Origin of the sequence: Okeania sp. SIO3I5, from assembly GCF_010672085.1 — a bacterium.
Classification (GTDB): domain Bacteria; phylum Cyanobacteriota; class Cyanobacteriia; order Cyanobacteriales; family Microcoleaceae; genus Trichodesmium.
The window spans coordinates 1-43,140 of record NZ_JAAHHT010000060.1 but is presented as its reverse complement, the minus strand read 5'-3'; the positions used below and the strand labels follow the sequence as shown (position 1 = coordinate 43,140).

Genomic DNA, 43,140 nt, shown 5'->3' with positions numbered 1-43,140 from the left:
TAGCGCAATTTTTTCAACACAGCAGAATTTCCCCACTATCAAATGCAGCCTTTTGATGATGAACAAATTTCCCTGTTTCTTGATAACTGGTACAACAGTCGTTTTGCAGATCCACAGCAAGCGCAAAGGTGGAAAGAAAGTTTACAAAAGGCGTTGGGTGAGAACGATCGGATTAAGTTATTGGCAAGGAATCCGTTGTTATTGACGATTATTGCTTTGATTCATCGGTATCAGGCAGTTTTGCCGAAGCAAAGAAATAAACTTTATGAAAAGGCAGTAGACACATTGTTGGTTTCTTGGGATAAAAACAAGGAGTTGAGCAATCATCAGCGACTGAAGTATTTAGATATAGACGATCTGAAACGGTTGATGGAATTGTTGGCATATTGGGTACACACTCAGGGAACAGTTGGCAAAAATGAAGAGGGTGGCACCGTAATAGATAAGGATGACTTGATAGAAAAGTTGAATCAGGAGATTCGGGAATTAAAGGAATTAAAGTTGTATCAAGCACAGGAAGAAACAGAAAGATTTCTGGAGTTGATTCAGGGGCGCACTGGTTTATTGAATGAGCAGGGGCAAGATTATTATGCTTTTGTGCATAAGACGTTTCAGGAATATTTGTGCGCTCAAGAGATTCAATATCGGGCAAAAAATGAATATGATTTAGGAGTTATTTTGAATTGTATTGGGGAGAATTTGCACGATGCTCACTGGCGCGAAGTCTTGCTATTGCTGATAGTAGAACAAAATCCTAAAGCTGCGGCAAAAGCTATTCGGATGATTTTGGAGAATGGTAGCGAGTACGAGGAATGGTTGCATCGGGATTTGTTATTTGCTGGTTATTGTTTGCCAGAAAATCCGAAGGGGATGCGGAAAGCTGATAGTAAGTTAGTGCAGGAAATTTTAGAGAAGTTGGTTGAGTTGGAGGTGAGTAAAGAGGAGCAGGTTGGCGATAAGGTGCGCAGTCAGGTTTTTCAAATTCTTTGTAGTTTGGGTGAAACTGACTTTGAAAAGCAAGCTTTAGAAATGTTGAAAGAGCGATCGGATTTAATTGATGAGAAGCGACTGTTGGGGTATCAAGTCAAGTTAGGAGAAAAAGATCAGGTAATTCCATTGTTTCTGGAAAAGCTTTTGGAAAAAAAGGACTATGAACCCCTTTTTTTCTGGCGATTCGATTCGGTAGCCATATTCGATCAAATTTGGGAGGATATAGTTAATGCTCTATTGCCTCTGCTTCGAGATGAGAATTCTGATGTGCGTGGGAGCGCAGCCTATGGTTTGGGCTTTTTAGGCAAGAGTTCCGAGGATGTAGTTAATGCTCTATTACCTCTGCTTCGCGATGAGAACTTTAATGTGCGGGGAAGCGCAGCTTTGGGTTTGGGTTTTTTAGGTAACAGTTCGGAGGATATAGCTAATGCTCTATTACCCCTGCTTCGGGATGAGAACTTTGATGTGCGTATGAGCGCAGCCTATGGTTTGGGCAATTTAGGCAACAGTTCGGAGGAAGTAGTTAATGCTCTATTACCCCTGCTTCACGATGAGCATTCTGATGTGCGTGGGGGCGCAGCCGATGCTTTGGGCAAACTAGGCAACAGTTCGGAGGAAGTAGTTAATGCTCTATTACCCCTGCTTCACGATGAGGATTCTGATGTGCGTTGGAGGACAGCCTTCGCTTTGTGCGAATTAGGCAAGAGTTCGGAGAATGTAATCAATACTCTATTACTTCTGCTTCAGGATGAGAATTCTAATATGTGTTGGAAGGCAGCCTTCGCTTTGGGTGAATTAGGTTACAGTTCGGAGGAAGTAGTTAATGCTCTATTACCCCTGCTTCACGATGAGCATTCTGATGTCCATGATAGCGCAGCCGATGCTTTGGGCAAATTAGGCAATGGTTCGGAGGATGTAATTAATGCTCTATTACCCATGCTTGGGGATGAGAATTATCGTGTGCGTTGGAGGGCAGCCGGTGCTTTGGGCAAATTAGGCAAAAAATCTCATAAAATCCTTCTCCTTCCCCAAGTCAGTCAATTGATTCAAAAACATCAGGATTCAGAATATTTAGGCACAAGTATTGATTTACTGTGGGATTTGCTTGTAGGAGAGTAGAGGAGTGTGGGGAGCGTGGGAAGTAGAATTAGGCCCTTGTAGAACGATCAGTGAAACCCAATAAAACCTTATTCTGGTTGCGTTTTGAAACCTCTCGGTTGAGGTTTAAAGTGAGAACTTTGAGGTGTTATAGCAACAGTCAGGGCGATTAGGACATAGAGTAGAGGAAGTGTTCTCTTATGATTAAGTCAGTTCTGCAAGCAGTGTCCTAACCTCCTTGGCGATTGCTATACATCTACAGGACTACCCTATTTTAGAAACTGTTTGTAAAATAAGTCTTAAGAGAGTTGTTGAGTGACTAAAATCTAAAAGTAAAAGGTACTTCAAGAGATTGAAATTTGGTAGATTGATTAGGAGGAAAGGTATATATCTTCCCTTGATTTTAACTCTTCAATACTTGTCTTGATTTCCTATTCCCTATTTCCTATTCCCTATTCCCTATTCCCTGTTCCCAGTTAAGTGTTCCCTGTTCCCTATCTCCTTTTTATATTTCCTGATACATTCAGTCTCTTAATGGTAATACTTAGTATTTCAATATTGTCGGGGCGAAGGCCGTTCACCCCTACCAAGGTTCTAGATTAACTTAACAGCACGCAAGCCAAACATTAGAACTCCAGCTACACCTAAAAAAGCAACAAATAAGACAAAAAAAGCAATGATTCCTTCAACAGTCATTAATTTTTCTCCAAAATGGTTAATTAAACTATAAAATTAAGTTTAATACCTAATGTTCAAAATAGCAAAGTCCTAAATCGTTCATGGCATCCATAACTGTTCAACTTCCCCAAAAATCATATCAAATAGCGATCGCCCCCGGCAACCTTGACCAACTTGGCCCAAAAATGCAACCCCTCAACTTGGGCAAAAAGGTCTTGCTAGTCTCTAACCCAGAAATATTTGGTCATTATGGCGAAAGAGCGATCGCCTCACTCGAACAAGCAGGTTTTGATGTCTCTCACTGCATCCTTCCCGCAGGAGAAGAATATAAAACTCCCCAAACTCTGCAAAATATTTACGATGCAGCTTTAGCACACCGTCTCGAACGCTCTTCGACAATGGTTGCTCTTGGTGGTGGGGTAGTTGGTGATATGACTGGGTTTGCTGCTGCGACTTGGTTGCGGGGTTTGAATGTGGTGCAAGTTCCGACTTCTCTTCTGGCGATGGTGGATGCTGCTATTGGGGGAAAAACGGGAGTTAATCATCCTCAAGGTAAAAATCTTATCGGTGCTTTCCATCAACCACGTTTGGTATTAATTGATCCAGAGGTGCTGAAGACTTTACCTGTGCGAGAATTTCGGGGAGGGATGGCAGAAGTAATTAAATATGGAGTAATTTGGGATGTGGAATTATTTACTCAAATGGAGAATAGTCGGGGACTTGATGAAATTAATAATTTAACACCAGGGTTATTGGAGGAAATTTTGATTAGGTCTTGCCAAAGTAAGGCAGATGTGGTAGCAAAAGATGAGAAGGAGTCTGGGTTAAGAGCAATTTTGAATTATGGTCATACTGTTGGTCATGCGGTGGAAAGTTTGACTGGTTATACTGTGGTGACTCATGGGGAGGCGGTAGGTATTGGAATGGTGGCAGCAAGTCGGTTAGCGGTAGAGTTAGGAATGTGGAATGAGGAGAGCGATCGCCGACAGTTAGCTTTGATAGAAAAAGCTAGTTTGCCAACAAAGTTGCCAAGTGGGTTAAATATTGAGGATATTTTAGTTTCTTTGCAGACGGACAAAAAAGTAAAAGCGGGTAAGGTGCGGTTTGTGTTAGCGACTGGAATAGGAGTAGTGACTCTGACAGATAAGGTAAGTGCGGATGTTTTGAGGGGAGTCTTAGCGGGGATGGGTTAACGAAGTCAGAAGTTAGAAGCTAGAAGTTATATAATGTCTGGGTAATAAGTGATAAAAAAGTTTCTGTTTGTAGTAGGGTTTGAGCAATATCTACACTTATTGTTCAAGCCCTACTACGAAGCTCTAATTATAACTATTCAACTAGAGATAATATTAGAAGTTACATTCTTGCTGTGAGTATATTTGAGAATATCTGCGCCGGTAATGGCGACTGCTATATATTCCTAGAGCATAACTCAACAGACAAAACTAGAAATTAAGAAAGTTTGGCTCATCATATATTAATACAATTATTGGTAGATTTGAGTTCTTAAAAGTAGAATTATTTCAGGTTAATAAAGTTTTGTCATTCATCAAAATTATTACCTTGTTTAAGATATTCTTGAAAGATTGGAGAAAGTTGAAACATTTTTTTATTTTGAGGATTTGTTTGTAAAATATATCGTCTGGATAAAGATTGTAAACCATTAATCAAATCTGTCGATGATAAAGATAAATTTTCTTTTAAAGTCTCTATGGAAAATTCTTGGTTTTGTTGAGTCATTTCCACAATAATTTTTTGTTCTACATTCGATAATTTATCGAATAACGAATTAAATATCTCTTTCAAATCTTCTGTTAAAATCAACTCGTCCTGCTCGACAAAACTCAAAACATCACCTTGAAATACATCTTGAATTAAATCGGCTATATTTTGTAAATATAAAGGATTTCCTTCATAGAGTTTGATTAAGGTAGACCAAGATTCAGGATTCTCTAAACTTTGATGATTCAAAAGCTCTGTTTCGTATAAACCTGTTAACTCTAAAAGTTTAATGGGATATAATTCCTCATTTAAAGATTTCATTTCTTGAGATTTCTCTTGACTGACTAAAATTAAACAGCTTTGATGTTCAATCTCAGTCATCATTTTCAAGAATATTTTGTAATTTCTATATTCTGGTTGATACTGTCCGGCAAATTCTTTTTCTGTAAAAATGTTCTGAACGTCATCCAAGACAATTAAGCATTTTCTCTGGCGTAAAATATTAAAAAACTTTCTCCAGGTTTCTTCATTAAGATTGACACTATCATTTCCCAGATAAAAATCTTTGAATATTTCAGTTAAAAGCAAATTTAACGGTTGAGGAAATCTTAAACTTTTCCACATCAGAACATCAAAATATTTACTGTTTAGATCGACGAATCTTTTTACTAATGTTGTTTTACCAATTCCACTTAATCCTAAAACACTAATCAAACGAGATTTTTGTAAAAATATCGAATCATGGATAATTTTTAGCTCCTTGTTTCTGCCATAAAACAAATTAATTTTAGGTGCTATTCCTAAATCTTCATAGTAGGATGTAGAATCAACTTTATTCTCAATATCTGGTTGTTGTTGTGGTTGCTCAGATATCGGCGAACAGAAATTAAAAATATGGTGATGATTTTTATGATTAAACAAATTAATAAACGATGAATTTATAAATAATCTTTCTATCGTTGAACGAAAATTATTTTTATTAACATTTTCCCCTAACTGCTCCGATAAAATTTGCCATAATCTATAACCTACATCCCTAACTCGACTCTCACTGCGATGACATTCTTCTCCAATTTGACTATAACTTTTTCCCTGCCATACTCCTTGAATAACTATCTGTTGAAGATCATCTAAGTGTTTACCAGTTCCCTCGAAAATTAACCGATCTGCTAATTGTAATACCTCTGCAATACTCATAAACTCTAGATATAGTTAAATTTCAGGTATTATAACTTAATTTTACACGACAATTCACGACATTTTCAGACTTTAATATTAGTATTAGTCTAGAAAATACAAGATTTAATAGGATATTTTACGTTAGCTCTACCTAGAAACAAAAGATTATACTGGAAGAAAAGTTAAGCTAAGTTCATCTATCAAAATTGCTTTTATGTATAGCGTAAATAAATTCAATATTGTCAAGATATTTGTTTTAGTCGGGGTAATTCTTTCCTGCTCATCATGTGAAAGTATTGCAAATATGCAAAACCAGAGGAAAGAGCAAGAGCTTTTGAAAAAAGTAGAGTTGGCATCAGCAGTTTATTATTGTGAAAAGAAAAAACCTTATCCCAATAACGAGACTAACGAGGATTATCAAATGAGACGAAATAGAATTGAGGCTGAACGCCAGAACTTAGAACTTACTGAAATTAGAGCCAAGCAAGGAGGTTTAACAGAGGAAGCAATTCGAGAAGCTAGGGATGTTGGGGAAGCTAAAGGCCGTCGATCTGTTGCTGAGGATATGGCTAGTGGTGATTACAGAATACATTGTGATAGTTATTATTTCACGGAAGACTAAGTATAATCCAAAATTAATAGGAAAATAGTCAATTACAGTTAGGTTTCTCTTGTGCATAATAAAGAAAACTAATCGTTACAAATATGCTTAAGTTAGAACCAAAAATCTGAAATTATGTAGGTTGGGTTGAGGAACCGAAACCCAACATTTTTCTAATTTTTGTGAGGTTATTCTTATGGATAAGCCTTACTCAAACTTTGTTCAAAACAACCGATAATTCTTAATTCTTAAAATATTTTTTTCCTCCTTGAGCAGTGAGAACCAAAAATCTGAAATTCCGTAGGTTGGCTTGAGGAAGCGAAACCAAATATTTTTATACCAAATTCATGCAAAGGCTGTTACATTCCAATTTGTCATTTATTCCTACATTTTAATACTTTATGGATTGCATTAATTGTAAAAATCAAAGTTTTTTCCTCCATTTTTTGTCTATTTATCTTTCCTGGTTTCGGGGTTCCCTATCTCCTTTCTCCTATTCTGTAACTGTAGCAATATTTTATGAAAATGGTATTAGAGTTTTTATTAGGTGACTCCTATGGATAAGCCTTCCTAAAACTTTCTTTTCAACAACCGATGATTCTTAATTCTTAAAATATTTTTTTCTCAACCAGTTTTTTTCAGTAGTGCATAAATAATTTTTCTACCACTAACAGCTTGCTTTTTTTTATCTCCAACTATAGCTTGTAAATTATCATCAAAAGATTTAGTAGATGCTTCTGGGCATTATTTATAAATTTCTGCTAATGCTTCATCATTAATATATCGTTTTACCAATAAATTTAATACCTCATATTTTAGGAAAAAATTAATCATAACAAATATTTTCAATAGACATCTCCAATAATCAAAAATCCAATCAATTATCATACAGAAATCATCAATTATTTTCCCCTATTCTCTACTCCCTACTCCCTCTTTAATGATATAAATTAAAATTCCCAACAGATATTCTAAATTCCCAATAAAATGCTCGTCCGCTTCAATATCAACTTGATTTTCTATCAACCTTAAAAACTTCCAATTACTCCCTGTTGTCACAATTCCATAAATACAAGAAATTTGATTATTTTTTTGTTGGTTAAACAACTGAGCTGCCACCATTCCCGCAATACATTGACCTAATCCAGATTTAATATTATCGTTTTTTGCCTCAACAATTGTCACGACAGGAGCAGTTATTTCTAACTGTTTCGGAGAATAACTAATTATAAAATCACATCTTCCCGTTAATCCCTTGCTTTTATCCACATTAAACTCTGTGCCAGAAAATAAACTAATTTGGCGATCAAAGTATTTTCTGAGTTCTACAATAATTGGAGAAACAATCAATTCCGTTTGCGGAGCATTCCGTTAGGAAACGAGCCTTTTCTGTATCTATTTCTAATGCTAAAGGAATATTTTCAGCTAAAATTTCTTTCAGCAAAGGACTAGGTTTCACAGATTCTATCGACTTGAATAATTCTACTCGTTCCTTAAGTATTAGATTAAATTCAGATTCTAGTTGTGAGAGAGTAAATTCACTGTAAGACATAGCATTAAGGAAAGAAGAAAGAATAAAAAAGGAAGAAGTTGGAAAAATCTCATAAATCAATTTATTCTACCCACTTAAACTTCTGATATTTGACTAGATTTAAAATTTCTAATTTTTCACGATCGCTTTTGTAATTTGACTTGAGATATTTTGATTGTCGATCGCTCTGAAAAAAAAATCTCAGGAAGAAAGAAAAAGTTATAAAAATCAAGGGTAAAAATTTATTCTGGCAAATCTCAAGTATTTGACTACTCAAGTAAGATTATTGTTTCACTAGAAACTACTTTCAATTTCAGATTTATAAATCGATGAAGGAAGAAGAAATAATTAAAAAGGAACAAGTTGGAAAAATCTCATAAATCAATTTATTCTACCCACTTAAATTTCTGATATTTGACTAGATTTCAAATTTCTAATTTTTGACTATCGCTTTTGTAATTTGACTTGAGATATTTTGATTGGCGATCGCTCTGAAAAAAAAATCTCAGGAAGAGGGAAAAAATTATAAAAATCTCGTCAAAAAATTTAATCTAGCAAATCTCAAGTAAGATTATTTTTTCACTAGAAACTACCTTCAATTTCAGATTTATAAATCGATTCTATTATTTTTGAGCATTACTCAAATATTCTATTTCAATCTGGAGAAAAAATTTATACCGTATAATAAGTCATCTGTCAATAGCCATAATTACTTAAGCACTTCTACTTATCTAAAATTTATCGTTTTGAGATTATCCACTTTTGGCAAAAATATGAATATTCAAGATGAGCTGAACGTAAATACTTGCTTATAGCTTTTTCCAAACAGAATCTTTTACTTTGAAACACAACATTGGCAAAATACCTTATGTACAAATTATGATACAAACACTTGAAATAACGCAAGTGCGTGAAATATTTTGTAATAATTCGGGGAAAATAGAAGCTTGTTTAATTAAAATAAAAAAATTTAATTGCTGAGGTAATAAGTTAAATTTATAATTTGACTCTCTTATCTAATTATAAATTTGAAACTACTTTTGGATAATTAGCGATCGCATTCCTGACAGAAAAGAGAATATTGCCAGAAATTTTTGTAGGGATGTTTCATAGAACATCCCTACATTATTACTTATACATATTTCCTATTTACCGAAAAATTAAGGTTTAAAGCCTCTCCTTTCCCTACTCCATAAGGACGTTGCTTGAACATTAATGCGTTTTCGTATAGTGAATGCTCCGCTTTTTCCTGACGGAAAGCGGAGCTTTGCGTCAGCAAAACGTCCCTACTTTTTTCTAGAGATGTCTAAATTTTACCAATCACTAGCTTCCTGACTCACGGACGCATTTGCCTCAGTTGCTTGCCACAACTTAAAAAGTAAAAATTCAATGCGATCGCTCAAAGCAGTAATAAAAACTCCATTCTCTTCTTCTGGATCTACAGTAATCCAACATCCTACTAAACTGACTTCCACAAATTCATCATCAGCAACACAAAGGGCAACATCTTCCCCACCCTCCTTTTGTACAGCTACTTCCAACATTGACAACTCAGGTAAATTTACAGGTAGCAAAAAAGCTGCAGAACTTGGTTCAACTACAATTTTATGACCAACTCGCATAGCCAACATTACCCGCAGTGCTACCAACTGTTCGGGAGATTGAGCCAAACGCTCGATATAAAAGCCAGATTCAGTATAAGTTAACTTTAGCATTCCCGGTCGTCTCTCCTTTTTTGACTAGCTGTTAGCTTTTAGCATTCAGCTATCAGCTCTTAGCAGCTCTGGGTTAATCCCCGAATGGTTTAGGAGGGGTTCAAATTCCCTTCATTCACCTTAAAAAACTTGCTCCTGCTGATATCTGATTGTCGAGAGCTAACTGCTTTTTTGATGTGAAGAGCTTCGGATGTTATTGAGTAATTAATCTATAACTCAAAACTCAAAACTCTTTGCAGTTATTGAAATTAGTTTTTTTGCAACATCTGGCATCTATAGCTAAGAAAGAATTAGTTAGGACTAACGACTAATGATGAATCTAGAAAGTGGAAATGTTTTTTCAACTATTCCCTGTTCCCTATTCCCTGCTATAGGATTATCAAAATAATTGGGTTGCGCCACTCCACCAGTATCAGCGAAATGTTTTTGGCAGGAAGCTTAAATCCCCGTGACAAAAACAACTTCTGTACGGGCGAGCAAGCGAATCGCCCCTACTGATTTCTGACTTCTAACTTGGTTATTTCCCAACCATTCTCTTCTTAAATAACGGCATCAGAATTTAGCTCTAGTTACCTCACTAGAACTAACGAAACTTATAAACAACTTTTCAGGTCTTCTCCTGCGAAAAAATAGGAACTTCTAAACCTTGTGTTGCCGTTCGCGCCAGAACTGTTCAGCAAATGCAATAGTCGGATGTATTGGTGTCTTCGGTTGATGTAATAATTTCATCCCTGCTTCAGTAGGAGTACGATTACCTTTAAAAGCATTGCACTTATCGCAAGCCGTAACTACATTATCCCAAGTATGTTTACCGCCTTTCGAGCGAGGAATTACATGATCTAAGGTTAAACGTTTAGTAGCACCACAATATTGACAACGATGATTATCTCTCTTTAATACTTCCTTTCGGTTGACTGGAGGAACTTTCCATACCCGTTCTTGGGAGGCCATCGTCAGGCGAATTTGTTCAGGCACATATAAGACCAAACTAGGAGAACGGACAGGCCAGCCACTTTCATTATCAAAATCTAGAGGTTCAGCTTTGCCAGCCACCAACAGAGCGATCGCCCGCTTGATATTGACGCGGGTCATTGGTAGGTAATTCTGAGAAAATACTACTACAGATTGGTTTAATACTTGAGTTATGCTGGTCACTGCTTTACCTCCTAATTTAAAATTTTAGATTTTTTATAGCGACTGGTTTATAAATTGATTGTCCAAGTTCAAAGGTTCACTTTATTTCTTTAATTTCTTCATCCTATCTAAAAAGTAACAGCCCCTGCTTCTGTTTATTCGGAAGCGGGGGCTAGAGAAAAGATATTTATACCTTTTAGTCTAACTTAATGTACAGATATTTTCGGTCTGTACGTTCCCCTTCCGAATTTACTTGACCCGAGCTTTGGCCATTCAATCTGAAAAATATTATTAATTTTTTCGATTAATCCTAAGCCTCCATAATCAATGGCAAAATCTCTTCCATGAATTTCATCAAATATTATTTTTCCCAAACTCAGCCATAAAGTAGTCGTACAACCCTTGAATAGGTTGCTTTTTGACCGATCGATGATTTGGGTAAATAAAAATTTCACAAAAAAGCTCTCAAAAAGTGGGTTTCAAATCTTACCTTTTTTATACTACACTAATATTACAGATATGTCTAGGTAAAAATCAAGGAGAAAAAAATCATGTATACAATTCCCAAAACCTCAACTACTGAGATGGAAGTTACTAGCATTCGTCTAGAAAGGGAGTTAAAAGATAGTCTCAAAAGACTGGCCAATAATAAAGGCTATCAAGCTCTGATTCGAGATATCCTCTGGACCTATGTCCAGCAAAAGTCTGGCGATTATCGGCCACAATTATCCCATTCGGATATTCGAGCAAGTTTAGCTGCAACTGCCCAACAAGAGGAACGATGTGTACTTACTGGGAAAGTGATACGACCAAGTGAAGCGATGTTATTAGGATTTACGACTAATGGCGAATTAGTACCCCTCAGTATAGATAGTATGGAAGATTAATTAAAGTTAACTATTGGTGATGGGAAATTGGCAATCAAGAAATATTTAAAGATAACGACGCCCAAATCTATTTATTTGTCTGTTTGCCCATCACCATTAATGAATTCAAAATTTAAAATTTAAAATTTAAAATTTATAAGTTCAAAAGACCTCTGGCAAAAGTTTTAATTAAATCAATTTAAGAGATGAAATCAACAATTTCATCCCTCTATTTCCTATTCCCTATTCCCTGACTTCTGCAATAAGTCTAAAGTAATTTCTGACTTAGTTTTTCCTACGAAAATGCTATGGAAACTTATGAGTCGGTCTGAAGAAGTTTACCCTTAAATTAACCAAAGAAATATTCTCGATCAAGAGTAGTAGTTAGGCAAAATGTGACAATTAATTATAGTTTTAGAGAGTGTTTATCAAAGGAATATTAAACCCAGACTTAGGGTGGGGAGAGTGAGGTGGCAATAATTATGAATCGGAACGAAAATCGTTGCGGGCATTCCGGCCCGCACTACGCCTTAACCCACGGAACATTAAGCACTCTAGCAGTCTTAATTTTTAGCGAATAATTAATAATTAAATAATTAAATAATTCAGGTTGAAAGCCTCCCCTTTTAAGGAGAAAAAAATCAATTTTTTCCTTTTAGTCAATCCTCTCCCTAAAAGGGAGAGGTAATTATCCATTATCCATTATCCATTATCAACTGTATGTCCAGCATCAGTAATTACTTGCTTAATGGACTCTTCAGATGCTTTGGTTTCTACTGTAACTAGCTTTTGCTCCACATCCACTTGGACATCAGCTTCAGACTCAAGATTTTTGATTGCTTTAGTAATAGTATCTGCACATCCACTACAAGCAATAGATGAAACTTTTAATTGCATTGCCATATAAAAGAAATAGTTATCTGACTAGAAATTTTTTATCAGTATAGCATTAATTATGAATCTCTGGAATCAGAATTAATAATTGTAAGCATTTTGTATAAAGCATATTTTTGCAGGGGTTAAAATTCTAAAATATACCATTTGCTAATATCTGAAGAAGGAATGCTTGCTAAAAAGCATTCCATAGAAAACCCTATTTAACTATAAAGACTACCAACATATTCTTCGTAACCATTGTAAAGTAAAGTCGGGCGTTTTTCCCAAGACCAACTAGCACCTTCACCGACTATTCTTTCCGTTGCTTGTGACCATCGAGGGTGGGGAACTTGAGGATTAACATTTGCTTCAAAACCATATTCATTTGCTGCCAAAGTATTCCAAAATGTTGCAGGTCTTTGTTCTAAAAATTCAATTTTTACAATAGATTTTGCCCCCTTAAAACCATACTTCCAAGGAATAACTTCTCTTAAGGGCGCTCCATTTTGTTTCGGCAATGATTTACCATACATTCCCATAGCAAAAAAAGCTAATTCGTTAGCCATTTCATCTATTCTTAAACCTTCTGTATAAGGCCAAGGATAACCACCTGCCCAAAAACCCGGACCTTTAGTAATTTGTGGGTTATAAAAGGATGTAAAACGAACATATTTAGCTTTTGATGTTGGTTCCACATCTGCCATTAATAACTTCATAGGAAAACCAAGCCAAGGTACTACCATTGCCCATGCTTCAACACACCGAAATCGATAAATTCTTTCTTCTAAAGGAAACTTTTTTTGTAGTTGATCTATGTCATAAATACGAGAATTTTTGACTAAACCTGTAATTTCGACTTTCCAATTTTCTGTGGGTAAAGCTTGAGCATTTTGCCAAATAGATTTAGTACCGCCAAATTCATAAAAATTGTTATATGTTGTGGCTAAAACTTCATCAGTTATTGGTCTTTCAACTTGAGAAAAGTTAGGATTAGATGTAAATTTGCTAATATTTGGTAAAGTTACTGCTTCAGAAATTGGAGATGTTGTTGAGTTGCTAGCACAATTTGTAAGAGTAGATAAAGCAGTAGCACTTAGACCAGCACCGATTAAATTTTTCATAAACCGACGGCGGTTTAAATAAACTTTTTCTGGTGTAATTTCTGTTTCAGGAATTTCCCAAGATTTTTTGATTCGGATTAGGGGCATAATTAATTATTAGTTGCTATGAATTTAAACTGAAATACCGAATTATCCTAATTTATAATATATAATATTTCTCTCTCTTGATGAAATGATAAATATTTAACCATAGATTGAATTATACCACAATAAATATTTTACAATTTCCCGTGAAATACATCTAGAGTTTGGTTAGGAATTAAGCAAAACGTAACTACAAAAACCAGCGCTATGGAATAGTTTTTTTTATTGCTAGTTGTGATGACGTAACTATATTCTTTGACACTCTGCGCTCTAGAGAGACGCAGATTCTTAAGTATTCCAAAATCGAAGTCTTAGAGGCGTTGTCAATGCACCTCTACTTAGTTGACTTAAGTTGAGCTTAACTTAAGTCTTCCAGATACTTTCCTGAGAATATTTGCAGCACCATTGCAGTCGGCATTAATCAAAAAAAACACAGCAGATTTATATAAACCTCGCCTAATAAGCTTCCCTATAATAAAAAATGGATAATGGATAATTATTTTTGAGCATAATTATTAATTATAAATCATCAATTTTTAGGAGATGCTTTAAACCTTTGGGGATTAATTATCAATTATCCATTGGTAAATAGACATGGTTTGCAATATTTAGGAGGTTTTGGTTGATTGGCTAATTCAAATTTTCCAAACAGTTTAAGTAGTTGTTTAAAACTTCTAAAAGTTTAACAATACCGTTGCATATTTGTTAGGTACGCTTAGGCGTACATTACATTAAAATGCAAGTTCCATTTCATCTGCCGAAGTTTCCTTTAAGTGACAAATCTATTCTCTTTAAATCAAACTTGTCGGGCATAATAAACAGAACAATTGAATACTTTATTCGCCTCGCCACACAAATATTTTAATATGGCCAAAAGATTTTGATTGGGATAAAGCAACACTTGTTAACATCCCATATTTTTTGTTGTTTTGCTAATATTTTTACGATCATCAAAATAGGGAAAGTCAACACCGCTAAGATTTTGGAGTAAATGAATGACTCTCACCACGTTTATTCAAACAAATACGTCGTTTTTCCACCCCACGCCTAAATTGACAGAGCTACCAAACTCCCTAACTTTATTCCTTGTTGAAAAAGTATATAAGAAAATCAAGCTACACTGGATAGTTAAGGTCGGGATTCATCCCACACCGATGTTGCCTTTTCTTAGGTTATGCTTTGCAAATGGTGTGGAGCTTCTGCCAGTTGTAGCTAATATCTAATTATGAATCATCGCATCAATCCTCACAACCAGAATCCGGAAGATGCTGACAAAAACATTGTCAGTCAAAATGAGACAATAGGGGGAATATCCAAATGTCCACCTATACTCAAAGAACGCTACCAAGTCATCAAACCCTTGGGTGAAAGTGTCTGGAGCCATACATTTCTAGCCATTGACCAGGACAAACCTTCCAAACCGCCGTGTATTATTAAAGAATTTGTCAACCTAGACGACAGAAAAGACCTAGTTTTTCAGGGTCAAGAAATTCTGCCGACATTTAGCTGTGACCCAGTGCAGCTAGACAAAATCGGCAAACATCCCCAGATTCCGGAAGTATTAGCATCTGTCGAATATGATGGCCACCGTTATTTAGTACAAGAATATATTGAAGGCTCAAATCTGGCCACAGAACTTATAGAAGATGGTGTCTTTAGTGAAAATAAAATTTGGCAAATATTGAATCAATTATTACCAGTTTTGGAATTTATCCACGACCATCACTTGATTCATGGAGATATTAAACCAGAAAATATCATTTGTCGAACCAAACCAGGAACAAATACTCAAGAATTTGTTTTAGTTGATTTTGGGGTAACAATATCTACCAATGGAGACTTATTATCAATAGGAAGTATTAATGGTTCTGCTGAATATGCTGCCCCAGAACAAACCAAGGGAAAAGTCTACCCCAACAGTGACATATATAGTTTAGGTGCAACTTGTCTCCATCTATTAACAATGGTTTCACCCTTTGAACTATTTGATATTAAAGCCGAAAAGTGGGTATGGCGAGACTATTTAAAACATCCCATTAGTAGATATCTCGGTCGCATTTTAGATAAAATGGTGCAACGAGACCATCGTCAAAGATATCAGTCCGTAGCAGAAGTTATTAAAGATATCAAGTACGGACCTACACCAGCAGATGTTCTACTGCAAAAACCAAAGTGGAGTGTAACCATTTGGGGAGCAGCAGCGATCGCTCTCTTATCATTAGTTATTAGTTCTCGCGTACCATCTCCCAAACCTGAGCCATCATTTTCATCCTCCAGAACTAGGACTATTCCTAAGTTAGAGCCAAGTTTACCTCAACCTAAAATAGAAGACACAACTAAGCTCCCGTCTCTACCACCACCTACAGGAATAGTAGATCGACTTTCTCCACTACGAACTTTGGCAACAACTTCCGGTCCAGTATGGTCGATCGCAACTAACCCTGATGGTCGAATTGTTGCCAGTGGTAGTACAGACGGCACTATTCAACTATTACATTTGCGTAGCGGGCAAAGTTTGGGTAAATTGTCAGGACATGACGGACCGATATGGTCTGTTGCTATTAGTCCAGATGGTCGCACTCTCGTTAGTGCTAGTGGTGATAGCACGGTAAAAATTTGGAACCTCTATACTGGTAGATTGAAAAATACCTTGTACGATCATCAGAAAGACGTTTTCTCTGTAGCTATTAGTCCAGACGGCAATACGATCGCCAGTGTCAGTAAAGACAGAACTATTAAACTGTGGGATATGAATACTGGTATGCTGTTGTATACCCTTTATGGTCATTTAGATGAAGTTCAATCTGTTGCTTTCAGTTCTGATGGCAAGACCTTAGCTAGTGGTAGCAATGATGGTACTGTCAAACTATGGGATTGGCGTTATGGTAGACTGCTGCGCACCCTGAAGGGACACCAAGGACCTGTGTGGTCTGTTGCTATTAGTCCTGATGGTCAGACCTTAGCTAGTGGTAGTTGGGATAATACGATTAAATTGTGGGATATCAATAGTAATAGTGGTCAACGAGTAAGTTGGCGTTCTCAACGTACTTTGATTGGTCATTCTGAGAAAGTGCAATCTCTGCAGTTTAGTCCGGATGGTGACACCTTAGCTAGTGGAGATTTTGGCGGTACGATCAAACTTTGGCAAATTAATACAGGTGGTTTGATGGGAACTCTTAAAGGACATTCTGCTTGGGTGAATTTAACCTTTGACCCTCAAGGCAAAACATTAATTAGTGGCAGTTTTGATGACACAATTAAGGTATGGCGCTTTTCTCCCTATAGGTTCTAAAATTCTTTGGATGACAATTACCTAATTAGGACTTACGCAAGCGAAACCTGGTTCCTGGGATTAATCGTTGTTTTTAACAATAGATATCTCCAGAAAAGAGGGAACAGGGAACACTTAACTGGGGGGAGTAATTGATAATTTATCAATAAGAATTGATTTGATTTTTGGGTAGTCCTGCTGAGGAATGGCGAAGATACATAAGTTTTGTAATTTCTTCCCACACGAACCAACTTCCCACACGAACCAACTTCCCACACGAACCAACTTCCCACACCTCCCACACCTCCCACACTCTCTCTACCATTCCTCAGCACCACCACCGATTTTTGATTATCGGAGAGGTCTAATAGATATCTCTGAAAAAAAACCTGGTTTCTAGGTTTGCCTGCGTAATACCAATTCCCAAGTAGGGGTTTGGTCTCTAAACTCAAGTGCATGAGGAATTTGGAGAAAAAACCCCTACAGTTTTTTTCACAAATTATGTTCGCTATCAACTCAAAAAGTGCTGTCATAGCTAAAATGAAATTTAAAATATTAATCACAACTCTATTAGTTTCACTAGCTTTTGCTACACCTGTAGTTGCATACACAAAGTGGCAAGCACGAACTTTAAAACGATCGAAAGAATGTTTTTACTGTAACCTTTCCAATATCAACCTCAGTAATTCTAATTATAAAAAAATTAATGTAACTGGATCAGTATTACAGAATGCTGACTTCTCTAATACAAATCTTGAAAAAGCTAATTTTACCAACACAGATTTAACAGAAGCAGAATTCGATAGCGCTAATTTACAAGAAGCTAACTTACAGAGGTCTATCCTCAAATCAACTAACTTTTGGGGGGCAAATCTTCAGAAGGCCAATTTACGCGGAGCTGATTTAACAGAAACTGTTTTTTGGAATGCCGATTTAAGAGGGGCAGACTTGCGGGACACTAATATCAATAATGCCAGCTTTATTGATGCTCAACTAAAAGGTGCAATTTTACCTGACGGTAGTATATATCCTTATAGATAATTATTATGCAAGCATTCAGCCGTCAGCTATCAGCTATTGCTCTGAGTTTTAGATAAAAGCTTTGTGTTTGCTTCTCCCCTACTCCCCTCTTTATGGTTGGGATATTATTGCTGAAGCAGTAGACCGATTTTTTTTACTATAAAATGTGACTTATGGCTATCATCAAATAGGGATTTTGTATTTGATAGTTCTAAAAGATTAGAATTTGAGAGATGAAAAATGATTAGGTCTTATTTATTTACTCTCTTTGTTTGAAATAAAAAAAACGGCAACGCCAAATGAAAAAATAATAATTATCCTTTCTAGTGGTGCAAATAGTAAAAATGCTAATATCACTCCTACAATTATTACTATAAAGATTTCAGAACTTTTTCTGGAGATTTCTAGTGGAGAATTAGTAGGAGTTAAACCATTAGAATCAGGTTCACTTATTGGTGGATTTGTTTGGTTTTCTATAGGTTTACTTGTTGTAGAATCAGGTTCACTTATTGGTGGACTAGATTCTTTTTCTATTGGATTTACCTTAGGATTATCTTTATTCTGATCGTTCCATGATTTACTCGATAATTCGTCAAATAACCTCCTTAAGTCTTCTGCTTCTTCAGGTATGCATAGTTTAGCTTGCTCACATCTTTTTAATACTTCTGAGTATTGCTTATTTTTATACTGTAAATAACAATGCTTAAGCAGTGTGATCGCTACCCATTCAGCTTTTTCCTTCGTCTTATCTAATATCTCCACCAATTTTTTCACAAGAAAAGGCTCATCTTTTCCTTCCTTTAAAACAACTCTGAAAAGCTGGAAAAGTTCATAGTCTTTATCAAACTCATCAGTAATTTCTGGATAAAACTCATCAGCAACTTCTAAAAGTTCAAGGGCAAAATTCTCATCATAATGCCACCCCTCTACTAAATAAGGAATCATATCATTCCATATACGCTTTACATTATCTTTACTACTTAACCAGAACCTATGATAAAACCGATTAATTAGAAAATCGGGAAATTCTTCGTGGTTAAAACGCTGTTTTGCTGTTGTTAGTTTTAGAGTTAAGGTTTCTATATAATTCCGAAAATAATCTGCCGCCTGACGATTAAGATTTTTAGCTATTTTTTGAGATTCACTTTCATACTTGTTTAGATTACTTTCATTTCTCAGTGAGAGTAAGTATTGTTTAGTAAACTTCTGATGTATCTCCTCTAACCGTTGTTTTTCTGGCAATATAAATGGGTAGTTATTGTCTAATTCCTGCAATTTAGCATCTAAATTTTCACAACCCAACATGAATTCCAGAAATTCACGATTTGGACGATGTGCTATGGCAAGTAAGTAAACCGTGCGTTTGTCTTCCTTGTTTTCACAATAACGTAACAAACGTTCAACAGTTGTTGCAAAAATTTGTTCTTTAGGGTTTCTACATTTGATGCGTGTGGGAATAGAATCACCACCTAATATTTCATCTAAAGAAGCTGTACTTCTGCCAAGTGTAGTAGCTATTTGCTCTATTATCCAAACATTACCACCACTGTACTTATATATTTTTTCAGCATCATTATCATTGATTTCCAAATCCTCCTTTTTACTAAAATATTCTTTAATAAGGGATTCATCAAATTCATCAAGAGATTTATTGACAACTTGATCGGGTGGAAAATAGCTTTTATAGCCTTCAAAATATACTACCGATCTCAACTCCCCTAAAGACTTTATAGCTTCATAGCATACATCTGGATTGGAATGATAAAGTAATTTAGTTAATAGTTTAACTACTTGCATTTTTTTTATTTTTCCAATCGCTTTTACGACTTGTTCTGCTTCTATTGCTAATAGAGACTTTTCAGATTTTTGGATTAAGTTATCCTCTCGATCAAAAAATTTGGAACCATAGTCAAAAGCAAAATAATCACGCAGTGTTAAATGCCGAAACTTAGTTGTGGTTTTGTTATGATTAGTAGCTTTTTCTTCAGATAATAAATATAGGTTTTTACTCAATTTAATAAATTCTTCAATGGGTCGATTTTGAAGTATTTTATCGAAGTGTTCAGGCAAAATCTCATTATCATCTGGCTCGCGATCGCTCATCATTAGTATAGCAATTTTTCCGAGTAGCTCTTTAACTTCATTGAGCGACCATAATAATTTTTTTTGTTTCTTTAGCTCTCTTCTGTACTCCTGTATAACAAATTTATCGAGCAATTTCTCCAAATTACGGACTGCTTTAATTTGCTCTATCTCTTGAGAAATAACATTCGGATTTTGTTCAAAAATCGACACTAAAGTAGATGACAGAACATAGAGCAAAAATGGTGTCCGAATTAATTCCAACACATCTTTATTAACTTGAATAGTTTTCCAGATTAACTCACTATTTAAAGAATTATTCAGCTTTCTTTGATTAATCTCGTTTAGGTATTCTTGAATTTCATCATTCTTTAAACGATTGAGAACAACTAACCCATGAAAAATGTACTGAAATCTATTTTGTTCTTCCTGATTTTTGAGTAATATTTCCTCATAATCTCTATAACGACAAGTCATCACAATTGAAATATTATGCGGGTTAAAATCTCCTAAAAACTCTGATAACTTCAAGAGAAACTGAACCCGATAGTCTATAATTTCTGCATCTCTACTTTCTGACATTTTTGATACATTAGAAGGTAATTCATCTAATCCATCCAAAAGTAATAATACTTCTTTTGTTTGAATTTCTTCACGGAAAGATTCTTCTGTTTTACCCATCTCTTTTGCTAAAAACGTAACAATATTTTCTGGGTATTTCCATTTTTGAATAGATACAAATATAATCAGACTATTGCTTTCTACATCTATCTCTTTCGCAAACTCTCGTAAAGCAACTGTTTTTCCAGCTCCCGGTTCACCCAAAAGTAGTAAATAGTTGTACTTCTTAACTGCCTCATTAAGAGTAGAAAAAGAGTCTAGCTCTTCCTCAGTTATATTATTTTCTGAAGTTCCTCGAAGTAAATTTGGTCTATCCTCAAAAATTCGTTTCTTTAGAATAAAAAACTCTGCTTCTAATCCAGCATCAGAAATATTTTGGTTTGAAGCTGCTTGAGTAACCATAAGTTGTTTTTCTCCATTAAATAAAGACTTGTACCGATATGTTTTAGGACTTACACAAAGAAACCTAGTTTTTCGGATAAATCCTTGTTTTTAAGAATAGAAATTTACGAAAAAACCGGGTTTATAGGTTTGCCCGCGTAAGTCCTGTGTTTATTCACCCAATTATCACTACAGCTAAATTATTCAGTTTCTCGATCTATTTCCAACTCTTCTTCTGTCATCTTAGTTCTAACTTTTTCATAAAAAACAGCATTAGGTTTTCCTGTCTCAATAACACTTTGAAGAAGGGTTGAACGCTGACTTTCTGAATAACGATCTGCCATAAACTTTGTATAGCTTGGCATATTATTTTGGGAAGTTTTAGCTGCTTCAACTGTATAATCCAAAATTTCTCCCCGTCCATGAAAATTATCATTGAGAGTGTGTAATTTCTCTCCAATTTCATTGAGTTGTTCACTCTTGGCACCAGATGATGCTGCCACAGCTAAAACCAAAGCTGCTCTTTGTTGAAAACAAGCACAAGTTCCCCCAGTAACAATTCCAGCGTGAATATCACCACTCTCTTTGCCCTCCAAAGCAACCGTACCGCGGCCTGTCATCGGAATGCTGCGCACTTCTCCATCTGGAGTTTCTAATGTCACCGAACCGAAAAAGTTGACACTATCTTGTGTAAATGGAGAAAGTTGAGTTTGAAGTTTAAGAGTAGATGGAGGAGGATCGTCAAGTATTAGCTCTACCGTAACAGTTTGGGTTGAAGCATCAGATACTTTTGTGCGATCGCCATCTGGCTCTGCATAAGGGTTGCCAGTCTCAGAAAATTCAATCTTTAACTGATAATTATTGATGGTAACTCCTAAATCCCCTAATGCTTCACTTTGGGTATTAGGGTTGGAGATTTTCTTCATTGTGTCCGATACAGTAACTGTTTTACCATCTGGTGTTTTGTAAGCTTTGCCTTCTCTTGCTTTAACCGGAAAGTTCATTGGGTTTTACCTCTAGTAATTTGTTGAAATGAAGTGAATTTCGGCTTTTTGAATTAATTCAGGGGAAAGTCGCTGAAAAACTTTTCATAAGAGTCTTCAACTTTTTGATCTTTATAATCAGGATATCGCTTTAATGCTTTATAAGCAGTTGGATGGCGAGTAGTTTCATATATCTTTTGGATAGCAGGTTCAACAGCATCTCGCACACTACTAATTGCATCGTTGCGCCACATATTGATTAAAGTATCAATGACTATTTCTAAATTAGCATTTTGACCTTCTTTTGAGAGTTTTGATTGTAAATTTCCTAATGCTGTAACCACAAACTGACGAGCAACCCGATCTCCATATTTTATGTCTTCAAGCTTGCTAAGTAAGGATTCCAAAGCAGAGAAATCCCCAATTTTACCGAGTACATTTGCTACAGCAGCAACCACACTTGAGTCTTCGTCCTCTAGCTTTTTGATTAAATTTTCTACACTTGTTTCTTGTAGTTGTAGCTTGTCTGGATTCATCAAGTCAAGGTATTGTTGCGCTTGTTTGCCTATAGAATTATTTGGAGCAGCAATACTTTTTAAAGCTGCTTCTGCTGCATTGCGTACATTACTAATAACATCCTGTCGGTTTGCTGTATTCAAAGCATTGATAATCTCTATCGTAGGCGTTAATTTACTGAGTGCTTCTGCTGCTTCTTGTCGTAGATAGCGATCGCTATTCTTATTACTATAGTCTAAAGCATTAATCAATTTTGGAATTGCACTATCCGCAGTAGGTGAACCTATTTCTCCCAACTCTCTTGCAGCAGCAGCTCGAATATCTAGGTCTTGATTGTTCTCACCAAGAAACTCGGTGAGTAACTGTACCTTTTCCTTTTGTGATTTATTAGAAAGAAGTTCTTCTTCAATTGGTAATATTTCCTGATAAAACTTACTAAGTTTATCTTCCTTACTATCTTCACGTCTCCAGGTTCGTTCAGCTAGGGTAAATTCTGGAGGTGGAAAAGATAAATTTACTTTTTCCTCTAGTGCATAATAAATTTGTCCCAGTGATTTTTTTGCAGCATTTCGTACCTTACTAATATCATCTTTTCGTAGAGTTTGAACGATTGGTTCAACTGCCTGCAATAACACTTTTTCACTAACATCAGAATCAATCAGATTTCCCAACTCACGCACTGCTGCTTCACGAATATAACGATCTGGATGCTTATTCTCTAGTGGCCAAAGAAATTTTATAAGTTGCTCAACTTCAACCTCTCGATCATAGAAAGCTAATGATTCAATTGCTGCTTTCACAATATCTGGATTTGAATCTTTTAACTTATCTAGTAGAGCTAACTGAACCTCTTCATTTCTCCAAGTTTTTTTTGCTAGATTGAATCTGCCAGCAATTACCCAAACAATTGTATCGTTAGTCCCTTTTATAACACGACGCACAGCATCGTCACATTTTTGTGAATCTATAATTTCATAAGTATCAAAAAAGATAACTAAGGGTTTACCTTCCTGCTCAACTAATTGATTAATTCCATTACTTAACTGTGGTGCTAATTTTTCTTCAGGTTGATGATAAATATCCCATGCATCTTTGTCTAAATTAAGTTGTGTCAATTCTCTGCTGCTTTCTTCAGCTTCTTCAATTTTTTTAAGAGTATCTTGTAGTAATTCTTTTTTCTGCTTATACTTACTAAAGCAGTATTCCTCTAAATCAGTAGAAAATTTTTCAAATAATATATCCAGTATAGTAATAGGTTGAATATTTTCAGTTCCTAGCCGTAATCTAATATCTTTATTTTTTTGCTTTTCCCAATCTATAAAAATAGAATTAATTTGCTCTGCATATTGGTATTCCTCAGTAATTTCTTGTAGTTTTTTTAGTAAAGTTGTTTTTCCTATTCCACCATATCCATCAAACAGAAAAATACGCTGATGATTAGAGTTATAGCTGTCAAAATCTGGACTAATCAGAGTATTTAATACTTCTTTGAATTGTTTTTCTTCTTTAGTGCGTCCTATACAAAAAGTTGACATAAAAAATCTCCTAAATAACTGTAATTATAAACTGCACCCTGTAAATATTTTATGGCTTGTTTAATTACCTAAAACTCAACTTCATCTTTACTATAAAATGACCACACTAGCACTGTTTCATCTTATCTGCAAGCTGAGGCATCAGGTCAACACTATGTTGCCTATCCTTTTTAAATGGTGGAGGTGTTGGAAGAAGACCTTCAATATCCCTTCTTTTTACATTATTTCTAAAAACTTCATCTTCCCATGATAACCATTTGTTTTTATTCTGATCATACCACCCGAGCTCTTCAGCGAATTTTTTGTTATTTTCTTGCCACTTTTCGGGATTTTCTTGCCACTTTAATACTTGTCTATTAAAACCAAACATTTCATTGCTATTGTCTTGCCATAGTCGATCAATTTCGCAAAGAATATCGGAAGAAAAGTTCTGAATATTTTGTAGTCCCCAATCTTCTTCTCGTTTTTTACCAGCAAATTCTAGCATAATTTCAGTTGTTTTATCATCCGCTTTCTTCCATTGATATTCTGCTAATAAATTTTCTAACTCTAAAAGTTTTTGTTTTAAGTCCTGATATGTTTGCCACAATTGATCGATTTGGCGAAGGACATTTTGTGCTTCCCAATCTTCTTCTCGTTTTTTACCAGCAAATGCTTGCACTATTTCAGATGTTTTTTTGTCTGCTTGCTTCCATTGCTTTTTGACTAATAAATCTTCTAACTCTAAAAGTTTTTGTTTTAAGTCATGCTGATTATAGTACCTGCTATTATCTATAGGTTTAGCGGGTCGGTCTTCTTGTTCCTTTTTAGGAATGTCAATAGTCAACGATTCAATCGTTATATCCAAAGTTTTACTGAAGTTACCATCCTTGAAAAACTCATCTAGAAGATTGAAATCTTCCTGAGATCCCTCTAACGTAAGTTTGACACTTCCTCTTTCAACTATTTTTAATCTGAAGTTAGTGTCTAGATGCTCATTTATGAGGTTAAGATATTTTTCTACCGTAACAACCTTGTCTTCATACTGAATCTGATCGTCTGCTGTTAAAGTTCCGTTGATAACAATCTGGCCCCAAATTGTTTTTTGTAACTCACTATTACTCTGTCCAGTTTCTTCTTGTGTGGGAGTAGGAAATAGTAATCCATCGCGTAGACGCATCCAAAGCACAGGCGCCCCAAAATCACGACAAGCATGAGATTTATTTCCTATTGCTAACTGTTCGCGTCCGCTTTGCACGGCTACATCGACGGGTTCCCCTGCCACTAATTTGCCATAGAGAGTTCTGACAAAATTCCAAGCCAGGGATTGCGAGATTGGATACCGAATAGCTATCACGGCTGGAACATGACTCTTGACTAACTGCGCTGCGGTTCCCGTAAAGGCTAGTTCCTGAGATGGGGATGCACCCTCACAAGCTTGTAGGACAACTAATTTCACGCCTCCTCCCCGCAGATAATCAGATAGCGATTGATCATCAAGCCAGGAAGGCTCTCCATTTGATAAATCACCTAGAGCTAATGCCCCAGGTTTACCATGTCCTAAAAAATGTAAAACGTGAGGTTTCTTAGATAGTTCTTCAGCAAGCTTATTTGGTTCTGGGTCTTTCAGTTCCCTAACCTCAACTGTTTCATCTAATTCAGTTAAGATTCTCTGCACAAGCTTCACAAAACCAACATCAGGGAGCGTTGAGGGATGACCGTGAACAAACAGCACCCGCAAGGGAAATTCTCGATTAGTATATCCCGGCAGAGGACTGTTGAAGCAACTTTTATAGCTACAGGATAGGGCAACACGGGGATGAGTTCCTAGAAAGGTATTGTTATCGCGAGCATAGCAAAGAAACTCCCAAGGTAAGTTAATAATTTGGTTAGCTAATTCCGTTTCTCTCTCAATACTTTCAAAAACTATTCTCATGCGAAGGTCAGTATTTTCAGACTCATTGATGTACCGACTCCAAACTTGTCCATAAAAGCTAGAATTTACAGGTTGAAGTAACGCTTGAAAAAGTTTTTTGCCTAAAAAAGTAAACTGTTCTCGTGAATTGTAGTTATTCAGTAAACTAAGTTCATGTCTGATATCAGGTAGAAAAATTTCCTGAAACCGACCATTTTCGGATTCTTGTCCGTCGATTTGAGGAACAATTGTCCCATCATTTCTGATAGTAAGAGTATAGTTAACAAACCGACTCAATTGATCTATCCTCCCGAGTCAAAATTAATTGAGTATTTCTAAGTTCATTCTCAATGTCACTCCTTGCTAAAAACTATTTTTAGTTCCTTAACATAGACAACTTCTTTAGGATTTCTATCTAAGTCAACCGAGTAATATCCTGCCAAGCTTGAGTTTTAGAAATAGCTGCTCCTCCCTCAAAAAATTGCTGATGAACTCCTTGAAAATATTGCCTAAAATGCAACAACTCTGCACTCCAAAGTTGAAAATCATGCTGCACTTCCAAAGCTCCAATTACATTAATAGGCTTATTTCTTGACTTGGGAACCTTTAAAATCACTCCCAATATGACCTCCTGTTCGTTGACATATTTAGTTCCTTGAAGTTCCCAAGAAGCTTTGACATTTCCCCGCCCTCGACCTTTAATTTGCGCCTTGCGAATTTGATAATTAAAAGGACCAAACGCCAGTTTGATTCCTCCCCCAACTTGAACAACTAGCTTGGCTTGAGCTTCAGCCCCTAGTTCCTGCCATTTCCCTTCTATTTTTTCTGCTTCAGCTCGAAAAGCTAAATTTTCATCCAACCCTAACGTCAGAGACTCTTCAAAACTCAAAATTTCCTGCCATTCATCTGAGGGAAAAATGTCATGGATAATTGGCAATAGATGCACCTGTTCGCTGTCCTTTTCATCAGGGCAGAAAGTGACATCACAAAACAAACTGCTAAATTCCCAGTCCGGTGCAGACTTCAGAGTAATCGGAATGTCAACTTTATAAAAATTGTGGTGGCGCATCCCCACCTTAATTTCATGTGAAAGCTGTTGCTCTTCAATCTTGAAATCTTTAGGTTTTAATGGATATACAGTCAGTTTAGGCGAAAATTCTACCCGCTCTTTATTTAGACTTTCTAATAATGCAATAGCTTGTTGTTTCAGGGGATCAGCTTCTTGTTCTGAAATCTCATCTCCCAGGTGAATATCACAGAAACGAACAAGTTCTATTGCTTCTTCAAGTAACTCTTGACGCTCTTCGATTTCCATCTTTTGCCCTCTTAAACTTGAGATAATTCTTCACTAAACTTCATTCTGCTAAGTGTTTGTGAAGACCGGAATAATTTAAAGCAGGCCCTATAACTTTAGCAGCAAGCAATAATCAAGCCTCAGACAGCTATAACGATTTATTATATTCTATATTCTAGAGATATGCCCAGAGGGGGGTCAGGAACTAGCGACGCTAAAATGAAGTAATTTATCATTAAAAATTGAATATAATTTCAACAAACTTGCGTCAGTAAATTAGTTGCTGGCGTTCAGTTGGGTTGAACTATATCCTTCATAAAACTTTACAAAAATTTATATATTATCCTACTTTGCGCAGATTTTGTCTAGACCCCAATAAAAATTCAGTGAAGTTGACTTTTACTATTTATATTATGTCTGGATAATTATAGTTATAAATAAAACCTCAAGTCTTTACTTCTCGGTAGTAAAGAAAGAGAGATGTATTTTCAATTTCTCTCCTACTGCTACTATATTTAACTGTCCTTTCTCCCCAACTCTTCTACTTTCCTACTCCCCACTCTCTTCTACATTTAAAATAGCATTAACTTTTGTACCCCTTTACCCTTACAATCTTAAAGAAAATATTATAATTTTTTTCGATTTCAATTTTAGTTCACTCTATTTATTACCTATTAAGATACTATGGCTATTGGCTACCTCTCCTTTGTTCTTCACGCCCATCTCCCTTTTGTACGACATCCAGAAAGTGATTATGTTTTAGAAGAAGAGTGGCTATTTGAAGCAATTACCGAAACTTATGTCCCCCTAATCCAAATGTTTGAGGGGTTAAAGCGAGATGGTATAGATTTTAAATTAACCATGAGTCTGACACCTCCCTTGGTGTCCATGTTACGAGACCCATTACTACAAGACCGCTACGAACACCACTTAACCTTACTAGAAGAATTAGCAGAAAAGGAAATTGACCACAATACCCACAATGGTCATATCCGCTACCTCGCAGAACATTACGCTACCCACTTCAACAATGTTCGGGAACTTTGGGAACGTTACGACCGTGACCTAATTACTGCATTTAAGCAGTTCCAAGACAGTAACAACCTAGAAATTATGACCTGTGGCGCTACCCATGGCTATTTTCCATTAATGAAAATGTACCCAGAGGCAGTCTGGGGGCAAATAGAGGTTGCTTGTCAACATTATGAAGAAAACTTTGGCCGTCGTCCCAGAGGCATTTGGGTGCCAGAATGTGCTTATTATGAAGGTCTAGAGCGATTATTGGCGGATGCTGGTATACGTTACTTCTTGACAGATAGCCATGGCGTACTCTACGCTCGACCTAGGCCCAGATACGGAAGTTATGCTCCTATCTTTACAGAAACAGGAGTTGCCGTTTTTTCTAGAGACCATGAATCTTCTCAACAAGTATGGTCTTCCCAAGTGGGATATCCAGGAGACCCAGAATATAGAGAATTTTATAAGGATTTGGGTTGGGAAGCAGAATATGAATATATTAAGCCTTATGTTATGCCTAATGGCCAGCGCAAGAATACTGGCATTAAATATCATAAGATTACAGGTCGTGGTTTGGGATTAGGAGATAAAGAATTTTACGACCCATATTGGGCGCGAGAAAAAACAGCAGAACACGCTGGTAATTTTATGTTTAATCGGCAGCGTCAGGTTGAGCATTTATATCATATTATGGAGCGGCTTCCGATTATTGTTTCTCCCTACGATGCTGAGTTGTTCGGTCACTGGTGGTATGAGGGGCCTTGGTTTTTGGATTTTTTATTCCGCAAAACTTGGTATGACCAAAGCACTTACCGGATGACTCATTTGGCAGATTATTTACAAAAACATACTGAGCATCAAGTTTGTCTTCCAGCGCAGTCTAGTTGGGGGTATAAGGGTTTCCATGAATATTGGCTTAATCATACTAATTCTTGGATCTATCCTCATTTGCATCAGGCCACAGAACGGATGGTTGAGTTGGCCCGATATGAAGCCCAAGATGAACTGGTACTACGCGCTCTAAATCAGGCAGGGCGAGAATTATTGCTGGCTCAATCTTCTGACTGGGCGTTTATTATGAGTACGGGTACTATGGTTCCTTATGCTGTGCGGAGGACGCGATCGCATTTGATGCGTTTTAACAAGCTTTATGAAGATATTTTACAGGGAAAGATTGACTCTGGTTGGTTGGAAAAGGTTGAGGCGATCGATAATATTTTTCCTCAAATTAACTATCGAGTTTATAGGCCACTTTCTTAAGTCAGGAGTCAGGAGGAAGGAGTCATAAGTCGTAGGGGCGATTCGCGAATCGCCCCTACAGTAGAAAATACTAAATTACTTGTTTCTACTATTGTGAAGAATTTCACACTCAACTGCCTAGAAACTTCAGGCATAACCCTGTAGATGTGATTATTGTATGTGCAATTAAACGGACTTGATATCATAAAGTTGAAAATCAAAAATTATTTTAATTTACTCCTCTTTCTTAGCAGAGGAGTTTCGACTTAGTTAACAATTTACGTGTGTAAGCGATATAATACATAGGACTTACGCACGCGAAACCCGGTTTCTACGATAAATCGTTGTTTTGAGCATATAGATGTCTACGAGAAACCGGGTTTCTGGGTTCACCTGCGTAAGTCCTGATACAGTAGTTCTCTTCACACATTTGTAAGTAACGAGGGTGAAATTTGTATCTTCTGCGCTAATCGCTGCTTAAACATTACTGGCAGTCTATCTATGCAGAACTCTCCAAAAATCTCACTCGCTACTATCCAAGGCCCAGTGAGGGTTGGAGAACCAAATGTTAATTATATCTATTGACAAAGACTTATATATAAGTATAGACTGCTAAAATGCGGTTGGCTTAACCGTGAATGTCTGTGGATGAGTAACCGCCGACGGCCTCAGTTGAAGCAGGAAGTAAACAGTAAAATGTCTTATGATGCGGTGCGACCCCGCGTCGCCGACAGGCGCAAGGGAACGCGCACCAAGAGAGACGTTTTATATCGGTTTTATGAAGCAGTGATATCTGAAGTAGGATTAGAAAGTAGTCACTACTGGGGTCATATTCAAGGAAAAGTACAACCTACCTTTAGAAAAAATTATGAGCGCAGTCATGCTTCCTTGAGCTAATTTGATGCCAAAAAAGGAATCAAATTCATCTTTAACAAACAATGGTTAAACCTAATAACTACTGGTATTATGAAGTATCTAAAACAGCACCTTATGGATGCTTTAAGATATTTGTCAACAGCTTGGAAAAGTTGCTTTACTAGAGTTTTAGGTCAGCCTAAATTTAAGAAAAAAGGTTGAGATAATAGCTTGACTCTAGATATTTTCATAAAAGTAGGTGTGTTTCAGAATATAATTGAGATCACCTACTGCTTGGAGGGTGTTCCCTTGCGCTATGATACGGCGCGGGGTAACATCCGCTTTTTTTAGTGATCAAAAAAGTTTTTGTTTGTAGTTTTGCTCTAGCAACTTCTATAGTTATAATTCAAGCCCTACTACGAGAGCTTCTAATTATAACTATTCAACCGGACATGATATTACAAGCAGTTTCAATTAGATAGCAAAGAAGTCTTAGAAACTTTAAGTGACTTTTGCATCAAGATTGCAGACATGGCAACAGAAAAAGGTTATATTACTAGACAAGAAAAAGACGATTTTATCTATCCTTTGGAAATAATAAAATCAGCTCATTAAAGCTGGAAAAATAGCTTGTCTGAAATAGCGATCGCTAATTTTTTGCCTATTTGATAGAAGAGCAAAGAAAATCCGGGGGTAATATAGAATCCGGTTATATAGTATATGTTAATTATTCAATCTCCTCACCTTCCCATCTCCCCATCTCCCCATCTCCCCCAACTATATAATAAGTATTCAACCGGATTTGATATTACTCCTAACTCGTAACTCGTAACTCGTAACTCATTACTCCTAACTCGTAACTCATTACTCATTACTCCTAACTCGTAACTCATTACTCCTAACTCATTACTCATTACTCTTAACTCATTACTCATTACTCCTAACTCGTAACTCCTAACTCGTAACTCATTACTCATTACTCATTACTCATTACTCATTACTCATTACTCATTACTCCTCAGTAATACGATAACTAATTACCCGGATTCTATATGATTTTGCGGGATGGAGCGATCGCCAACGACTAGAAAAAATTGTACCTCGAATAGAAGAGCTTTATAAATAGTAGTGAATATGGAATTACTGATTTTGCAGATGGTGTAATTTTGATGGAAAAAGGAGTAGTTTCTAATTTAGATGCTGTTGATGGATGGGAAAATTTTGAATAATAAGTCAAGAGTCAAGAATCAGGAAACAGGAGACAGGAGTCAGAATCAAGAGGGGAGATATTTGAGATAGCTACAAACTACTGAACAGTCCGGTAGCAGACCGACACATCTGCCATTTTTTTTGTTTTATCATTTTTTCCCTTCAAAAACTTTTTATAAAGATTTGATGAAGTTGCCAGAAGTAGCTTGGCACCAGGGGGGAGAAATTATGCTACTCTGGTAGCATCTTTATAAGGGTGCAAACAATGAAGCAAATATTGTCTCTCACTGCTGCTATGGTTAGCGCTGCTGTCCTAGCAAGCACAGTTTCTATTACTGAAGCATCAGCGATCTCTCTCAGATATTTAAACGGTCCAGGAACTCAGGTAGTAGGAATTGACGGTTTAGAGGTAGAAGGGGTGGAGTACAACGTAGACTTCATTTTTGGCAGTTATAATTCTATATATGACGGCACTTTAAACTTCCAGTCTCAAGTAGCTGCCGAGAGGGCTGTTACAGAAGTTATGGCCGCTCTGGGATCCAGTAATTTCACACACTATGATCCGTCCTTCCTCTTCGGGGATGGATTTATGGACGGATTTTCTATACCCTACCCTACTCCTCCTCAATATGATGATGAGAGGGATTGGTTATTCATTACTTATGACATGATGTTTTGGGATTTGGATGATGACCGACTACTCATAGGTAGGCATGGGGTTGAAAGGGACACCGTCCTGTCCTGGCGTCCTTACGCGAAGTTCTCCCCCGCCTCCTCCGAACCCGAACCCATTCCAGAACCAAGCCTAATACTAGGTTGTATTGCACTAGGCGGTTTAATGCTAGGCAGTCAAAGAAAGACCAAAGGTTAAAAAGCAGTTGATATCAAATCCGCTTGCAATGGAAGTAGTCTAGTAGGGTGTGTTTCGCTGCACGACATGAAAAGCGGAGCGTAACGCACCGAGATATTTGAGATAGCTACAAACTACTGAACGGTGCCCTGCGGCGCAACGTTCATTTTGACAGTTTAATTGTAGTTTGTAGTAATCGCCTAACGCACCCTACTGGACTTTCCTAAAACTAAAGCCCAACTACAAACAAAAACTTTAGACATCGATCGCAATATTCGCTCCCGTCGCGCAAGATTGGTATTATTAGATGTTATACTTCGTTTGGGAAGAAACGCGACTGCGTAATTTCACTCACTTAATTAAAAAGATTTGGTAAAGTAATTAAAATGTTCTTGACACCACATCAAGATCAAAAGATATAATAACACACAAAGGAAGTCAAAAAAACCAAGAAAGATAAAAATGAAAAAAATCATTCTTCCCACGGCCCTAAGAAACTTTGCTAGCGCTAGCGCAGCCCTACTGGCTTCAGTCTCCATAGTTGTCGCACCGCTTGCTGCCGAAGCTTTTACATTAATTAAAAATGACGACGGTTACGTACGAGAAATATTGGATTTAGAGGTTGAAGGAGATATGTATGATGTGGAATTTATCTTTGGGACATACAATAACATTTACAATGGGACTTTTGACTTCTCCACCGAGCAGGAAGCAACTTTGGCAGCGCAGGCCGTGATGAATGCCTTGGGGTTAGAAGATATACTGCACTTTGGAGGGGAAGGTTATGATGATTTTTATGTTCCTTATGGTTGGTACGATGATAATTGGGTGTGGGGGATGACCGATATGCAGTATTGGCGAGAGAGAGATCTGCTCAGATCAAATGCATGGTCAAGCAAGCACACAGCCATGCATTACGCGAAGTTTTCCAGCAGCAGCAGCCAGAGTGTCCCCGAACCGAACCTAATTTTAGGTTTTATCACACTAGGCGGTTTAATGCTAGGCAGCAAAATAAAGACCAAAGGCTAAAAGCAAGAAGAGATGGAAGTTTAGCCTTCTCTTTTTTTTCTCAACGATACCTGGCACATTTCAGTTATCAGTTATCAGTGCGAATCGTTTTCCCTATTATTCTGTAGTAGGGGCGGATTCAGCAAAAAGGATTGATATCCGCCGTTTGTTAAATAAACCCGCCCTGCGCCTGGTATTGCATGATATCGCCAGGGGGCGGGTTCATCTGATTTTGTTGGATTCCCATTAACTTAACGCGGAAGCCACCCCTACCTCATTTGTCCATATCGAAAACCGATAAGCGATCGCAGTCTTTGTCATAAACCATGCCATTATGAATCTAGATTCAATTTAGATTTCAACATCGCTTCAATTTCTTCATAAGGCATATTCTGAGGATAGGGGAAAACTTGAACATTAGGATTTCTGCGATTGATAAATAATTCTCGAATTGCTTCATCTTCTCTCGGATGAGAGAAGATATATTTTTTTAATTCCTTACGAGTCATTTTGGTAAAATCAGGTTTCGTCATTTTGCTTAAACTCCCAGATTCCATTTTCAAGAATAGTAATTTCTAAATTTTCTTCTCTACCAACTCAGTAGAGGTACGTCCATCGCGGGCAAGATGCCCGCACTATACAAGGGCGGAAAAATCAAGAGGCAATTCAATTCTTTCTCCTATCCCCTCAATAATTCTCATTTCTTCTAACTTCTGAGTGCTTATTCTCTTTTCTCCTGACTCCTGACTCCTCAAAAAATATGATATGATTCACAATTGTTAATATTTGTGGCTCAAAAAAAATGTACACTAACACTTTTTTTAATTTTCCTGTTTATACAGTAATTGAATTGACATTACTTTTTTCTATTCTCTTGGGAGTAATTTTTAAAGATATGTTGGAATATAAATTAACTATCTGGTCTCGCAGCAAAAACTATCAAACAAAAATAGATTATCAAACACCCAACATAATAACTGCTTATTTAGGAACGACTTTATTTGTATTTTTATGTGTCGCATCTAGTCTTTCTACATTTAATATTGTTGAATGGTTATCCATTGTTATAGGTGCAATAGTAGTATTTCCCACTGCCTTATTGATTTGGGTACAATTAGGCTCAATGTTTAAGTTGATGATGGAACAGGGGATAGAAGCTATTAATATTGAAAAAGAATATATGTCACGAGAAAAAAAAGTTCAAGAAGTCAGGAGTCAGGATTCAGGAGTCAAGAGTCAAGAGTGAAATTTTTTAGGATTTTCAGTTATATCAAATCCGGTAGTATCGGTATGAAAAAGTAGAAAAACCGGGTTTGTATCAAATTCTCTACAATACTAACATTGATCTCCCACAAACCTGGTTTCTTATGTAGGGTGTAGGGGCGAGCAAGCGAATCGCCCCTACGGAGTAAGCGGATTTGATATTACAGCAGTTTTCACTTAGGTAGACTAAATTAGGGATATTCCTTGGAATGTCCTTAGTGAATCTTGTTTGTGACTTGAGGTGATAAATGTGAAAAACGCTACAAATTTTATTAACCGATATAGCAGTCGAAGCAAAGAGCGCGGAGATTGATAAATCCTGAAATTCTTTGACAGCTTACTATTCTCTATTCCCTATTCCCTGTTCCCTGTTCCCTAGCGCGTAGCGCTATAACTGAAATAGCTTGCCAAAAATAACTCTTGGTGGTAAATTCTTGGCTGAGGCTTTGATTAAAACCCGGCCCTTAAGGGTGAGGTTTGATAAAAGAGCCAATCCTATAAGCACTGTCCAGCTATATTTGCTTATCTAAACTCTGTCCAATTGGACGAGTTTTAATTCATAGAGGAAAGCCAATTTATGGCCAGGACACAATTTGGTGAGGTAGTCATGCGTCTTCCAAGATATACTATTTTGACAAGTAGTTGCTTGTCAATGTTAATTACATTCGGAGCAATTTCTCCCGCGATCGCTGCTCCTGAAAATGAAAAAGTTGCCCAACGGCGAAGAGTTCGTGCTGGCGGAGGAAATCAAATCGAGGTTGTAGGCTATGTTAAGGGTATTATCGGTAATGTAGTTACAATTCTCATAGATGATGAAGAAGAATTAGGCATTCCTGGAATTGCCGAGAACGATGGTGAACCAACTTTTGTGACAATTCCCGCAACAGAACGTGGTCAACTACGGACTCTATATTTTTCCCCTATGCATAATATCGAAATAGCAGGTTTAGTACCTGGAATGCGACTTTATGCTATTGTGGGTAAAAAGGATGATGACCCAAACAAGCCTTGTGGTTGTATTGATTTCTTTAAAGTTATCCCAGATTATAATTACGAACGGGTAGAAGTTCGCTTACCACAATATAACTTCCAAGGTCCTCCATCTTTAGAGTTCCCACCGCTTCAACCACCACCTCCTATTCGGCGGCCTACTCCACCACCACCTGTAAGAGGGCTGTGGTAATTGTTAGGAAAAAGTTTATAGTAGATTTGTAATGTCACTATTTGTAATTAGTGGCATTATTTTTTATGTTTTCTCTAATGTCAGGAGTCAGGAGTCAAATAAATTCAAAATTCAAAATTCAAAATTCAAAATTGTAACTTTTGCCTGTTTGCTCCGCATTCCGCAGGAAAGTCAGAGGCTTGAAATCAGGAAAATATTTTTGATTTTTTCGATAAGAGAGAATAACGAGGCTTGAATCCTTAATTAAACAATTATTGAAATTAAGGAATGAGCCAAAATTTTTGAACTTTGAATGGGTGAATTTTGAATTCAAAAAATGGTCAGGAGTCAGGAGGGAGTCAGAATTGAATTAAAGGTTTTCAGGTAACCATCAATTCAATTCAAAATTCAAAATTCAAAATTCAAAATTCAAAATTCAAAATTGTAACTTTTGCCTGTTTGCTCCGCATTCCGCAGGAAAGTCAGAGGCTTGAAATCAGGAAAATATTTTTGATTTTTTCGCTCTGGAATTGAAATTAAGGAGATGTCACAACTAATGAATGCCTGGATTGCTGTATTCATACTGCTGGAGGTTATTAATGTTAACAGGACTTACATAAAGAAACTGGGTTTTTAGGATAAATCGTTGTTTTTAACAATAAATATTGAGGAAAAAACCCGGTTTCTGGGTTCGCCTGGATAAGTCCTGATTAATATACACCTCAGCTTGTTATAATTATTAATTATCAAAAAAGTCAATAAATATTAATAACTATTTAATAATATACCAGAACAATATATCAGAACATAAATATATTTTGCATCCTGACGTTTCCTTAAGTAAAAGTGCGAGTCTTTAAACAAGGTTATGATAAAAAAATATATATTCAAAAAAAATCAGGTGCAAAAAGTATGCAGATTTCCAAACAAAAAAGCACAGATAAAAATCATAAATATGATACAAAAGCTTTGCCAGAGCAGACTACTGCAACTACAAACTATCAAGACAGCGAACAAAGCGAACAAATAAAAATAGAAGAACTCTCGCAAGCTTTAGTATCTCAACTATCTCAACACGATAATCAAATCGATCGACTAAAAATTTGGAAACAAATAACAGAGCGATTAGAAAATTTTCCACTGCACAGCAAAATATTAACAGCAATTATAGAACCAGGAAGCTTGAGTTTTAAATATGCTAGTCATCCATTTTACGAACTAATGGGTATAGAGCGGGGTGCAATAGAAACACAGCAAAATATTAAGCTAAACGAATTATTTAGTGATTGGGATAATACAGAACTAAAAAAACTTTACCGCTTACAAATTCTGCACTGGGTACTCAAACAACTTTATGAGATAGATACAGCAAATCTACAATTTCAAGATTCCTCAGTCATATCAACAGTTAATTCCCTAAAAAACTCAGAACCAAAGTATATAGAATTCTGGTTTTGTTCTCAGGAACTAAAAGTTACAAGAGTTGACCAAAAAATAGACGAGTTTATAGATTTCAATTTTCAGTCAATGTCAAAGTCTGAAGAAATAGCTTGGTTGATACAACCTGGAAATGTAGAAATATTAGCCCAAAAATTAAAATTAGAAAATTACCAAATAGAAGGTTTACTTTTACTCGAAGGGTTAGATGTCACTCTCAAAGAACAAAAACGAAAACTAATCCAACTTTTAGTTGAACCAGAGTCATTAATGCAGCAAGATAAATTTAAGGCAATTGACAAATTATTGCGATCGCTATTTCGAGCAGATGATATGATTTTGCTGCGAAATGAAGGCGAAAAACAATACAAGTTATTTATTGGCAGCGAATTTTTAACGAGAGCAAAATATCCCAAGCTATATTCTACTCAGAGTTTACAGGATTCTCCGATCCTCAAAAGTGCAAAAACAAATCAAATTGAAAATATTACCGAACTTGAATCAAATTGTCGAACTGAGTGCGAGCAAAATTTATTTCAAAAAGGAGTCCGCTCTTTACTGCTAATTCCCCTAGTGATTAAACCTGCTTCTCCAAAAGAGGGATCGGGTATGCCAGAAATTTTGGGAATAGCAGGATTAATGAGCAATCGTCCTAGCAACTTTAATGTCTCAGATTATCAAAATGCCCAAGACTTGATTCCTGCTTTTAGTACCGCAGTTCGTCAAACAATTCAAGAACGGTTTACTAATATTCGTAATATTCATCCCGCAGTTGAATGGCGATTTTTGCAAGAAGCGGAACGACGTCGTTGGGGATTACCTGCTGAAACAATTGTTTTTGAAAATGTCTATCCCCTTTATGGTATTTGTGATATTCGTGGTTCTTCTACAGAACGTAATCGGGCAATTCAAAGTGATATTCTGGCTCAATTTCGCCTAGGTTTAGCCATTGTGGAAACTGTTTGCCAGAAACAAGATAGTGCTTTGTGTGAGCAACTACGACAAGATTTGTTGGAACATATTAAGTCCCTAGAAAAAAGAGTTTCAGTGAATACTGAAATTACAGCTTTAGAATATCTACGCTGCCGTTTAGAGATATATTTTGACTATTTTGAAAAATGTGGAGATACTATTAAAGTTGCTGTTGAAGCTTATCGTGCAGCTTGTGATAATATCCATCATGGCGTATATCAAGCACGAGAACGCTATGATCAGATGTTGTACAAAATTAACTACCACCTCCAAAATACTTGGGAAAACTGGCAAACGCAGATGCAGCTTATTCTCCCTCACCATTGTGATTTGGAAGCTACTGATGGCATAGATCACATGATGTATGTGGGTAAATCTATTAACTCTAAATTTAATCAATTTCATCTTAGCAGTTTACGTTACGATCAACTACGGGCAATTTGTGATTGTGCACGAACTGCCTTGCGTTTGAAAGCTGAATCTGAGGAGCCAATATTAGGAGTTGTGCATCTGATATTAGTCCAGAATGGTACGATTGATATTTATCACAATGAAAGTACGGAAAGATTATTTGATGTGAAAGGTACTCACGATATTCGTTATGAAATTGTGAAAAAGCGTATTGATAAGGGTGTGGATAAGGAAACCAAAGAGCGCATTACTCAACCTGGAATGTTGACAGTTGTTTATTCTACAGATGAAGAGTGGGAGGAATATGAACAGTATTTCCGTTATTTGGTTCGTGAAGGTTGGGTGGAAGATAAATTTGAGACTGGTTTGATTGAACCTTTACAGGGAATAAGTGGTTTACGGTTTCTTCGGGCGAAGGTGCTGTTGCCTAAAGAACCTGAGTCTACTCAAGAATAAATCGTTTCAGTTATTAGTTATAGCGCTACTTGAATCGGGAATAGGGAATAGCGGTGCGATCCCGCGTCGGCGACAGACGCAACGTCAGACCCCGCGTCGCCGACAGCTCGCAAGCGGTGCGACCCCGCGACGACGTTTTGCTGACGCAAAGCTCCGCTAACGCTGCGCGACATGTTTGCGGAGCATTCCCGATAAGAAAAAGCAAAGCTCCTCTGCAAGAGGAAAGTCGCAAGCGGTGCGACCCCGCGACGACGTTAGCAAAGCTCCTCTGCAAGAGGAAAGTCGCAAGGGAATGCGCACCAACAGAGGGAATGCGCACCAACAGAGGGAATGCGCACCAACAGAGGAAATGCGCACCAACAGAGGAAATGCGCACCAACAGAGGGAATGCGCACCAACAGAGGGAATGCGCACCAACAGAGGGAATGCGCACCAACAGAGGAAATGCGCACCAACAGAGGGAATGCGCACCAACAGAGGGAACAGGGAACAGGAGACTATCAAAGGGTTTTTCGTATAGGGAAATGCTCCGCAAACAGGATTTAGAACTGTCCGCTCCCTTTGCTTTGACTGCTATATCAGTTATTAGATCATGTCCGGATAATTAGTGCTCAAAAAACTTTTTCCTCCTTATACATTCAAACTCTCTCCTCTTCCCTCCTGACTCCTGACTCCTGACTCCTCCTTCCTTATTTATAACTATTTAACCGGACATGATATTAGTTATTAATACACTGAAGTCAGAGGTTCGAAATATTGAAGTTGATTTTTTCATCGTCTTAAAAAGGCAGGAGACTTGAGACTTAATTTTTTAGTAAAGAATCTAAAGTTATTATGAATTGTCCAAATAATCACAGTTTTTTATCTGTAGTTAAATTAATTAATTAGTAATCTGGAATTTTTTCATTGAGGAGGATACATTATAGTGAATGCTGCAGAACAGGCCAAAAACTTTGAACTTGTTAGTAAGATTGCTACAATTGTTAATTTATTTAAGTCCCAGTTTCCAGATGTTAAGGTCGATCTAAAGCCTTGGATGAACGATCCAGATACTTTAGAATTGGTTGATCCAGATTCTATAGATATTGGTTTTCATTTGCCTGGTAGAAGCCGATCTTTGGAAAGTCGTTGTCTATTAGTGCAAATTCGCTTTTATCAAGACCCAATTGAAGCTTATCGTCGTGTAATAGGGGTTGAAGTTGCTGGTTACGATCATCATGGGGAACAGTGGAAATTATCAACCGTCGGTGGCTGGCGTTTTGTGGGAAATACTCAACCAACAACAGAATCTGCTGCTAAAGTGAAATATTTTTGTCGGCAGATTTTTGAGTTATTTGATAATAACGATGTAGCGGCTTGAAAAAGTCAAAAGTCAGAAGTCAGAAGTCAGAAGTTAAATTTCTAGTTGGGAATTCTCACCACCTCATATAACGGTGTCCCGCTCATATTTTTAGCTGGGGACTTCTGCCAAAATTTTTGTTAGTTGGGATTGACTAAAGGTTTTAGGTTTCTCATTTTAGAAAGATTTAAGGATAATTTGAAAATCAAATTAATATCATGTCGGGATGATTAGTGATGATTAAGCATTTCTAGTTTGAGGCCACCAGTGAAAACAGGTTATATAGAATCCGGGTAATTAGTTATTGTATTACTGAGGAGTAAGGAGTAAGGAGGTAGGGACGTTGCATAAGGGCGTCCGTACGGAGTAAGAAAGGAATGAAAATGCATAAATTTTTAAATTCGTGCTTCTAGCAAACACATATTTCAGTTGAGGATTTTTGAATGCGATTACTGTATAACCGAATTTTATATAATATAGAATCCGGTTATATAGTATATGTTGATAATTCTATAATTTTCAGTATTCAATCTCCCCTACTCTCGTACGGACGCCCTTATGCAACGTCTTTACCCTACTCCCCTACTCCCAACTATACAATAACTATTCAACCGGATTTGATATTAACCCCTGAACAAATTCCTGCTGCTCCATAATTTTCTGACAGCGATAGACCAGCAGATGTTCTAATTCATCTAAGTAATAGGGGTGAGTGGTTAGCGATATACACTATATATAGTGTTCTTGCGTAGTATCATGTTCGGATAATCAGTTATAAATAAAATTTGGTAGTCCTGCATAGTAATGGTATACAGGAGAAAGAAATATCTGGCACGGGAGCAAGATGCTCCCACTGCCGCGCTTCCTAACAAAGATCGGGAAAATGCACAACCATTACAATGCACCACTACCTAAAATTTGAGCTGCTGAGAGTAGGGAAAAGATATTATACTTCTACTTTTCTCCTGACTCCTTTCTCCAGAAATTCTGACTCCTGTACGGCCGTTAACGATAGTTATGCGAAGCAAACGGCCGGAAATCCCCTACGACTCCTGACTCCTTGATAATTATTTATAAGTATTCAACCGAACATGATATAAGTCCTGATAATGTAAATTGTTTTTGATGAAATCCGCCCCTACAATTTCACTCATCAGAAAATTCATCAATTTCTCGCCTGAAATTTTCCCATGCAGCAACAGCATCCAAATCAGAAACAACACCTTTGTGCATCAAAATCACACCATCTGCAAAATCAGTAATTCCATATTCACCAGATTTATAAAGCTCTTCAATTCGAGGTACAATTTTTTCTAGTCGTTGCCGATCGCTCTTAAATGCGACTCGATATCTATTCAACCGCCACAAGTCAACAATTATATATTGCACTTTTTCCACTTCTCTCGCATCATTTCTAAATTTCATCCTCGGAAACCGCAAAACTGCTCGACGACTTGATAAGTGTGGAATAATATAAGTTGTTGCTGCGACGCTAGCATCATCAGGAATTTTCTCTAACAATGGTCGCATTTTACCGACGTGCTGCCATTGTTGGTGTGCGGGAACATAAACCCAAGGTTGTATTGAGTCTGGTACTAAAAAATAAAAAGTGCGATTAGGATTAGATGTAAATGTAAAAAATAGTGACAAGCAAATACAAGCTACCCAGAAACGGCGAAACTTTGGTGATGGCAGTTGTGAATTTTCAACATCTGATTCTCTTTTTCCCCACCATAAAATTGCACCGTAAAATAATCCAGGCACCACTGTCATGGCGTAGCGAATCGTAATTGACAGTACAGACAAACCCTGAGCAGAAAATAATTTCAGTAAAGGAAATCCTGCTATCATCCAAGCAGCAGGAGCAACAGCAGGCACAAATGCTAACGGCAACCATTGACCTAATAAATATTTGATAGTGCCAAAGAAAGGAGTAAAAATTTCCCCTATTAACCGCCAAGGGTTGCTAATCATCCCCCAAATAATTTCCAAAGTCGAAGCTTCGTCTCCTTCCGCATATTGACCAAATCTTTCCATCATAAATCTCTGGGAAATGTCTTCGGAAAATATCGGCATAATTAGATTTGTCAGAGCAACCATATAGGCAAAACTGAGAGTACAGACAGCTAAACCTATTTTGGGATAGCGTTTACTTAAAATTAGGTAGAACCCAACCCCAAACAATACTACTCCTGCATCCTCTCTGACAGCCAAAATTAATATTGCCAAAATCCAAAATAGAGACCACCAGCGTTTTTCCATTGCCAGTAGTAAGCTAAATACAAACAGAGGTATTTGACAAATATCATGGAAATTTGCTAGGGTAGGTCCGATTACTGCATTAGCTCCATAGAAACTAACACTAATCATGGCCGATAACTGTGGTTGGAGATATTGTCTAGCTAGAATATATAAAACTAAACCCGCAGCAGTGACTAATGTCACTTGTAAGATTGTCAAAGTAGCAGGAGATGGAAATAGGGCATATATTGGCAACCAGAGCAAAAGAGCAGGAGTAAAATGTTGGCCTAAGCGGTGATAGTATACTTCTGAAACTTGGCCTTGGTGGACTACATTTGTGGAAAGAGCTGAAGAGAGGGAACTTTGAAAAAAACGACCGTGCATACTATTCCAAAAAACTTGGTTGAATATACCCTGGTCGTAAGAGGCGTAAAAACTATAATAGCGGTGCAGATTAAATAATAGACATATTAAAAAGAAAGCGATCGCCAC

General features: G+C 36.8%; 33 protein-coding genes. 15 read left to right on the top strand and 18 right to left on the bottom strand.

Annotation, left to right across the window (positions count from 1 at the left end; all coding sequences use genetic code 11):
• The first annotated feature begins 42 nt into the window (after positions 1 to 42).
• Positions 43 to 2,109, top strand: coding sequence for a HEAT repeat domain-containing protein (locus tag F6K40_RS15855; protein ID WP_293137437.1), 2,067 nt, complete (start codon positions 43 to 45; stop codon positions 2,107 to 2,109).
• Between the two features lie 573 nt (positions 2,110 to 2,682).
• On the opposite strand, the gene petL is transcribed toward F6K40_RS15855, so the two are convergent.
• Positions 2,683 to 2,784, bottom strand: coding sequence for a cytochrome b6-f complex subunit PetL (gene petL / locus F6K40_RS15850; RefSeq protein WP_293137435.1), 102 nt, complete (start codon positions 2,782 to 2,784; stop codon positions 2,683 to 2,685).
• Positions 2,785 to 2,867: 83 nt separating this feature from the next.
• Between petL and aroB the strand changes: the two genes are divergently transcribed.
• Positions 2,868 to 3,959, top strand: coding sequence for a 3-dehydroquinate synthase (aroB, locus tag F6K40_RS15845; RefSeq protein ID WP_293137433.1), 1,092 nt, complete (start codon positions 2,868 to 2,870; stop codon positions 3,957 to 3,959).
• Between the two features lie 346 nt (positions 3,960 to 4,305).
• Here aroB and F6K40_RS15840 read toward each other — a convergent pair whose 3' ends face one another.
• The gene (locus F6K40_RS15840) at positions 4,306 to 5,682 is read right to left on the bottom strand and encodes a helix-turn-helix domain-containing protein (protein WP_293137431.1); all 1,377 of its coding nucleotides are present in this window, start codon (positions 5,680 to 5,682) and stop codon (positions 4,306 to 4,308) included.
• Between the two features lie 286 nt (positions 5,683 to 5,968).
• On the opposite strand from F6K40_RS15840, the gene F6K40_RS15835 reads away from it, so the two are divergent.
• Complete coding sequence (locus tag F6K40_RS15835) at positions 5,969 to 6,286, top strand: hypothetical protein (RefSeq protein ID WP_293137429.1); 318 nt, start codon at positions 5,969 to 5,971, stop codon at positions 6,284 to 6,286.
• An 891-nt stretch (positions 6,287 to 7,177) separates the two neighbouring features.
• Here the strand turns inward: F6K40_RS15835 and F6K40_RS15830 are convergent.
• From F6K40_RS15830 to F6K40_RS15820, 4 genes are all read right to left on the bottom strand, one after another.
• A complete protein-coding gene (locus F6K40_RS15830; protein ID WP_365671622.1) occupies positions 7,178 to 7,615 on the bottom strand; it encodes a hypothetical protein in 438 nt (145 codons plus the stop codon).
• On the bottom strand, positions 7,572 to 7,817 hold the full coding sequence (locus F6K40_RS40875; RefSeq protein ID WP_365671619.1) for a hypothetical protein: 246 nt from the start codon (positions 7,815 to 7,817) through the stop codon (positions 7,572 to 7,574). Before F6K40_RS40875 ends, F6K40_RS15830 begins: the two co-directional genes overlap by 44 nt.
• 1,292 nt (positions 7,818 to 9,109) lie before the next feature.
• Positions 9,110 to 9,511 (bottom strand): alr0857 family protein, encoded by a 402-nt coding sequence (locus F6K40_RS15825; protein ID WP_293137427.1) that lies wholly within the window; start codon positions 9,509 to 9,511, stop codon positions 9,110 to 9,112.
• 639 nt (positions 9,512 to 10,150) lie between these two features.
• Positions 10,151 to 10,666 (bottom strand): HNH endonuclease, encoded by a 516-nt coding sequence (locus tag F6K40_RS15820; protein WP_293137425.1) that lies wholly within the window; start codon positions 10,664 to 10,666, stop codon positions 10,151 to 10,153.
• Between the two features lie 530 nt (positions 10,667 to 11,196).
• On the opposite strand from F6K40_RS15820, the gene F6K40_RS15815 reads away from it, so the two are divergent.
• Positions 11,197 to 11,532, top strand: a complete 336-nt coding sequence (locus F6K40_RS15815; RefSeq protein WP_293137423.1) for a ribbon-helix-helix domain-containing protein — start codon at positions 11,197 to 11,199, stop codon at positions 11,530 to 11,532.
• Between the two features lie 681 nt (positions 11,533 to 12,213).
• Here F6K40_RS15815 and F6K40_RS15810 read toward each other — a convergent pair.
• Both F6K40_RS15810 and msrP read right to left on the bottom strand, forming a co-directional pair.
• Complete coding sequence (locus F6K40_RS15810) at positions 12,214 to 12,414, bottom strand: heavy-metal-associated domain-containing protein (RefSeq protein ID WP_293137421.1); 201 nt, start codon at positions 12,412 to 12,414, stop codon at positions 12,214 to 12,216.
• Between the two features lie 194 nt (positions 12,415 to 12,608).
• The gene (gene msrP / locus F6K40_RS15805) at positions 12,609 to 13,595 is read right to left on the bottom strand and encodes a protein-methionine-sulfoxide reductase catalytic subunit MsrP (protein ID WP_293137419.1); all 987 of its coding nucleotides are present in this window, start codon (positions 13,593 to 13,595) and stop codon (positions 12,609 to 12,611) included.
• Between the two features lie 1,222 nt (positions 13,596 to 14,817).
• On the opposite strand from msrP, the gene F6K40_RS15800 reads away from it, so the two are divergent.
• Positions 14,818 to 16,884 (top strand): protein kinase domain-containing protein, encoded by a 2,067-nt coding sequence (locus F6K40_RS15800; protein ID WP_293137417.1) that lies wholly within the window; start codon positions 14,818 to 14,820, stop codon positions 16,882 to 16,884.
• Positions 16,885 to 17,026: 142 nt separating this feature from the next.
• Here F6K40_RS15800 and F6K40_RS15795 read toward each other — a convergent pair whose 3' ends face one another.
• On the bottom strand, positions 17,027 to 17,188 hold the full coding sequence (locus tag F6K40_RS15795; RefSeq protein ID WP_293137415.1) for a hypothetical protein: 162 nt from the start codon (positions 17,186 to 17,188) through the stop codon (positions 17,027 to 17,029).
• A 215-nt stretch (positions 17,189 to 17,403) separates the two neighbouring features.
• On the opposite strand from F6K40_RS15795, the gene F6K40_RS15790 reads away from it, so the two are divergent.
• Entirely contained in the window at positions 17,404 to 17,904 is a 501-nt protein-coding gene (locus tag F6K40_RS15790) for a pentapeptide repeat-containing protein (protein WP_293137413.1), read from the top strand.
• 234 nt (positions 17,905 to 18,138) lie between these two features.
• Here the strand turns inward: F6K40_RS15790 and F6K40_RS15785 are convergent, their stop codons facing one another.
• The 5 genes from F6K40_RS15785 to F6K40_RS15765 form a co-directional block, all read right to left on the bottom strand.
• A complete protein-coding gene (locus F6K40_RS15785; RefSeq protein ID WP_293137411.1) occupies positions 18,139 to 20,988 on the bottom strand; it encodes an NACHT domain-containing protein in 2,850 nt (949 codons plus the stop codon).
• A gap of 179 nt (positions 20,989 to 21,167) precedes the next feature.
• Positions 21,168 to 21,971 (bottom strand): hypothetical protein, encoded by an 804-nt coding sequence (locus tag F6K40_RS15780; protein WP_293137409.1) that lies wholly within the window; start codon positions 21,969 to 21,971, stop codon positions 21,168 to 21,170.
• Between the two features lie 53 nt (positions 21,972 to 22,024).
• Positions 22,025 to 24,001 (bottom strand): HEAT repeat domain-containing protein, encoded by a 1,977-nt coding sequence (locus F6K40_RS15775; protein ID WP_293137407.1) that lies wholly within the window; start codon positions 23,999 to 24,001, stop codon positions 22,025 to 22,027.
• 106 nt (positions 24,002 to 24,107) lie between these two features.
• A complete protein-coding gene (locus F6K40_RS15770) occupies positions 24,108 to 26,192 on the bottom strand; it encodes a GUN4 domain-containing protein (protein ID WP_293137405.1) in 2,085 nt (694 codons plus the stop codon).
• Positions 26,193 to 26,310: 118 nt separating this feature from the next.
• A complete protein-coding gene (locus F6K40_RS15765) occupies positions 26,311 to 27,210 on the bottom strand; it encodes a hypothetical protein (protein ID WP_293137403.1) in 900 nt (299 codons plus the stop codon).
• Positions 27,211 to 27,873: 663 nt separating this feature from the next.
• On the opposite strand from F6K40_RS15765, the gene F6K40_RS15760 reads away from it, so the two are divergent.
• Positions 27,874 to 29,466, top strand: a complete 1,593-nt coding sequence (locus F6K40_RS15760; RefSeq protein ID WP_293137401.1) for a glycoside hydrolase family 57 protein — start codon at positions 27,874 to 27,876, stop codon at positions 29,464 to 29,466.
• Positions 29,467 to 29,474: 8 nt separating this feature from the next.
• Here the strand turns inward: F6K40_RS15760 and F6K40_RS15755 are convergent, their stop codons facing one another.
• Complete coding sequence (locus F6K40_RS15755) at positions 29,475 to 29,600, bottom strand: hypothetical protein (protein ID WP_293137399.1); 126 nt, start codon at positions 29,598 to 29,600, stop codon at positions 29,475 to 29,477.
• Between the two features lie 493 nt (positions 29,601 to 30,093).
• Between F6K40_RS15755 and F6K40_RS15750 the strand changes: the two genes are divergently transcribed.
• Positions 30,094 to 30,342: a hypothetical protein gene (locus tag F6K40_RS15750; protein ID WP_293137397.1), complete on the top strand. Its 249-nt coding sequence runs from the start codon at positions 30,094 to 30,096 to the stop codon at positions 30,340 to 30,342.
• A 698-nt stretch (positions 30,343 to 31,040) separates the two neighbouring features.
• Here the strand turns inward: F6K40_RS15750 and F6K40_RS15745 are convergent.
• Complete coding sequence (locus tag F6K40_RS15745) at positions 31,041 to 31,277, bottom strand: hypothetical protein (protein ID WP_293137395.1); 237 nt, start codon at positions 31,275 to 31,277, stop codon at positions 31,041 to 31,043.
• A 497-nt stretch (positions 31,278 to 31,774) separates the two neighbouring features.
• On the opposite strand from F6K40_RS15745, the gene F6K40_RS15740 reads away from it, so the two are divergent.
• Both F6K40_RS15740 and F6K40_RS15735 read left to right on the top strand, forming a co-directional pair.
• A complete protein-coding gene (locus tag F6K40_RS15740; protein WP_293137393.1) occupies positions 31,775 to 32,380 on the top strand; it encodes a hypothetical protein in 606 nt (201 codons plus the stop codon).
• A 441-nt stretch (positions 32,381 to 32,821) separates the two neighbouring features.
• Positions 32,822 to 33,388, top strand: coding sequence for a hypothetical protein (locus tag F6K40_RS15735; RefSeq protein WP_293137391.1), 567 nt, complete (start codon positions 32,822 to 32,824; stop codon positions 33,386 to 33,388).
• 311 nt (positions 33,389 to 33,699) lie between these two features.
• Here the strand turns inward: F6K40_RS15735 and F6K40_RS15730 are convergent, their stop codons facing one another.
• Positions 33,700 to 33,900, bottom strand: a complete 201-nt coding sequence (locus tag F6K40_RS15730) for a DUF6887 family protein (protein ID WP_293137389.1) — start codon at positions 33,898 to 33,900, stop codon at positions 33,700 to 33,702.
• Between the two features lie 269 nt (positions 33,901 to 34,169).
• Here F6K40_RS15730 and F6K40_RS15725 point away from each other — a divergent pair, with 269 nt between their 5' ends.
• The 5 genes from F6K40_RS15725 to F6K40_RS15705 all read left to right on the top strand — a co-directional run bounded on the left by F6K40_RS15725 (position 34,170) and on the right by F6K40_RS15705 (position 41,063).
• Complete coding sequence (locus F6K40_RS15725; protein ID WP_293137387.1) at positions 34,170 to 34,613, top strand: hypothetical protein; 444 nt, start codon at positions 34,170 to 34,172, stop codon at positions 34,611 to 34,613.
• 594 nt (positions 34,614 to 35,207) lie between these two features.
• Positions 35,208 to 35,813, top strand: coding sequence for a hypothetical protein (locus F6K40_RS15720; protein ID WP_293137385.1), 606 nt, complete (start codon positions 35,208 to 35,210; stop codon positions 35,811 to 35,813).
• 891 nt (positions 35,814 to 36,704) lie between these two features.
• Positions 36,705 to 39,068, top strand: coding sequence for a GAF domain-containing protein (locus F6K40_RS15715; RefSeq protein WP_293137383.1), 2,364 nt, complete (start codon positions 36,705 to 36,707; stop codon positions 39,066 to 39,068).
• A gap of 925 nt (positions 39,069 to 39,993) precedes the next feature.
• Positions 39,994 to 40,428, top strand: coding sequence for a hypothetical protein (locus F6K40_RS15710; RefSeq protein WP_293137381.1), 435 nt, complete (start codon positions 39,994 to 39,996; stop codon positions 40,426 to 40,428).
• Between the two features lie 422 nt (positions 40,429 to 40,850).
• Positions 40,851 to 41,063 (top strand): hypothetical protein, encoded by a 213-nt coding sequence (locus F6K40_RS15705; RefSeq protein ID WP_293137379.1) that lies wholly within the window; start codon positions 40,851 to 40,853, stop codon positions 41,061 to 41,063.
• A 490-nt stretch (positions 41,064 to 41,553) separates the two neighbouring features.
• Here the strand turns inward: F6K40_RS15705 and F6K40_RS15700 are convergent.
• Positions 41,554 to 43,140 (bottom strand): DUF2079 domain-containing protein (locus F6K40_RS15700; protein WP_293137377.1); only part of this gene is annotated, 1,587 nt, incomplete at its 5' end.

Coding starts and splice junctions, on each gene's coding strand:
- F6K40_RS15855 (WP_293137437.1), top strand. CDS start 43: ATGCAGCCTTTTGATGATGAACAAATTTCCCTGTTTCTTGATAACTGG.
- F6K40_RS15745 (WP_293137395.1), bottom strand. CDS start 31,277: ATGAGTAATGAGTTACGAGTTAGGAGTTACGAGTTAGGAGTAATGAGT.
- msrP (WP_293137419.1), bottom strand. CDS start 13,595: ATGCCCCTAATCCGAATCAAAAAATCTTGGGAAATTCCTGAAACAGAA.
- F6K40_RS15755 (WP_293137399.1), bottom strand. CDS start 29,600: ATGCCTGAAGTTTCTAGGCAGTTGAGTGTGAAATTCTTCACAATAGTA.
- F6K40_RS15815 (WP_293137423.1), top strand. CDS start 11,197: ATGTATACAATTCCCAAAACCTCAACTACTGAGATGGAAGTTACTAGC.
- F6K40_RS15735 (WP_293137391.1), top strand. CDS start 32,822: ATGAAAAAAATCATTCTTCCCACGGCCCTAAGAAACTTTGCTAGCGCT.
- F6K40_RS15780 (WP_293137409.1), bottom strand. CDS start 21,971: ATGAACTTTCCGGTTAAAGCAAGAGAAGGCAAAGCTTACAAAACACCA.
- F6K40_RS15765 (WP_293137403.1), bottom strand. CDS start 27,210: ATGGAAATCGAAGAGCGTCAAGAGTTACTTGAAGAAGCAATAGAACTT.
- F6K40_RS15705 (WP_293137379.1), top strand. CDS start 40,851: ATGCGATTACTGTATAACCGAATTTTATATAATATAGAATCCGGTTAT.
- F6K40_RS15740 (WP_293137393.1), top strand. CDS start 31,775: ATGAAGCAAATATTGTCTCTCACTGCTGCTATGGTTAGCGCTGCTGTC.
- petL (WP_293137435.1), bottom strand. CDS start 2,784: ATGACTGTTGAAGGAATCATTGCTTTTTTTGTCTTATTTGTTGCTTTT.
- F6K40_RS15775 (WP_293137407.1), bottom strand. CDS start 24,001: ATGTCAACTTTTTGTATAGGACGCACTAAAGAAGAAAAACAATTCAAA.
- F6K40_RS15840 (WP_293137431.1), bottom strand. CDS start 5,682: ATGAGTATTGCAGAGGTATTACAATTAGCAGATCGGTTAATTTTCGAG.
- F6K40_RS15715 (WP_293137383.1), top strand. CDS start 36,705: ATGCAGATTTCCAAACAAAAAAGCACAGATAAAAATCATAAATATGAT.
- F6K40_RS15785 (WP_293137411.1), bottom strand. CDS start 20,988: ATGGTTACTCAAGCAGCTTCAAACCAAAATATTTCTGATGCTGGATTA.
- F6K40_RS15720 (WP_293137385.1), top strand. CDS start 35,208: ATGGCCAGGACACAATTTGGTGAGGTAGTCATGCGTCTTCCAAGATAT.
- F6K40_RS15725 (WP_293137387.1), top strand. CDS start 34,170: ATGTACACTAACACTTTTTTTAATTTTCCTGTTTATACAGTAATTGAA.
- F6K40_RS15790 (WP_293137413.1), top strand. CDS start 17,404: ATGAAATTTAAAATATTAATCACAACTCTATTAGTTTCACTAGCTTTT.
- F6K40_RS15825 (WP_293137427.1), bottom strand. CDS start 9,511: ATGCTAAAGTTAACTTATACTGAATCTGGCTTTTATATCGAGCGTTTG.
- F6K40_RS15760 (WP_293137401.1), top strand. CDS start 27,874: ATGGCTATTGGCTACCTCTCCTTTGTTCTTCACGCCCATCTCCCTTTT.
- F6K40_RS40875 (WP_365671619.1), bottom strand. CDS start 7,817: ATGTCTTACAGTGAATTTACTCTCTCACAACTAGAATCTGAATTTAAT.
- F6K40_RS15810 (WP_293137421.1), bottom strand. CDS start 12,414: ATGGCAATGCAATTAAAAGTTTCATCTATTGCTTGTAGTGGATGTGCA.
- aroB (WP_293137433.1), top strand. CDS start 2,868: ATGGCATCCATAACTGTTCAACTTCCCCAAAAATCATATCAAATAGCG.
- F6K40_RS15800 (WP_293137417.1), top strand. CDS start 14,818: ATGAATCATCGCATCAATCCTCACAACCAGAATCCGGAAGATGCTGAC.
- F6K40_RS15750 (WP_293137397.1), top strand. CDS start 30,094: ATGAGTAACCGCCGACGGCCTCAGTTGAAGCAGGAAGTAAACAGTAAA.
- F6K40_RS15795 (WP_293137415.1), bottom strand. CDS start 17,188: ATGGTAGAGAGAGTGTGGGAGGTGTGGGAGGTGTGGGAAGTTGGTTCG.
- F6K40_RS15730 (WP_293137389.1), bottom strand. CDS start 33,900: ATGACGAAACCTGATTTTACCAAAATGACTCGTAAGGAATTAAAAAAA.
- F6K40_RS15835 (WP_293137429.1), top strand. CDS start 5,969: ATGCAAAACCAGAGGAAAGAGCAAGAGCTTTTGAAAAAAGTAGAGTTG.